The organism is Metabacillus sp. SLBN-84, from assembly GCF_053629595.1.
In genome coordinates this window covers 1-57,087 of record NZ_JBRJIP010000004.1, presented here as the reverse complement: position 1 = coordinate 57,087, position 57,087 = coordinate 1, and the positions used below count along the sequence as shown (strand labels likewise).

Annotated in this window: 53 protein-coding genes, 11 tRNA genes, 3 rRNA genes and 2 riboswitches (1 of these 69 only partly in view); of the genes, 13 read left to right on the top strand and 54 right to left on the bottom strand. The window is 45.7% G+C overall.

Features of this window, described 5'->3' with window-relative positions; all coding sequences use genetic code 11:
• A protein-coding gene (locus tag RKD52_RS21000; RefSeq protein WP_369735927.1) for a LolA family protein crosses the window boundary here: on the bottom strand, positions 1–8 show its beginning. The gene continues 1,003 nt to the left of window position 1, outside the view; only the first 8 of its 1,011 coding nucleotides appear in the window; it begins with the start codon at positions 6–8; its stop codon lies beyond the left edge, outside the window.
• Positions 9–149: 141 nt separating this feature from the next.
• On the bottom strand, positions 150–515 hold the full coding sequence (acpS, locus tag RKD52_RS20995; RefSeq protein ID WP_454101373.1) for a holo-ACP synthase: 366 nt from the start codon (positions 513–515) through the stop codon (positions 150–152).
• A 109-nt stretch (positions 516–624) separates the two neighbouring features.
• Here acpS and RKD52_RS20990 point away from each other — a divergent pair, with 109 nt between their 5' ends.
• On the top strand, positions 625–1,221 hold the full coding sequence (locus RKD52_RS20990; RefSeq protein ID WP_454101361.1) for a rhomboid family intramembrane serine protease: 597 nt from the start codon (positions 625–627) through the stop codon (positions 1,219–1,221).
• A gap of 40 nt (positions 1,222–1,261) precedes the next feature.
• On the opposite strand, the gene RKD52_RS20985 is transcribed toward RKD52_RS20990, so the two are convergent.
• From RKD52_RS20985 to RKD52_RS20955, 7 genes are all read right to left on the bottom strand, one after another.
• The gene (locus tag RKD52_RS20985) at positions 1,262–2,704 is read right to left on the bottom strand and encodes a PH domain-containing protein (RefSeq protein WP_454101360.1); all 1,443 of its coding nucleotides are present in this window, start codon (positions 2,702–2,704) and stop codon (positions 1,262–1,264) included.
• Entirely contained in the window at positions 2,694–3,173 is a 480-nt protein-coding gene (locus RKD52_RS20980; RefSeq protein ID WP_454101359.1) for a PH domain-containing protein, read from the bottom strand. Before RKD52_RS20980 ends, RKD52_RS20985 begins: the two co-directional genes overlap by 11 nt.
• Before the next feature lie 121 nt (positions 3,174–3,294).
• On the bottom strand, positions 3,295–4,263 hold the full coding sequence (gene uvsE / locus RKD52_RS20975; protein WP_454101358.1) for a UV DNA damage repair endonuclease UvsE: 969 nt from the start codon (positions 4,261–4,263) through the stop codon (positions 3,295–3,297).
• A 112-nt stretch (positions 4,264–4,375) separates the two neighbouring features.
• Complete coding sequence (gene cshA / locus RKD52_RS20970) at positions 4,376–5,872, bottom strand: degradosome RNA helicase CshA (RefSeq protein WP_454101357.1); 1,497 nt, start codon at positions 5,870–5,872, stop codon at positions 4,376–4,378.
• Between the two features lie 153 nt (positions 5,873–6,025).
• Entirely contained in the window at positions 6,026–6,733 is a 708-nt protein-coding gene (locus tag RKD52_RS20965; RefSeq protein WP_454101356.1) for an alpha/beta hydrolase, read from the bottom strand.
• A gap of 316 nt (positions 6,734–7,049) precedes the next feature.
• Positions 7,050–8,417, bottom strand: a complete 1,368-nt coding sequence (locus RKD52_RS20960; protein ID WP_454101355.1) for a UDP-N-acetylmuramoyl-tripeptide--D-alanyl-D-alanine ligase — start codon at positions 8,415–8,417, stop codon at positions 7,050–7,052.
• 91 nt (positions 8,418–8,508) lie between these two features.
• Positions 8,509–9,594, bottom strand: a complete 1,086-nt coding sequence (locus tag RKD52_RS20955) for a D-alanine--D-alanine ligase (protein WP_454101354.1) — start codon at positions 9,592–9,594, stop codon at positions 8,509–8,511.
• Between the two features lie 277 nt (positions 9,595–9,871).
• Here RKD52_RS20955 and RKD52_RS20950 point away from each other — a divergent pair, with 277 nt between their 5' ends.
• Together RKD52_RS20950 and RKD52_RS20945 are read left to right on the top strand one after the other, a co-directional pair.
• A complete protein-coding gene (locus RKD52_RS20950; RefSeq protein WP_029286402.1) occupies positions 9,872–10,192 on the top strand; it encodes a thioredoxin family protein in 321 nt (106 codons plus the stop codon).
• A gap of 56 nt (positions 10,193–10,248) precedes the next feature.
• Positions 10,249–10,355, top strand: a riboswitch (SAM riboswitch).
• 77 nt (positions 10,356–10,432) lie between these two features.
• Entirely contained in the window at positions 10,433–11,488 is a 1,056-nt protein-coding gene (locus RKD52_RS20945) for an LLM class flavin-dependent oxidoreductase (RefSeq protein WP_454101353.1), read from the top strand.
• Positions 11,489–11,939: 451 nt separating this feature from the next.
• Here the strand turns inward: RKD52_RS20945 and RKD52_RS20940 are convergent, their stop codons facing one another.
• The 9 genes from RKD52_RS20940 to RKD52_RS20900 form a co-directional block, all read right to left on the bottom strand.
• Positions 11,940–12,320 carry a hypothetical protein gene (locus RKD52_RS20940; protein ID WP_454101352.1) on the bottom strand — a complete coding sequence of 127 codons (381 nt, stop codon included), beginning with the start codon at positions 12,318–12,320 and terminating at the stop codon, positions 11,940–11,942.
• 117 nt (positions 12,321–12,437) lie between these two features.
• Positions 12,438–13,196, bottom strand: a complete 759-nt coding sequence (locus RKD52_RS20935) for a class I SAM-dependent methyltransferase (RefSeq protein ID WP_454101351.1) — start codon at positions 13,194–13,196, stop codon at positions 12,438–12,440.
• An 87-nt stretch (positions 13,197–13,283) separates the two neighbouring features.
• Entirely contained in the window at positions 13,284–13,883 is a 600-nt protein-coding gene (locus tag RKD52_RS20930; RefSeq protein WP_454101372.1) for a DedA family protein, read from the bottom strand.
• Between the two features lie 131 nt (positions 13,884–14,014).
• Positions 14,015–14,713, bottom strand: coding sequence for a hypothetical protein (locus RKD52_RS20925; RefSeq protein ID WP_454101350.1), 699 nt, complete (start codon positions 14,711–14,713; stop codon positions 14,015–14,017).
• Positions 14,710–15,579 carry an ABC transporter ATP-binding protein gene (locus RKD52_RS20920; RefSeq protein ID WP_454101349.1) on the bottom strand — a complete coding sequence of 290 codons (870 nt, stop codon included), beginning with the start codon at positions 15,577–15,579 and terminating at the stop codon, positions 14,710–14,712. The genes RKD52_RS20925 and RKD52_RS20920 overlap by 4 nt, the downstream gene beginning before the upstream one ends.
• Positions 15,576–15,947, bottom strand: a complete 372-nt coding sequence (locus RKD52_RS20915; protein WP_454101348.1) for a GntR family transcriptional regulator — start codon at positions 15,945–15,947, stop codon at positions 15,576–15,578. Before RKD52_RS20915 ends, RKD52_RS20920 begins: the two co-directional genes overlap by 4 nt.
• Before the next feature lie 146 nt (positions 15,948–16,093).
• Complete coding sequence (locus tag RKD52_RS20910) at positions 16,094–16,411, bottom strand: DUF3889 domain-containing protein (protein WP_454101347.1); 318 nt, start codon at positions 16,409–16,411, stop codon at positions 16,094–16,096.
• Positions 16,412–16,459: 48 nt separating this feature from the next.
• Positions 16,460–17,332: a GNAT family N-acetyltransferase gene (locus RKD52_RS20905; protein WP_454101346.1), complete on the bottom strand. Its 873-nt coding sequence runs from the start codon at positions 17,330–17,332 to the stop codon at positions 16,460–16,462.
• Complete coding sequence (locus RKD52_RS20900; protein ID WP_454101345.1) at positions 17,329–17,955, bottom strand: TetR/AcrR family transcriptional regulator; 627 nt, start codon at positions 17,953–17,955, stop codon at positions 17,329–17,331. Before RKD52_RS20900 ends, RKD52_RS20905 begins: the two co-directional genes overlap by 4 nt.
• A 252-nt stretch (positions 17,956–18,207) precedes the next feature.
• Here RKD52_RS20900 and RKD52_RS20895 point away from each other — a divergent pair, with 252 nt between their 5' ends.
• The 3 genes from RKD52_RS20895 to RKD52_RS20885 all read left to right on the top strand — a co-directional run bounded on the left by RKD52_RS20895 (position 18,208) and on the right by RKD52_RS20885 (position 21,215).
• Positions 18,208–18,699, top strand: a complete 492-nt coding sequence (locus RKD52_RS20895) for an SMI1/KNR4 family protein (protein WP_454101344.1) — start codon at positions 18,208–18,210, stop codon at positions 18,697–18,699.
• Positions 18,700–18,896: 197 nt separating this feature from the next.
• Positions 18,897–19,004, top strand: a riboswitch (SAM riboswitch).
• 122 nt (positions 19,005–19,126) lie between these two features.
• Positions 19,127–20,419: a Na+/H+ antiporter NhaC family protein gene (locus tag RKD52_RS20890; protein WP_454101371.1), complete on the top strand. Its 1,293-nt coding sequence runs from the start codon at positions 19,127–19,129 to the stop codon at positions 20,417–20,419.
• Between the two features lie 319 nt (positions 20,420–20,738).
• Positions 20,739–21,215: a CarD family transcriptional regulator gene (locus RKD52_RS20885; protein WP_454101343.1), complete on the top strand. Its 477-nt coding sequence runs from the start codon at positions 20,739–20,741 to the stop codon at positions 21,213–21,215.
• A gap of 628 nt (positions 21,216–21,843) precedes the next feature.
• Here the strand turns inward: RKD52_RS20885 and RKD52_RS20880 are convergent.
• From RKD52_RS20880 to RKD52_RS20870, 3 genes are all read right to left on the bottom strand, one after another.
• Entirely contained in the window at positions 21,844–23,214 is a 1,371-nt protein-coding gene (locus RKD52_RS20880; protein WP_454101342.1) for an aldehyde dehydrogenase, read from the bottom strand.
• A 582-nt stretch (positions 23,215–23,796) separates the two neighbouring features.
• Positions 23,797–24,294: a cupin domain-containing protein gene (locus tag RKD52_RS20875; RefSeq protein ID WP_454101341.1), complete on the bottom strand. Its 498-nt coding sequence runs from the start codon at positions 24,292–24,294 to the stop codon at positions 23,797–23,799.
• The gene (locus tag RKD52_RS20870) at positions 24,295–24,906 is read right to left on the bottom strand and encodes a class I SAM-dependent methyltransferase (protein WP_454101340.1); all 612 of its coding nucleotides are present in this window, start codon (positions 24,904–24,906) and stop codon (positions 24,295–24,297) included.
• Positions 24,907–25,111: 205 nt separating this feature from the next.
• Here RKD52_RS20870 and RKD52_RS20865 point away from each other — a divergent pair, with 205 nt between their 5' ends.
• Positions 25,112–26,353 carry an MFS transporter gene (locus tag RKD52_RS20865; RefSeq protein WP_454101339.1) on the top strand — a complete coding sequence of 414 codons (1,242 nt, stop codon included), beginning with the start codon at positions 25,112–25,114 and terminating at the stop codon, positions 26,351–26,353.
• 44 nt (positions 26,354–26,397) lie between these two features.
• Here the strand turns inward: RKD52_RS20865 and RKD52_RS20860 are convergent, their stop codons facing one another.
• Positions 26,398–27,126: a YqcI/YcgG family protein gene (locus tag RKD52_RS20860; RefSeq protein ID WP_454101338.1), complete on the bottom strand. Its 729-nt coding sequence runs from the start codon at positions 27,124–27,126 to the stop codon at positions 26,398–26,400.
• 195 nt (positions 27,127–27,321) lie between these two features.
• Between RKD52_RS20860 and RKD52_RS20855 the strand changes: the two genes are divergently transcribed.
• The gene (locus RKD52_RS20855) at positions 27,322–29,037 is read left to right on the top strand and encodes an ABC transporter ATP-binding protein (RefSeq protein WP_454101337.1); all 1,716 of its coding nucleotides are present in this window, start codon (positions 27,322–27,324) and stop codon (positions 29,035–29,037) included.
• Positions 29,038–29,107: 70 nt separating this feature from the next.
• Here RKD52_RS20855 and RKD52_RS20850 read toward each other — a convergent pair whose 3' ends face one another.
• The gene (locus tag RKD52_RS20850) at positions 29,108–30,082 is read right to left on the bottom strand and encodes a ring-cleaving dioxygenase (protein ID WP_454101370.1); all 975 of its coding nucleotides are present in this window, start codon (positions 30,080–30,082) and stop codon (positions 29,108–29,110) included.
• 415 nt (positions 30,083–30,497) lie between these two features.
• Between RKD52_RS20850 and RKD52_RS20845 the strand changes: the two genes are divergently transcribed.
• From RKD52_RS20845 to RKD52_RS20830, 4 genes are read left to right on the top strand one after another with little or no spacing between them, the layout of a single operon-like run.
• A complete protein-coding gene (locus tag RKD52_RS20845) occupies positions 30,498–31,445 on the top strand; it encodes an ATP-binding protein (RefSeq protein ID WP_454101336.1) in 948 nt (315 codons plus the stop codon).
• Complete coding sequence (locus RKD52_RS20840) at positions 31,445–32,404, top strand: tetratricopeptide repeat protein (protein ID WP_454101335.1); 960 nt, start codon at positions 31,445–31,447, stop codon at positions 32,402–32,404. The genes RKD52_RS20845 and RKD52_RS20840 overlap by 1 nt, the downstream gene beginning before the upstream one ends.
• Before the next feature lie 40 nt (positions 32,405–32,444).
• Entirely contained in the window at positions 32,445–32,891 is a 447-nt protein-coding gene (locus tag RKD52_RS20835; RefSeq protein WP_454101334.1) for a DUF4385 domain-containing protein, read from the top strand.
• Between the two features lie 53 nt (positions 32,892–32,944).
• On the top strand, positions 32,945–33,442 hold the full coding sequence (locus RKD52_RS20830) for an N-acetyltransferase family protein (RefSeq protein ID WP_454101333.1): 498 nt from the start codon (positions 32,945–32,947) through the stop codon (positions 33,440–33,442).
• A gap of 49 nt (positions 33,443–33,491) precedes the next feature.
• On the opposite strand, the gene RKD52_RS20825 is transcribed toward RKD52_RS20830, so the two are convergent.
• The 9 genes from RKD52_RS20825 to safA form a co-directional block, all read right to left on the bottom strand.
• On the bottom strand, positions 33,492–34,415 hold the full coding sequence (locus RKD52_RS20825) for a ring-cleaving dioxygenase (protein WP_454101332.1): 924 nt from the start codon (positions 34,413–34,415) through the stop codon (positions 33,492–33,494).
• A gap of 205 nt (positions 34,416–34,620) precedes the next feature.
• Positions 34,621–35,370, bottom strand: coding sequence for an ABC transporter permease (locus RKD52_RS20820; protein ID WP_454101331.1), 750 nt, complete (start codon positions 35,368–35,370; stop codon positions 34,621–34,623).
• Between the two features lie 12 nt (positions 35,371–35,382).
• Complete coding sequence (locus RKD52_RS20815; RefSeq protein ID WP_454101330.1) at positions 35,383–36,132, bottom strand: ABC transporter permease; 750 nt, start codon at positions 36,130–36,132, stop codon at positions 35,383–35,385.
• Positions 36,129–37,037 carry an ABC transporter ATP-binding protein gene (locus RKD52_RS20810; RefSeq protein WP_454101329.1) on the bottom strand — a complete coding sequence of 303 codons (909 nt, stop codon included), beginning with the start codon at positions 37,035–37,037 and terminating at the stop codon, positions 36,129–36,131. The genes RKD52_RS20815 and RKD52_RS20810 overlap by 4 nt, the downstream gene beginning before the upstream one ends.
• A 72-nt stretch (positions 37,038–37,109) precedes the next feature.
• Positions 37,110–37,412: a hypothetical protein gene (locus tag RKD52_RS20805; RefSeq protein ID WP_454101328.1), complete on the bottom strand. Its 303-nt coding sequence runs from the start codon at positions 37,410–37,412 to the stop codon at positions 37,110–37,112.
• Positions 37,412–37,648: a helix-turn-helix transcriptional regulator gene (locus RKD52_RS20800; RefSeq protein ID WP_454101327.1), complete on the bottom strand. Its 237-nt coding sequence runs from the start codon at positions 37,646–37,648 to the stop codon at positions 37,412–37,414. The genes RKD52_RS20805 and RKD52_RS20800 overlap by 1 nt, the downstream gene beginning before the upstream one ends.
• A gap of 163 nt (positions 37,649–37,811) precedes the next feature.
• Positions 37,812–38,237, bottom strand: coding sequence for an organic hydroperoxide resistance protein (locus RKD52_RS20795; RefSeq protein ID WP_029286248.1), 426 nt, complete (start codon positions 38,235–38,237; stop codon positions 37,812–37,814).
• Positions 38,238–38,353: 116 nt separating this feature from the next.
• Complete coding sequence (locus RKD52_RS20790; protein WP_454101326.1) at positions 38,354–39,499, bottom strand: AI-2E family transporter; 1,146 nt, start codon at positions 39,497–39,499, stop codon at positions 38,354–38,356.
• A 162-nt stretch (positions 39,500–39,661) separates the two neighbouring features.
• Positions 39,662–40,282, bottom strand: a complete 621-nt coding sequence (gene safA, locus RKD52_RS20785; RefSeq protein WP_454101325.1) for a SafA/ExsA family spore coat assembly protein — start codon at positions 40,280–40,282, stop codon at positions 39,662–39,664.
• Positions 40,283–41,056: 774 nt separating this feature from the next.
• Here safA and guaC point away from each other — a divergent pair.
• Positions 41,057–42,040, top strand: a complete 984-nt coding sequence (guaC, locus tag RKD52_RS20780) for a GMP reductase (protein WP_454101324.1) — start codon at positions 41,057–41,059, stop codon at positions 42,038–42,040.
• 75 nt (positions 42,041–42,115) lie between these two features.
• Here the strand turns inward: guaC and RKD52_RS20775 are convergent, their stop codons facing one another.
• The 22 genes from RKD52_RS20775 to RKD52_RS20670 form a co-directional block, all read right to left on the bottom strand.
• Positions 42,116–42,535 (bottom strand): hypothetical protein, encoded by a 420-nt coding sequence (locus tag RKD52_RS20775; RefSeq protein WP_454101323.1) that lies wholly within the window; start codon positions 42,533–42,535, stop codon positions 42,116–42,118.
• Positions 42,536–42,649: 114 nt separating this feature from the next.
• Complete coding sequence (gene glmS / locus RKD52_RS20770) at positions 42,650–44,452, bottom strand: glutamine--fructose-6-phosphate transaminase (isomerizing) (RefSeq protein ID WP_369735963.1); 1,803 nt, start codon at positions 44,450–44,452, stop codon at positions 42,650–42,652.
• Positions 44,453–44,994: 542 nt separating this feature from the next.
• Positions 44,995–46,341 (bottom strand): phosphoglucosamine mutase, encoded by a 1,347-nt coding sequence (gene glmM / locus RKD52_RS20765; protein ID WP_454101322.1) that lies wholly within the window; start codon positions 46,339–46,341, stop codon positions 44,995–44,997.
• A gap of 32 nt (positions 46,342–46,373) precedes the next feature.
• Entirely contained in the window at positions 46,374–47,642 is a 1,269-nt protein-coding gene (locus RKD52_RS20760; RefSeq protein ID WP_454101321.1) for a CdaR family protein, read from the bottom strand.
• Entirely contained in the window at positions 47,635–48,456 is an 822-nt protein-coding gene (cdaA, locus tag RKD52_RS20755; protein ID WP_369735966.1) for a diadenylate cyclase CdaA, read from the bottom strand. The genes RKD52_RS20760 and cdaA overlap by 8 nt, the downstream gene beginning before the upstream one ends.
• A gap of 172 nt (positions 48,457–48,628) precedes the next feature.
• Positions 48,629–49,222: an anti-sigma-W factor RsiW gene (gene rsiW / locus RKD52_RS20750; protein WP_454101369.1), complete on the bottom strand. Its 594-nt coding sequence runs from the start codon at positions 49,220–49,222 to the stop codon at positions 48,629–48,631.
• A gap of 34 nt (positions 49,223–49,256) precedes the next feature.
• A complete protein-coding gene (gene sigW / locus RKD52_RS20745; protein WP_029286228.1) occupies positions 49,257–49,820 on the bottom strand; it encodes an RNA polymerase sigma factor SigW in 564 nt (187 codons plus the stop codon).
• A 211-nt stretch (positions 49,821–50,031) separates the two neighbouring features.
• Positions 50,032–50,931: an arginase gene (gene rocF / locus RKD52_RS20740; protein ID WP_454101320.1), complete on the bottom strand. Its 900-nt coding sequence runs from the start codon at positions 50,929–50,931 to the stop codon at positions 50,032–50,034.
• 212 nt (positions 50,932–51,143) lie between these two features.
• Positions 51,144–51,216: transfer RNA gene (locus RKD52_RS20735), tRNA-Ala, on the bottom strand.
• Between the two features lie 5 nt (positions 51,217–51,221).
• Positions 51,222–51,296: transfer RNA gene (locus tag RKD52_RS20730), tRNA-Gly, on the bottom strand.
• A gap of 7 nt (positions 51,297–51,303) precedes the next feature.
• Positions 51,304–51,384 (bottom strand) — tRNA-Leu (locus RKD52_RS20725).
• Positions 51,385–51,398: 14 nt separating this feature from the next.
• Positions 51,399–51,474: transfer RNA gene (locus RKD52_RS20720), tRNA-Lys, on the bottom strand.
• A gap of 49 nt (positions 51,475–51,523) precedes the next feature.
• Positions 51,524–51,598 (bottom strand) — tRNA-Gln (locus RKD52_RS20715).
• A 114-nt stretch (positions 51,599–51,712) separates the two neighbouring features.
• Positions 51,713–51,797 (bottom strand) — tRNA-Tyr (locus RKD52_RS20710).
• A gap of 9 nt (positions 51,798–51,806) precedes the next feature.
• Positions 51,807–51,882 (bottom strand) — tRNA-Thr (locus tag RKD52_RS20705).
• A 26-nt stretch (positions 51,883–51,908) separates the two neighbouring features.
• Positions 51,909–51,984, bottom strand: a tRNA-Val gene (locus tag RKD52_RS20700).
• A gap of 39 nt (positions 51,985–52,023) precedes the next feature.
• Positions 52,024–52,098 (bottom strand) — tRNA-Glu (locus RKD52_RS20695).
• 18 nt (positions 52,099–52,116) lie between these two features.
• Positions 52,117–52,189: transfer RNA gene (locus tag RKD52_RS20690), tRNA-Thr, on the bottom strand.
• 1 nt (position 52,190) lies between these two features.
• Positions 52,191–52,265 (bottom strand) — tRNA-Asn (locus tag RKD52_RS20685).
• Positions 52,266–52,293: 28 nt separating this feature from the next.
• Positions 52,294–52,409, bottom strand: a 5S ribosomal RNA gene (rrf, locus tag RKD52_RS20680).
• A 127-nt stretch (positions 52,410–52,536) separates the two neighbouring features.
• Positions 52,537–55,467 (bottom strand): 23S ribosomal RNA (locus RKD52_RS20675).
• 203 nt (positions 55,468–55,670) lie between these two features.
• A 16S ribosomal RNA gene (locus RKD52_RS20670) occupies positions 55,671–57,087 on the bottom strand; the annotation flags it as partial.

The window sequence follows — 57,087 nt, the reverse complement described above, 5'->3', positions numbered from 1 at the left end:
TTTTTCACCTATTCAGCCCCTTTGTCTCATATGACGTAAAAAGGAAGAAACGCTCCTTGAAAGCACCGTGCTCCGGCACGGTTCGATCAAACGACTTGTCTCTCCTACCGCTGTACAAATATATGAGGGTCAGGGCGTGAATATGCAGACTAGCTTGACGAGCTTTCAATTATTACTTGAGCTGCCGCATACTCCCTTGTGTGGGTAATGGACAGGTGCACGGAAAATCCTTTCATATCAGGCTTTACAATCATTGGTCTGCCAAATTCATCTCTTATAATTTCAATATCCTGAAAGCTGAGTGCCCCGCCGATGCCGGTGCCCATCGCTTTTGAAAATGCTTCTTTGGCAGCAAATCTTCCCGCTGCGTACTCTGTTTTTCTTGTGCCGGAGTAAGAATGATAGGCATCCTTTTCCCGGTCTGTCAGGATCCTGTCAATAAACTTCGGCTGCCTGAGAATCATTTTTCCGATCCGGTCTATTTCCGCAATATCAAGGCCGATTCCTTTGATCATTAAACCGCCTTCTTTCTTTCTAATGTGTTTGCCGCCGTGTACTAATATGCCGTCTGAGCTCATAACCGTGGTAATATAGAAGAAGCCTATAGAATAGGAGACATGTTCTATGTTTACAAGATCTGAAGATTTCAGGACGTTCATTCGTCTCTATCCTGTTGTAACAGCCATTGTCTGTATCCAGGTGCTGCTCTGGCTGCTGTTTTTAATACCGCTCCCTGATATTACGTTCTTCTTTGCCTCTATTGTAGGATACAACGGAGGCGTTGCCAATGGCGAATGGTGGCGGCTGATTACGCCGATCTTCCTGCACGCAAATTTTGCCCACATTCTGTTTAACAGTGTGTCCATCATTCTCTTCGCGCCTGCTCTTGAGCGCATGCTTGGAAAAGGAAGGTTTCTTTCTGCCTACCTGGCAACAGGAATTATCGCAAACCTTGCAACCTATTTTGTCATTGAAGACTTAAGCTATACCCATGTTGGTGCATCGGGCGCCATTTTCGGCCTTTTCGGCATCTACCTGTACATCGTTGTCTTCCGGAAAGACCTGATCGATTCGTCAAACTCACAGCTGATCATCACAATTTTAGCTATTGGTATTGTGATGACCTTCATCAATACGAACATTAACATTATTGCCCATATTTTCGGTGCAGTAGGCGGCGCCCTGATTGCCCCTCTTTTTTTGAAGAGGCCGGGGCGTTAGCTGCATCCGTTTTATCCGTTTACAGCAAGACGCCGTCCCATTAAAGGACGGCGTCTTTTCTTGCGCTTTTTTCATAAGAATACCATTCAAACATTTCCCCGGCATCCTTCAGATCCACGCCTTTCACGTGAAAATGAGTGCCGCCGAATCCTGAGGTAGCGGACGCCTGCAGGGAAGCAAGCTCAAGCCGCTTTTGAAAATACGACTGTTTGCATTCCAGGACCTGGATTCTCTTTCTTTTAGCCAAATAAGTGGTTTTGACCACGGCCCGGGAAACAAGCGTGAGCTGATCTCCTCTTGTATTCCAGCCGCCGGCTCGAAACGCAGCAAGGCCTGCTGCCAATGCGGCAGGAATGGTTAAAAAGGCGAGATAGCCCCAGGGCTCGAAGAAATAGCCGATGATGCAGGAGAGAATGACGAAGGGGATGGTATAGATAAGAAGATAGCCCCTCTTCGCTCTTTTAGACAGAGGAGTCAGCTGTTCCTCCATTGTATAGTCAGGCGCAAACTCCTTTAACATCTCTGCAATTTTCGCTTTTTTGATCAGCGGAAATAAGACGGCTGACATGTTTTGATTGCTTAGGCTGCCCCCTGCACTCAAAAGATGGACAGTAGCGTAGCCAAGCGGCTCCCTGATTGGATTTTCGCTGATTTTCACAGCCTGTATCCGCTCAAGCGGGATTGTAAGCTGGTGCTTTTCAAATAAACCTCTGGATATGATGAGATCCTCATCTTTTTTAACGACTGTAAAGTTCGCAAACTTCAGGCACACTCCGATAATACTCAGGACCCAGGCGATAAAAAAAGCGAGAAATACGATAATGGCGTAAACCGTGATGCTGGCATCTGTTAAAAATGACACGCGGTTTATCAGCTTATCAAACGGAATCAGCTCGTCGAACTGGGAGATGAATGCAAAAGCGGCTGAGAGCACAACACCAATGCCGCTTGAGGTTGAAGCTGCCACAAGGAGCTCTTTCATCCCGATTTTATAGACAGAACCCGGCTCTTCAACCGGTTTTTCAGCCTCTTCTTCAGCTGGAACTTCTTTTTTTCGCTCTGCCAGAGCCTCATTTATGCGGCGTGCTTCTTTACGTGTCACGGCAGTCAGCACAGCCTCCGCCTCAATCCCTCCCCCTGCTGTCTCGAGCTGGAGTTTAACAAGGCCGAACAGCTGCTGGACAATGCCGGCACTTTCGTTGATGGACTGAATCCGTTCAACCGGTATGTATTTTTTCTTTTTCACAAAAAGACCGTATTCAATTCGAAGCTCATTCTCTTCAAATCTGTAGGTGTATTTCGTCCAGCTGATGATGCTGAATATGACCATGACTGACAGAACGACGGCAAGGCCGATAAAGAAATAAAGCTTATAGTCATTCACAAAGAACAGAACAACAAACGGAAACAAACCGTCTTTCAGCTGTTTAAAGAATGTCAGAATGGCTGCTGCGGGATGCAGTCTTTTCGGTTCAGACATCATCTTCTGTCACCCTCGCAAGCTTTGAGATGAAGTCGCGGAGCTGGTCCGCCTCCGCCACATCAAGTGCGGGTATTTCATGGACGGTTGCCGCCGTGCTCACCGTCACAGTTGCAAGGTCATGCTTTCTGAGCAGAGGTCCCTGCTTTGTGTTCACGTGCTGCACTCTTACCATCGGTACAATTACGCGTGAAATAATAAACAGCCCGGACTGAATATCAATTTCGTTCTCATGCACTTCATACCGCCATGTACGGTGCTGAATTTTCGGAGTGATAAAAATAAAAACAACCGAAAACACCAGCCAAAGTCCGAATGCAGCCATGGTGATCCAGATTGGAAAATCAAATGCGTAAACCGCATAGGCAAGTCCCCCGGCTGCTGCCAGAAATATGATTGACTGAATAAGGGCAGAAAGCTTCCATACTTTTAAAGCCCGTTCGCTGATCCTGTGCTTAGGTGCGTCTCTCATCTGTGTTCCCCCTAAATAAATCTCTCTTTTTATACGTTTTTGAAAAAGATATGTTTCACTTATTTCTAAATGATTCCATATTTATTATAGCGGGATGCGGGGAACTTGAACAGGAACAGCTCTATCGGAGATAAAAAGAAGCTCCGTCTATTTTTTCCACATTCGGATAGGCGCACATCTTTTCCATCAATGCAAAAAGGGCGTCATCCTTCTTCTTCGCTTCGATCATACAATCAATCTGCGGTACGCTCCCTTTGATTTCTGACAAGAACGCCATGAACAGTTCAGGGTCCACGTACTCTGCATGGGCATTGAACTCACTATCGCTGCGGGGGCTTGAAATATGCATTTTAACCGGGAGAGGCGAATGCTCCCAGCTCGCTGTCACCCTGTCCCAGTGACTCCTCCAGTCTGAATCCTTCTCATGATTTGCGAGGTGGTGGTGATAGTCAAACACCAGAGGAATGGCAAGCTTTTCGCATAAATACAATGCATCCTGCAGAGTAAAAACGGTATCATCGTTTTCAAGCATCAGCATTTCCTGAAGCTTTACAGGCACATACCCCCAGTTATGAATGAACTGCTCGAGCGCTTTATCCTTGTTGCTGTATGCACCTCCCACGTGAATGACGCACCTATGTTCATGCGGAACACCCATTCCTCTCAGGAGAACTTCATGCATACTCAGGGTTCTGAGTGAAGTATTCATAATTTCAGGTTTAGGCGAATTAAGAAGAACAAAATGATCAGGGTGAAAATCGACCCTCATCCCTGTTTTTCGAATCCAGTCACCAAGCTCCTTAAGCGGCTCTTTCAAGTCCCGCAGATAGTGAAAATCCTTCACTTCAGGGTGATTGGCCAGCGGAATCAGCTTTGAGCTGAATCTAAAAAAACGAATGTCATTACCCGTATTATGCTTGAGTATTCTTAGGCAATTAGCAAGATTTGAGGCAGAAATTCTGGCCAGCTTTTCTATGGCCGCTTCTCTGTCCTGCAGTCGCTGAAATTGAGCGAACGTCATTGTTTGCGACGGGGAGCAATTAGTTAAATTCACACTCATGGCTACATAGCCAAGCCGGACAATGGTCAAAAAGAACACCTTCTTTCCCTGTTTTGGTTTAGGGTTCCCATTTCCGGATGCGATTACTTTTTCGCATGCAAAAAACGCACTGTGCAAGGAGCACAGTGCGTTTTGACTTGTATTAGTTAGATGATGAAGAGTTTGAATAACGGCGTTTGCCGCTGTTAGTGCTTGGCTTTCCGCCTTGCTGTCCGTAAGAACGTTTGTTGTTCTTGTTGTAAGGACGCTGGCCGTCTCTTCTGCCGCCGCTGCGGTTGCTTGAAGAAGATGATGAACGTTTGCCGCCTCCGCGCTTGTAAAGCGGAGATTCTTCTGTCAGGTTAACCGGAGTCTGGTTCGGCTCTTTCGTCATAAGCTTGATCGCTGCTGCAAGAACAGAAACTTGATCAAATTCTTCAAGCAAAGCTTCAGCTGTGCGCTTGTAGAATGATAAGTTGTCGTCAGCGATTGCCTGACGGATTTTATCAACAGATACGGATTGCTGGCCTTCAAGAGCCTCATCAAGAGTAGGAGCCTTCATGCGGTCCATTTTGCGCTTCGTTGTGCGCTCGATGATCTTCAGCATATCCTGTTCTCTTGGCGTTACGAATGTCATCGCAGCACCTGTTTTACCTGCACGTCCAGTACGGCCGATACGGTGTACATAGCTTTCAGGATCTTGAGGAACATCGAAGTTGTAAACGTGAGTGACACCAGAGATGTCAAGTCCGCGAGCAGCAACGTCTGTTGCTACAAGAACTTCAATCGCACCTTCTTTGAATTTGCGCAATGCAGACATACGCTTAGCTTGAGTAAGGTCGCCGTGAATTCCTTCAGCAGCATAGCCTCTTAGCATTAATGCTTCAGAAAGCTCATCTACTCTGCGCTTTGTGCGTCCGAAAACAATCGCAAGTTCAGGTGACTGGATGTCAAGAAGACGTGTAAGCACATCAAACTTTTTCTTCTCCTGTACTTCGATGAAGAATTGCTGAATGTTTGTAACAGTCATTTCTTTCGCTTTTACTTTTACGATCTCAGGGTTCGTCATGAACTTTTCAGCAATGCGTCTGATCGGATCAGGCATTGTAGCTGAGAAAAGCAAAGTTTGGTGCTCTGATGGCACATTTGAAAGAATGTTCTCAATGTCTTCGATGAATCCCATGTTCAGCATTTCGTCCGCTTCGTCCATAACAACAGTCTGAACATCAGATAATTTCAATGTTTTACGGTTAATATGGTCAATAAGACGGCCTGGAGTTCCAACGATGATGTGAGGGAATTTCTTCAAAGAGCGGATCTGGCGGTTAATGTCCTGTCCACCGTAGATCGGAAGTACACGTACGCGTTTTGATGAACCGATTTTGTAAAGCTCTTCTGATACCTGGATAGCAAGTTCGCGGGTCGGTGCAATGATGATTCCCTGAATCTTATCTTGTTTAACGTCGATCTTTTCGATAAGAGGAATACCGAATGCAGCTGTTTTCCCTGTACCTGTTTGCGCCTGGCCGATTACATCTTTATTTTGAAGCCCAAGCGGAATCGTTTGTGCCTGAATTGGTGTAGCTTCTTCAAACCCCATGCGGTTAATGGCGTCCATTAATAATGGGCTGATACCTAGTTCTTGAAACGTAATTGTCAATTTGTTCTACTCCTTTTAATCCTTATAGCTTCACAGACTTTCATGTATGGTGAAACAAAAAACGCCCCATCGGGCAAAACGTTAGCTTATAAAAGCCCGTAAACACTTAAATTCAATCATATCACTTTTTATATACTTTTACAACAAGGCGTATTATTTCACACTTGTCTTAGTCTGCGCCGTTAAGAAATTTTCTATAAGTTCTGCGACCTCCGGAAACTCTTCCCCATGGCAGATCAGATGCTTCGAACACGGCATAAAGCAAAGCTCCTTCTGCCTTGAACGGATTTTTTCATAAATATAAACAGCGCTTTTGACAGGCACAATTCCGTCACATTCTCCCTGTACAATCAGTACAGGTATAGTTATTTTCTCCAATAATGGTCGGATATACCTCACAAGCTTCCTGAATTGCAGAGCTGCAGCAATCGGCGTTTCCATCACTTTTTTTCTGTATCTGATAAAAAGTTCATTGTTTGCGCCTTCCCCCCTGATGGCATCTGCAATCAGCCCTTTCACATCAAGAAGCATCTGGCGCGGATTTAAGTAATGCGCAGCTGCGCTGAGAAGCACAAGCTTTTCAACCGGATACCTCGAGGCCAAATACGCTGCGATCAAGCCGCCCATTGAAAAGCCTATGATATAGACCTCGGAACATTCTTCAAGCAAATCCCTGAGCTCATTTTCAGCATGCGCAATCCATTCGCTGAATTCAATCCCCTTCAGGCTCGGCGTTTCACCGTGGCCCGGAAGCGTCGGCGACTTCAGCACCCAGTCCGTCCGTTCCTGCAGGTAGCTGACGAGAGGCTCCACTTCATAAGGAGCTCCAGTAAATCCGTGTATACAAAGGCATCCTTTCATATCACTCTCTCCCGAATGAACATATTTTTATACCGGGTTTTAAAAATAAGAGGATTGAAAAAAAAGAACCCGGGTATATAAAAAGTACCCTGGGTTACTATATTTCAAAACAAAAAGGAGCGTTCATCATGACCGCATTAAAAAACAGTGCATATGAAGTTGTAAGTGAGCTTACACCGTATTCCATCGGGGTCGGACTTGTCGTACTCGTTATCTCTCCATTTATTTTCTGAACGTCATGGACCAAGGTCCTTCCCTCTTTCTTTTCGTGTTTCTCTGACAGATCAAAAGAAGGACCGGCTGCTTTATTTCATTTCTAGAGAAGAGCTTGAACAACCTCTTCAAGCTTCATTCCGCGCGAGGCTTTTACAAGAACAAGGTCTCCCGCTTTAGCCGTTTGCTTAAGGTCTTTAATAAGCTCCTGCTTATCCTGATAAACGTGAATCACTCCGCCATCGAGGTTCTTCCTTGCACCTTCGGCTATTTCTGCCCCGAGCTTTCCGTATGTGAAAAGATGCTGCGTTTCGGCTGCATCGATTGTTTCGCCAACCTCACGGTGAAATTGAACCTGCATGTTATCCCCCAGCTCAAGAATATCTCCAAGAACAAGAATTTTCCGGCTGTATCCGTCCATATCGCCTGCAAGCCTGATGGCAGCTTTCATGGATGTCGGGCTTGCATTATAGGCATCATTGATGACAGCAAGACCGCCTTCTGTTTTCGTCAATTCCAGGCGCATGCCCGTCATTTGAATATTCTTCAGCCCTTCGCTGATCTTTTCCTCTGTCACGCCAAGGAATTCAGCTGCTGCAATGGCAGCGAGCGCATTGCCGACATTATGCTTTCCAAGCACAGGCAGGAACAGTTCTTCCCCGCGGCCGCGAATGGTAAAAAACGTGCCTTTTTCTGTGTGTCTGATTCCCTCGGGAGAATACGTGTTTTCAGCAGATGCTCCGAATGAAATCTTCTTATATGAAGCGTCCCCAATACGCTCTTTAAGCAGAGGCTCTTCCCCGTCGTAAATCAGAACACCTTCAGGTTTAAGACCGCTGACAATTTCAAGCTTGGCTTTTGCAATTCCCTCTCTTGACCCGAGATTCATCATGTGGGATTCCCCGATGTTGGTAATGATCGCAGCATCCGGCTTGGCAAGATTCGAAAGAAGTTCGATTTCCCCGAAGTTGCTCATGCCCATTTCAAGCACGGCTACCTCTGTATCTTCCGTCATGCTGAGAATTGTAAGCGGCATGCCGATATGATTGTTGAAATTCCCCTGCGTTTTGTGGACACGGAACGTTGTTGAAAGTAAAGCTGCCACCATATCTTTCGTGGTTGTCTTTCCATTGCTTCCTGTCACGCCTACAACTTTCAGGTTCAGCTGGTCAAGGTAGCTGCTTGCGAGGGTTTGAAGAGCTTCCAATGTGTCTTCAACCAGAATGACAGCACCTGAAGGAGGGTTCGGTTTTGAACGGTTCCAAAGAGTGGCCGCCGCTCCGTCAGCAAGAGCCTTTTCGGCGAAATGATGGCCGTCGAAGTTTTCGCCTGCTATCGGTACAAACAGTGTACCTGCCTCAATCTTTCTGGAATCCGTTGTAATGCCATGAATTATGGTGTTTTCATGCTGTGGCGCAAGGCCTGATCCGCCCGCCATTGTCTGAATGTCGCGCAATGAACGTTTAATCATGATCTATAATCTCCCTTCTTATATGTAAGCTGCCTTCTGCATAATGAATAAGAAACACTATTCTTTTACGAATAGTGTTTCCAGGCTTTCCTTAAAACGTGTGCTTAATTTGCTGCTTGCCTTCGTGGCGCTCAAGAGCAAGCTCGACAAGACGTCCGATAAGCTCAGGGTACTCAACGCCTGTATGCTTCCAAAGAAGCGGGAACATGCTGTATGGCGTGAAGCCCGGCATTGTGTTCACTTCGTTGATCAGCGCTCTTCCGTCTTCTGTCAGGAAAAAGTCTGCGCGTACAAGTCCTGATCCGTCGATTGCCTTAAAGGACTTAATGGCAAGCTCTTTAATCAGGGCATATTCCTCTTCCGTAACCTGTGCAGGAATCATCATGTCCGTGTCGCCGTCTTCGTATTTCGCTTTATAATCATAGAATTCTTTTTTAGGAGCAACTTCACCGACAACTGAACAGATCGGCTCATCATTTCCGATGACGCCGATTTCAATCTCGCGTCCGATGATGCCTTCTTCAATAATGATTTTACGGTCATAATCAAATGCTTCTGCGAATGCTTTTTCAAGTGACGCACGGTCTTTGCATTTGCTGATGCCGACACTTGAGCCCAGATTGGCAGGCTTAACAAAGCAAGGGTACCCAAGCTCCTGCTCCACTTTATCATAAGCTTCTTCAGGCGCCTTTTTCCACTCGCTTTTAATGTAGGAAACATAGTTTGCCTGCTCAAGTCCTGCCTGGGCAAACAAGTTTTTCATAATCACTTTATCCATGCCTGCTGCAGACGCAAGCACACCGTTTCCGACATACGGAAGGTTCAGAAGCTCAAGCATGCCCTGAACAGTGCCGTCTTCACCGTTCGGTCCGTGAAGAAGCGGGAATACCACATCAATTTGTTCGTTCGTTTCATCCGCTTTTGCAGGGAAAAGATCCTGATTCAGCGCAACCGGAGAAACCGCTGTGCCGTTTTGGCTGAACTGAAGGTCAGCAGGTGAAGCAGCCGGCTCCGTAAGCTGCGGTCCGCGGAACCATTCGCCTCTTTCGGAAATGTAGATCGGATGTATATCAAATTTATTCGTATCAAGTGCTTTTATAACAGCAAGTGCAGTCTGCAGGGAAACCTGATGCTCTGCGGACTTGCCTCCATATAATAATCCAACTTTAATTTTCATGCGGATATCCCCCTAAGAAAAGTTCATCTCTACTATATTATCACTTTCGGCCCAAATTGTTATAGCCCATCATGGATTTCTTTATAACATTCGGGCAAAGGCACGATTTGCGTCCTTTAAAGACGTTTCCAATTTCAGTAAGGCAGGCGGATGTAAGAACGTTTGCCTTTATCCTGTTTTTTACCGGCAATTACTCCGCACTTTTTTCACCCATCAGGCATTTCCTGCATGCAAACCACCTGTTTTGTATTAAAATAAGGGCAAGGAGGTCTGATTCATGAAACCAATTACATCAGAAGAGCAGTTCCAAACATTAATTACCCAAGATCAAGAGGTGCTAATCAAATTTTTCGCAGACTGGTGCCCTGACTGCACAAGAATGAACATGTTTATCGGCGAAATTATGGAATCTTATTCCTCATATGAGTGGTATGAAATCAATAAAGATGAATTCCCTGAAATCGCAGAAAAATACCAGGTTATGGGGATTCCAAGTATCCTGATTTTTAAAAACGGCGAGAAGCTCGGGCATCTTCACAGCGCGAACGCAAAGACTCCTGACCAGGTGACGGAGTTCCTTCAGGAGAAGCTGGGCTGATTTTTAGAATTGACATACTAATCAAATTATTTTATGATACAACTAATTTCATACGTTTCTTATCAAGAGAGGTGGAGGGATATGGCCCTTTGAAGCCTCGGCAACGGATCTGACAGCAGAAACCGTGCCAATTCCAGCAAACAGTTTGTTTGAGAGATGAGAGCTAGAACTTGCACAGCAGAACCAGCCTCTCTTGTCTAACAAGAGGGGCTTTTTTATGCAGAGAGAGGGGATTCCGCAATGAAATACGGTTTTTGGCTGCCGATCTTCGGAGGATGGCTCAGAAATGTTGAAGATGAAAATATGCCTCCTACTTACGCCTACGCACAGAAGGTTATCCAAAAAGCAGAGGAGTGGGGCTATGACACCACCCTTATCGCCGAGCTTTACTTAAATGACATTAAGGGACCTGAGCATGATTCGCTTGAAGCCTGGACAACGGCTGCCGCTCTTGCCGCCGTCACGGAGAAAATTGAAATTATGACAGCTGTCAGACCCGGCTTCCACAATCCTGCTGTCACGGCAAAGATGGCAGCAAACATTGACCACATCAGCAATGGACGGTTTACCCTGAACGTTGTTTCTGCCTGGTGGGAAGAAGAGGCACGGCAGTACGGCGGCATTTTTACAGAACACGACGCACGCTATGACCGGACGGAAGAATTTATTGAAGTCCTGAAGGGGCTTTGGGAAAAAGAAACGTTTACGTATCAGGGAAGATTTTATGACCTGATGAATGCCCGCCTTTCACCTAAGCCGGTGCAAAGGCCTAATCCGATTCTCTATGCGGGAGGAGAAAGCCCGCGCGGAAAAGAAACGATTGCCGAGCATTGCGATGCCTATGTGATGCACGGGGGAACGGCTGGTGAAATCAAAACGAAGATTGACGGCATGAAGCAGCTCCGGGCAGCACGCGGAAAAGAGCCATTCCAATCGTTCGGAATGGCTGCCTATATCATCTGCCGGGATACCGAAGAAGAAGTCCAGCAGGAGCTGAAGCGGATAACCGATGTAAAAGAATCATCCGCCTATGCAGGATACAAAGACTTCACAACAAAGTCCCGGCTTGAACAAAAGCTTGAGCTTTATGACTACTCGGTTTCAAACCGCGGGCTGCGTCCAAATTTGATCGGCACTCCTGAGCAGATCGCTGACAAGATCCTTGAATATGAAGAGGCAGGACTTGATTTATTGCTTCTCCAGTTCTCGCCGCAGCTCGAAGAAATGGAGCGTTTTTCATCACAGGTCATGCCGCTTGTGGAAAAGAAACGGAAACAAGGTACATTCTCGCTTTGAAAAGTCAGTAGATAAATAGACGCACAAAAACGCTTGGATCTTATTTGCCAAGCGCTTTTTGTGCGTTGTTTTAATTTCGTACTTAAGGTACCCGTTCCTTTGCGCTCCATCACCACGGGTAGGGCAGGAGCCTCCTGACGAAACTGTCAAGTGCTTTCCTTGATGGCTAACCAAAGAGATGTGATACTTCTCAAGCTAAAGAAGACGTGAATCCATTCTCCTCTCTTTTTAATCGCAGGCTGTTTTTATGCTGAATCTAAATCTCACATCGTACCCGTTCCCTTGCGCTTCAGTCCACTGGTGCATTAAATTTAAATTTAGAAAACAAGGACAACGGCATAAAGGCAAAAGTCTCAACTTCGTTCAGCACTCTGTTAAACGTGGATTTTCACATTTTATCTGTATTGGCTAAAAAGCTTTAATCAATCACCTGTCAGTTAAAACCACAAAGTCACCAATTTTCCGGAACTTTAACCAGTACATACTTTTTCGTCCACATTTGAGTGGAAGCAATTAATCTTTCACCGTCTTTTTCAAAGAACAGACCGCTGCCGTCTTTTCGTTTTAATTTCCATCCATTGGCGGCAAGCATGCGTTTAGTTTCTTGATCCGCGATTGAAGCACCCCTGTTTTCACTGCGTGTGATGTACCAGACATGGCCGTTTTCAGAAGCAATTTCAACTATTTTACGATCCGTGTTTTTCAGTCTTTCAATAGCTTCTTTTGCCGTTATTCCGCTTATGGGAACAGGGGGGTAATACCATTTATTCACATAAGCAGCAAGCGCAAGCAAAGCTAAAAAGACACCAGCAGTGAGAACGGCTTTTTTCAATGGACCACATCCTTTTAACAAATCGTTCAACGCCTGCATCACATCTTCAATAAGGAAAGTGATTATTCCTTTTTCAGCACAAAAAAGGGCCGAACCTTCAGCCCTCTTCCCTTTTCATTATTCCGGCTTTACAGCTTCAAAAGTAATCGTCTGCCGGTCATGCTCCGGTGCTTTTCCATATGTATAATCCGCCGAAATGACAATGTCCGTAAAACCAAGGCGTTCGAGAATCAGCTTAAATTCCTTCACTCCGTACCATCTCATGGCAAACCTCTGCAGCTCGGTTTCTGAAAGCTTTCCGTCTTTCCACTTTTCATACTTCAGATAGGTGACGGAATACTGATCAAGCACGCTGTACTCAACCTGCTTTGCCTCCATTGTGATGATGTACTGATCGGGCGTTTCCCACGTACTTGTAAACACTTGATTCAGCTGTTTTTCCGGCTGCAGGTCAAGATCCAGAATAAGTCGGCCGCCCTCTGTTAAATGGTCATAAAAATTCTTCAGCGCATGGATCGATTCTCTTCTGTCCTCAATTAAAAGAAATGTGCCCGCAGGCAAAATAATGGCCTCGAATTTGCCGGGAAGCTTAAATTCACTCATGCTTGCTTCTGTGAGCACTGGACGAAGTCCTCTTTCCTCACAGCGTTTTCTGCATGAATCAAGCATATGTAACGAGGTATCCAAGCCCTCGATTGCGAATCCGTCCTCAAGCAAAGGAATATACACCCTTCCAGAACCTGCACCCGGCTCAAGGATTCTCCCCTTCACTTCACGAAGACGTTCCCGGTAAAACTCCAGATCACCAAAGGAATGGCCCACCGGCTTGTCTAAATCGTATACTTCCGTTGCTAGCTTGCTGTACTGGCTGAACATTCACATCCCCCTTGCCGCGCATTCTATTATTATTAATAGCCCTAAACGCATTGAACATACATTTAATCAAACGTTTGTTTAATTCGCTTACATTCTTTTTTCTCCTGCTTCATTTTTTTTCATTAAGTAATAGCCAATGCCTGCAAGCGTCATAATGAGAATCATCGGTAGCACAAACGGCTCTGCGGCTTCTTTAATTTGCGTCCAATTCGTGCCAAGCTGAATGCCCATATATAAAAAGAAAATGGTCCAGGGAATCATGGCTGCCACCGTGTACACGGTGAATCTCCAGAGCGGCATTCTCCCAATCCCGGCAGGAATGGAGATGGCGTGCCTCACAACAGGGATAAATCTTGCCGTGAAAATAACGCCCGCTCCGTATTTTTCAAACCATTTTTCAGAAAGATCCAGATGATGGCTGCTGATGAAAAGATATTTTCCAAACCTCTCAAGAAAAGGTCTTCCTCCGTAATACCCCATCCAATAAAGAAACAGCTGGGCTAGTGTTCCGCCAACAACGCCGGCGATGACAGCACCAGTAAAGTCCACTCGTCCGAGCGAGATCAAATATCCTCCGTAGCCAAGTACAATTTCACTCGGAATGATTTCAATCATCAAACCGAGTGCAATCCCGTAATATCCAAGATCTGCAAGCATCTCAAGCAATGTGTAAAGTAGCTCCTTCATAATGGCTCCTTTTCTTTTCATATTTCAGCAGCCTGTGCGGCCAAGCCTTTCTCACATATATATGCTTGTTTTACTTGCTCTAATCTCATAAAAACAAAAAAGCAAACCCGTTAAGGTCTGCTTTTTTCTGATTATCTCGTTATGACTGATTTGGCTCCTGCTTTTATGAGAATAAACCATCCTGCGGCTAAAAAGAGTGCTCCGGCTCCAAACAGACCCCCGTAGTACCCGATTGCTTCAGGACCCCCAAACTTGAATACGGTTTCGATTAGAACATCCCGGACATCAGGTATAATAAACAGGACCGCCGCAAGACCGATGGCTACGTATCCGCCAATCAGCCCGAAGCGGTAAAAGATGCTTCCAAGGACAAAGAATATGGTTTGAAGGAAAAAGCAGATGGCTGCATCTGTATAGAAATTCAAGAAATACGGAACGTCACTTTCAAGAAGCATGGAAAAATAGAAAAGTTTGAGGCCGCCTGAACCAGTTCCGCCTATGCTTTCCAGCAGCATGATTAATAGTGTATGGCCGCCCGCCATGAACAAAGAAAGAAGCAGAAGAAACAAGCTTGTCGTTACATAATAATTTCGTCTCGTTGCACCCATCTTCACACTGAAGGGATAGGTTTCTTTTACTGTCAGAAAGCCCGCTATCGAGCTGAAAATGTAGACTGCCATTCCGCTTGAGAAGATCATGCTGCTGCCCGTTGAAAGACTGATGCCAAAAGAGACACCCATACAGGCTACAAGTATACTCCAGAAAATCACAAGTGAGTGACGCATATCCAAAACCTCAAATAAAAGGATGCCGCGGCATTGTCTGATCATGCTGAAACCCCGCCTTTCGTTTTTTCAGTCAAATAAACCATCAGTTCCTGGACAGGAACATGCTCGACGTTCAAGCCCGCTTTTCGGGCCTCGGACTTACTTTCTCCATACAGCACTGCCTGTTCCATGCTGCCGAATGCTTTCCGGTGAATGACATTCTTTCCTGCTGTAAATGCGGATACATCTGATCTTGGGCCGTTTACGATAAACGATTCCTCGCGAAGTTCATCGGCATTTTTCTGCATCAGCAGTTTTCCCTCCGAAACAATCAGAACTTCTTCAAGCAGCCTGCTGACTTCATCAATAAGGTGTGTAGACAGAATGAATGTCCTTTCCTGCATCTCATATTCTTCGAGGAGAAGATCGTAAAATCTGCTGCGTGCTGCAGCATCAAGGCCGATATACGGTTCATCGAAGATGGTAATAGGCGAGCGGCTTGCAAGTCCTACTGTGATGCCGAGCGCGGACTCCATTCCTTTTGACAGCGATTTAACCTTCATTTTTTTATCCAGCGAAAATTCTTCAAGGAGTCTTTCTGCCGTCTCAGGACTCCAGTTCGGGTAGAAATACCCTGCAAATTTGAATATGTCGCCAATTTTCATTCCCTTTTTAAAATTTTCGCTTTCATTGATGAGGCAGATCGACTCTGTGATCCTCTGATTTTCAAATGGCTTCTGCCCGCCGACCAGGACCTCGCCGCCATCAGGCATGACCTGCCCTGCAAGGATTTGCATCAGCGTAGTTTTTCCAGCTCCGTTCCGTCCAAGCAGGCCGTAGATTTTATTCCCTTCAAGTTCCATTGTCATGGCGTCCAGTGCTTTCTTTTTTCCATACTCTTTTGTTAATCCCTTAATGCTAACGTTCATTTTTCCCGCCCCCCTTTTTCAAGCATTTCTTTCAAATCGCTCACACTGATATTCAGCTTTTGCGCCTCGGATTTCAGCGGGAGGATATAGGCTTCAAAAAACTGCTCCTTGCGCTGATGAATCAGCTTGTTTTTTGCCCCGTCTGCTACAAACATCCCAATTCCCCTTTTCTTAAAAAGAATGCCTTTTTCAACCAGCTGGTTGATTCCCTTTGCTGCAGTTGCAGGGTTGATCTGATAGTGCGCTGCAAATTCATTTGTTGATGGCACCCTCTCTCCCTCCTGCACTAAGCCATTGATGATATCGTCTTCAATCTGTTCTGCAATCTGCTGAAATATCGGCCTGTCAGTGTCTAAAAATGGATTCATATGACCCCTCTTTCAGTTTGTTCATTGGTTAGTTACTTATGTAATTAACTATATACCCGGGTGGTAATCATTGTCAATCCCATTTGTAAGGTTTTTCAAAAAACAGGCAAAAAAAAGAAACGGAGCTATTTACCGCTCCGTTTCTTTTATGCATCTTTGAAAGTAACATTCGTTACCTTTTTCGTCTTTTCGCTGTATTCAACAAACACAAAGATCTCAAACGTTTTGCCCCGCTCCTTTAACACAAGCTTGAACGTTTCTGTTGAGATGGCGCCTTTTGTCTTTTTCCCGACATGAAGATAATCGGTGATCTGTGCACCAGGGTATTTTTCCATCGTTTTCTTCATGGCCACTCTTCCGTACTCTTCATACGACAGTACACCGGTTTCAGCCGCAGCTTGAGTTTGTCCCTGGACAAAAACGGCCGGAAGGCACAGCAAAAGAAGAATCAAGATACGGTTCATGTGCAGCACCCTCTTTCTTTTTTCATAGGGTCTGCAGAGGACTGAACTTTATGCAGTCATCTCTCTTACCATAAAAACCTGCTCTGCTTTTACGATGAATCCCTCGTCTTCAAGAATGCCGCAGACCGGGTGGGTTTTGGAGAAATTCACGGCCGTCCTGCTTACGTTAGCTTCGTTTGAAAACGCAAAAGCTTCGTGCAGCAATGATTTAAGGACACTTTCTTTGTTTTCATGCTCTGGATGAGCTTCGCACTGAAACAGGAGGATTCCGGAAAGCTTTCCATCCTCGTCGTATTTGCGTTTTGAAAGGGAATAGCCAATCGTTTCCCCGTTTTCAACCGCAAGCAGCGCTTCACCGTCACGAATGTTCTGCCACTGCACCTGCCAAGGAATCAGCCTGCTGCCAAAAGAGTGCTCCGCTAAATCATGCGGCTTTTTCCAGTGAATATCATGCGGTCCACGGTTCGGATCACATGTCAATGGAGCCGAATAACCAAGGTGAATAAGCTGATCTGTTGTCTGATATCCCATTTTCTCATACAGTCTGATCGCCCGTTCATTATGCGAGAGTGCTTCAAGTGTGGCTGTGTGGACTCCTGCTTTTTCATAGATGGAAAGGACTTCTTCCATCATCTTTTTCCCGACGCCTTTGCTTCGGTATGCAGGGGCAACTCCGGTGCCGCCGTTCCAGGAGACGTTTTTCCCATCAATGGACCTGATGCCGTTTAAGATCAGCCCCACGGGTTCCGTTCCGTCAAAAGCCACAATGGACAGAGCAGGAGAAAGATTTTCAAATACGAGTCTGTTCAGAAAAGCTTCAAGAGTAAGAGTCATATCAAAATCATAGCCTTCAAACCCCTTGTTCCACGCAATCAGTGCATCCTGGAGTGTACATTCGGACAGCCGCTTACATGTGATCATTCTCTCTCCCCTTTTCTTACGTACATAAAAACCATTTCTTCAAGTGTCTTTATCTGTTCCCGGAACGGATAGTCATTTCCGATGACAGAATAATGTAGGCAGGTGCCGTCAATCGTTCCCCAAACCATGGACGAGATAATCGCAGGATTTACATCCGGCCGGAATTCCTTCCGCTCGGTTCCTTCCTGCAAAATCTCCATCAGCAGCGTCCGGTAAACTTCCTCATACCTTGCCGTCATCACCCGTTTCAGCTCTTCATCCCGTCCTGAATGAATCCAGAACTCAAGATGAACGCCGATCATCCGCTGCCAGTCCGGTGAAAGCTTGATCTCCAGATAGTTTTCGAAAAACTGCCTGAGCTTTTCTTCAGCCGTTTCCTTTATACGGAAACGTTCTTTTAATCCTGCGATATTTTCTTCTGTCTTTCTTTGCATCAGCTGCAGATAAATCTCTTCCTTGCTTTTGAAATAGTTATAGATGGCTCCTTTGCTCAATCCGGATTCTGCTACAATGTCATCGATGGTGGCCAGCTGGAACCCTTTTTCACCGAACGCCTTCAGAGAACTGTCCAGAATATGCCGCTTCTTCTTCTCCTTATATTCCTCTGATACAATTGGAGCCATTTGCAGCCCGCCCTTCTTTTTTTAAAACCGACTATATAGTCCATATTATTCCATACACAACGAAAAATTCAAACAATTTTGATTATGAATCGAGTAAAAACTGCCATTGGTCTCCATTGGTTGTGCCTCATATAAATCCACTGGAAAGAGGAGGAAATAATGATATGATAAATTTATACGCCCTGCCAGAAGGAATGCATCAACAAACTGTTACTCCTTTGGGGAATAAATAGTAACTTTTTGAGGTGGAAAATGATCATAGAGACATTGAAGTCTTTGAAAGCGAAGCTAGATGGAGATGGTAGAATTCGAATTCATTTGAGTGATGGTACGGTAGCAGAAAAGAAATGTTTGTTTTTTGACCCCGCATCATTACAAGAATTGAATGAATTTAACTTTGTTTTACCGGATGACTATAAGACGTTTTTAACCTTACATAATGGGGTAAGAATTTCCACTGATGATTGGGGGAGCGGCGTTTTTGTCCACAGTTTAAAGGAAACAATACAAGAAACCCTCTCTATTTCTCATCTAATTCCTCAAAAATATTATTGTGTAATGAGATACGCAGATGTTGGATATTTTTTAATAGACGAAGAAAAAGTTAAAAGAGGAGAAAAAGATTATTTATTTTATGAGGACATTGATAATAGCGATCCTCCACAAAACCTTAAAATGACCTTTGAAGAGTTTATAGAAAAACTAATTGAATTTGAAGGTGAATTATTCTGGTTAATGAAATAAATAGAAAAAGGGCCGATACGAAATTGTATTGGCCCTTTTTCTATTTCTGCTTCTGCTATTGAACCCTATATTTCATTTAGAGAATTAACAAAAAACTAAAATAATTTAGAATATAATTCGAGTAAAAACTGCCATTTGACTTTTGCACCGCAACCCCTTAATGTAGTAAAGGTATTTTTTAAAACACACATATCATCTTCTTATTAAGAGAGGCAGAGGGACTGGCCCTGTGATGCCTCGGCAGCGGACTCGCATTCTTGAGTGCTGTGCCAATTCCAGCAAGCCATGCGCTTGAAAAATGAGAAGAGCTTATTTCCATTCCGGATATAGGATCTCTTCTTGTTATCAAGAGGAGATCTTTTTTTATGCGGCTGCTTTTATCAGCAGAGAGCGGAACACTATGAATATGAAGAATTGAAAGGTGGTTATTATGGACACAAAAGCTAACGGCTGGGCACTTTTGCCCCTCGTTATTTTCATCGGACTGTTTGTGGGATCGGGCATCATCACAGGAGACTTCTATAAAATGCCGATCCTTGTGGCAATCCTTGTTGCCGCAGCAGCAGCTCTTATCATGAACCGGAAAGAAAGCTTCACATCAAAAGTGGAGAGCTTTTCAAAAGGAGCCGGACACCCCGACTTAATGATCATGGTCTTTATCTTTATTCTTGCGGGTGCTTTTTCGGAGGTGGCAAAAGGGATGGGAGCCGTTGAATCAACGGTTAACCTGGCACTTACCTTTCTCCCTCAAAGCCTGCTGATTGCAGGACTGTTTATCATTGGTGCGTTTATTTCGCTTGCGATGGGTACCTCTACAGGAACGATTGCAGCTCTTGCGCCGATTGGAGTCGGAATAAGTACAGAGGCAGACATCTCTGCGGCTCTTGCAATGGGTGCCATTATTGGCGGTGCCATGTTTGGAGATAACTTATCGTTCATCTCGGATACAACCATTGCGGCTGTTCGAACACAGCAAACGGAAATGAGAGACAAGTTTAAAGTAAACTTCTTCATCGTCCTGCCTGCAGCCATCGTAACGTGCGTCATTCTGTTTGTGATGACACTTGGAGGTCAGGCGCCTGTTTCGCCCGACGCATACAGCTGGGTAAAAATGCTTCCATACATCGGGGTTCTTGCAGCAGCCCTGCTCGGAATGAATGTGATTGTTGTTCTTGCAGGCGGAATTATCCTTTCCGGTATGATTGGAATAGCAGACGGCAGCTACACATTAACAGCGTTTCTGCAGAAAATAACAGACGGCATTATGGGAATGGCCGAGCTTGTCATTCTTTCGCTCCTGATTGGCGGTATGGTAGAGCTTATCAAGCGTAATGGCGGCATTCACTTTATTCTCGAAACCATGACAAAGCGCATTTCCTCCAAAAAAGGAGCGGAATTTGCGATTGCAGGCCTTGTCAGCTCAACGAACCTTGCAACGGCAAACAACACAATCTCAATCATTGCGACTGGCCCACTTGCCAAAGATATGGCGGACAAGTATGAAATCGATAAACGAAAATCAGCCAGTCTTCTCGATATCTTTTCATGCAGCATCCAGGGACTGATCCCCTACGGTGCGCAGATGCTTTCAGCGGCTGAATTTGCTTCCATCTCGCCGACAAGCATTCTGCCGTACTCGTTTTATCCGGTACTGATTGCCCTGTGCGGTATTGTGGCGATCTTGATTCAATTTCCGCGATTTAAAAGAAAAGCAGCGTAAGAAAATGAACAGCGTCCTTTTTGGTAACGGGTTCGGCTGAAAGGTGCAAACTGCTAAATAACACGGTAAATAAAATATCAATCAGCATACTAATTTGCATATAAATTGGTATGCTTTTTTATTGATATAAATAGGTTTACTTGTAATTCTTACTCAAATTTAACATATCAAATCGCATAGGAATTAGCAGGATTTCCTTCTAATTTTTCATTTTTTGATCTTCAAAGAAAAAGTAGTTGACACATAAAATTAATTTATGATATTATTAAAAATTTGATTAAAAACAATATACATGTTAAGCTTAAGAAGGTTACCATATATGGAGGTGGATTATTTGTTTCAAATTGGCGATAACATTGTTTATCCAATGCACGGAGTCGGTGTAATTAAAGCTATAGAAGATAAGGAAATATCAGGAAAAAACCAACAGTATTATGTCATAAATATGTTAATAGGTAATATGCAGGTCATGATTCCTACAGATAAAATATTGAGTTCAAGTATACGCCCAGTTACTGACATAATTGCATTAAAGCACATCATACACATTTTTCAGCATGGAGAATCAGATAAATTACTGACGTGGAAACAAAGGTATAAAGTGAACACGGACAAAATTAAAACTGGCAACATACAAGAAGGTGCTGAAGTTATACGCGATTTAATGCGTATGAAGAAAGAAAAGGCACTTAATACAAGTGAAAAAAAAATGTTGGATAACGCACATGAATTTTTGATTAGTGAACTGGGAGTCATTAAAGGGATCACTGATAATCAAATAAGTAGTTTCTGTTAAGGTTAATTATAGATAATGTATTACAACTCCCGAGAATACCCTGAATTTGACGGGAATATGATGCTTATTAAGAGTAAATCTTTTCAAAATCAGCCAACTTCTTCAGCTCACTATTAGAGCATTAACCTCTTTTGTTATTTCTGCAATCTAATCCATTTCTATTTTTGAATTTCTTTTACGAACGTTTGAAGTTTCATCAAATAACTCGATAAAATAATCGCTTGATTTTTGCAATCCTGATTCACACTGGCACGGACAAGGAGCCGTAAGGATGAAAGAGAGGTAGGGCTTTCATTGTTTTAGGTATACAATTTATTATCTAGTCCGTTATTTCTAGAAAAAAACAATCAATATCACCTCTATCCTTGAGAATTTTGTACATCAACTGAGACAGTGAATAGTAATTGTTTCTTCTTTACGTAAAAAAGATAATCGAATGGGTAACACCATATGGTCAAATGCAAAAATGGTTTCCAGACTAGGAAACCATTTTTTGTTTCATTCACATATAGGTAAGATTAGTGGTGATGGTCTTAATCCTTTAATGAAGGATAACGTGGACTTTCTTCATCTTGGCTTTTTATTTCTTTCATCTTTTTTCTGTTAGGATTCTTCAGATCAAGATCTATTACTTTAAAAGCCGCTTCACAATCTTCAACCCGTTTTTCGCATTCGGATAACGGAAGCTCAAGTCAAATCTGGTTGTTTGATTCAAAACACTTTTATAGTGAGAAAAAGCATCGAAGCTGAATTTGCCGTGATAATTGCCCATTCCGCTTTCTCCTACTCCTCCAAACGGCAGGTGCGGAGTTGCGATGTGCATAAGCGTATCATTGATGCAGCCTCCTCCAAAAGAAACCCTGGTGACCACCTGCTCTTCTGTCTGCTTGCTTGATGTGAATAAATAAAGCGCAAGCGGTTTAGGGCGTGCCTGGATAAAAGAGATGGCTTCTTCCAGCTCACTGTACTGGAGTACAGGGAAAATCGGTCCGAAGATCTCCTCCTGCATAACAGGAGAATCTGCTGCCACATCCCCAAGGATGGTCGGAGCAATTGTGAGCGTGGATTTATCTGACTCGCCTCCATGAAGAATGGTCCCATCTTTAAAAAACTCTGTCAGACGGTCAAAATGTTTTTCGCTGATCATACGGCTGTACTTTTCATTCTGGAGAGGATCCTTGCCGAACATTTGCTCAATTTCCGACTTGAGCAGTGTCATAAATTCCTCTTTTATGTCTTCGTGAACCATTAAATAGTCAGGTGCAATACAGGTTTGGCCTGCATTTGTAAACTTTCCGAAAGCAATTCTGCGAGCAGAGAGCTTAAGGTCAGCGTCCTTGTGAACAATACATGGACTTTTCCCGCCAAGCTCAAGAGTAACTGGTGTCAGATGCTTCGATGCGGCCTCCATCACAATTTTGCCGACCGGCACGCTGCCGGTGAAGAAAATCGTATCGAACTTCTCTGCCAGAAGCTGCTGATTCGTTTCTATTCCGCCTTCAATGACGGCGATATACTCCTTTGGAAACGTTTCTTCAATTATCTTCTTCAGCAGAGCGGATACAGCCGGAGCGAATTCAGAAGGCTTTAAGACCGCTGTATTCCCTGCCGATATGGCACCGACAAGCGGCGATAAAGCAAGCTGGAAGGGATAGTTCCACGGGGCGATAATCAGTGCCGTTCCGTAAGGTTCAGGGATAATCCGCCCGGTTGTGCCGATATGGGTAACCGCCGTTTTCACTTTTTCGGGGGCTGCCCACTTTTTTAAATGTTTGCCCGCAAAAGAGATCTCTTCAAGCAGGATCCCGATTTCTGTTGTATAGGCCTCAAACTCGGATTTGTTTAAGTCCTTATTCAGTGCATCTATAATGGCCTGCTCGTTTCTTTTTATCGAATTGCGGAGACGATCCAGGTTTTTTTTGCGGTCCTCGAGTTTTCTTGTATGTCCCTTTAAAAAATACTCTCTTTGGGCCGCAAGAATGGATTGAATTTGTTCCATTTTATTATTACCGCCTTTTAAGTGTTTATATGTTTAATCTTATAAACGTATAGTACATGATTTGAGGTGATTGTGTCAAACCATAAACACCTGCGGCATTTAGACACGCGAGTTAAAGAGGTACTCCGGGTCAGAGACGCCACTTTCTTTAAGATGTTGCTAGGCTCTGGAGAGTTGTGCCACTTTCCCTTATGATGCAATCAGGGTTGTGGCGTCACTCCGGTGAGTGGCGCCATTTTCTTTTATGATGCTGTGGGATTTGTGGCGTCATTCTGGAGAGTTGCGCTACTTCTCTTATATGCAGACAGATATGTGGCATCACTCCGGCGAGTGGCACCACTTTCTCTTATGGTGCAGACTGACTTGTGGCATCACTCAGGTGAGTGGCACCACTTTCTCTTATGGTGCAGACTGACTTGTGGCATCACTCAGGTGAGTGGCACCACTTTCTCTTATGGTGCAGACTGACTTGTGGCGGCACTACGGCGAATTGCGCCACCTCTCTTATGCTGCAGACGGATTTGCGGCATCACTCCGGTGAGTGACGCCACTTTCCCTTGTGATGCGGCAAGCGTTGTGGCGTCATTCTCCAACTTTCCAAAACTCAAACAGCGGCCCATTTTTCCCGTAAAATGGATCATGTGAAGGCAGCGGCACTTGCTTAATCCGGCTGATGGCTTCCTCGTATTCCTCCGTTTTTCCGGTGCACATATCCATTTCCTGATTGTCCGGATAGGCCCCCATGACTTGGAAGTCCGCATCTTTCTGGAGGCATTTGTGGCCGACTCCAGCCGGAATGACCGCTACATCTCCCTTTTCCAATAAAAGCTTGCGGCCTTCTTCTCCTCCAAAAAGAACCTCAGCCCTTCCGCTGAGTACGCCGAGTACTTCATGCGCGGAACTGTGAAAATGATGATAGTTGTAGACTCCGTTGACCCAGGCTCCGTTCCAGCTGTTCTTTTTCAATGCATGTTCAAATTCCTCTTTTTCAGAAAAAGCGGCTTTGTATACGAGCAGCGGAAACTCCGTATTATTCGGAATGGTTCCATCTCCTTCAAACAGCTCATGCTGGACGTTCATTCATCTTCCTCCTTTTTTAATGCCTGTCACGCAGACAGTCAATTCAGGACGCACTTTTTTAAAGGATACTCTTACATCTTCATAGCCGCAGGCGAGCATGTCATAGCGGATCTGTCTGCCGAACATTTTTGTTTTTTCCGCTGAAGCATCCTCTTCCCTTGGCTGCATTGTGATGGCCGCCATTCCTCCGGGCTTCAAGGATTTCGTGAGATTCTCAAGCCCTGCGCGAGGGTCGTTCCATATCGTGTAATTGTTGACCGAAAGCAGCTTGTCGTACGTGTTTGCAGGCAGCTCGACTGTTTCGGCATCGGCCTTCATTAATTTCACGCGTCCGTTTTTCACATAGCTGCTGAACTGCTTTTCTGCCTGTTCCTTCATCGTTTCAGAGACATCCACCCCGTCTATAATGACTCTGCGGTGATGTTTCAGCATATAGCCGATGCTGTACCCCGGTCCAAATCCTATTTCCAGAATACGGTCCCCCGGCCTTATCTTCAGTTTGCCGATCGTCCATTTATTAATTGTTGTGTTCTCAAGTGCCATGATTTTTCCTGCTACAATCCCTAAAAATCCTTTTGGCCGGCTGAAATTTTTTGTGAACGCTGTAAACATGCCCCGCACCTCTTTTTCCGTCTTTTTCTTATCTTTATCACCGATGCGGTCAACTTAAACAATTTGCCTGTGAAAAAAAGACTGATTGACAGATTGAATGAAACTGCATACACTTAACTTAAACGTTTAAGTTAAGTGTATTATCTCGAAACGGCCTACACCAAACCACTCTCACTTAAACGATTAAGCAAAGGGGCTGAATACGATGGCTGAACCTCAGTCTGCTCACGTCTTGCTGAAACAGCAAAGCTTATGGACAAACAAGACCTTTTTGTCACTCTTCACCGCCTACACACTCTCCATTTTTGGCGGCACGTTTCACACAATTGCCCTGAATATCTGGGTGCTCAAAACTTATGACAGCGCAGCCCTCATGTCTGCCGTCCTTATCACTCATATGCTTGTGACCACGTGTTTTGCCTCCATAGCAGGCACGGCAGCAGACAGGATGAACCGGAAAAAAATGATGTGGATATCAGACTTGATCAGGTGTTTGCTTGTAGTTTGTCTCGCGGCAGCAATCGCGGTGGAAACCCCGTTCTGGGTCATTATCCTGCTTACTGCAGGTACAGCACTTTCCGGGTTGTTTAAGGGTCCTGCTTTTAACGCTTCGCTCACTGATGTGGTAGGCAAAGAGAAGATCCAGTCAGCAACAGGTGCTATGAGTCTTGCAGACAACATTGCAAGAACACTTGGGTTTGCTGCCGGTGGAATCGTCGTGGCTGCTTTTGGCGGTGTTGCGGCTATTTTAATTGATGCGCTTATGTTCTTTTTATCTGTGATTCTCGTTCTTGCGGTGAAAAATTTTCCCGAGCACAGGGAGACCTATGCAGAAAAAACAACGTTTAAGCAGGATTTGCTCACTGGATTCTCATATATATGGCAAGAACCGTTCGCACGGGCGATCACGATTCTATCACCTGTTCTCATTCTGTTTTTCACCACATCCCTAATGATCATTCAGGTAATTGCCATTAAAGAGTGGAAAGCATCCCCTGCTGAATTCGGCCTGATTGAAGCAAGCATTCCGCTTGGGTATATGGCCGGTGCGGGGCTGATCATGGTGTTTGAAAAGAAACTGGTTCACAGAGGCATGATTATTCTTGGCAGTACAATCGCTCTCGGGCCCCTCTATGTCATTCTTGGAAAGATTGATTCGGCTGTGATTGGAATTCCTGTGATTTTGCTGGTGGGATTTTTATTTTCGTTCAGTACCCTGCTCATAAATGTCATACTCAGACTCGAGGTAACGAGCAGCATGCAGGGAAGAGTGTTCGGAACGATTGGTGCTCTTACGAGTGTTCTCCCTCCTGCCGGCCTCGCTGCAGCTTCGTTTTTCACCGATCTCTTTGGCGGAGGGCATGTGCTTCTCATTTGCGGTTTGCTTCTCACTGTTATCGGGATGATCGGGTGGTTCTGGCTAAAGGATTTGAGGGAGTACAGATAGTGCACACAGACAAAAAGCTGCCAGGTAAATCAGGCAGCTTCTTCTTACTTATGATGAAAAGGGCATTTCCCCTGGATGGGCTCAATGTCATCTCCGATAAAATACTGCTTCCACTCTCTGTGATCCGGGTCCCCGTAGTGGCTGATGTTCGGGTGCTTTGGAAGCTGATCCCACTTTTCAACCCGCTCCCTCACTTTTTCGCGGGACATGCTGCCGCCCTCTGACGTGCCTTCGAGTCCTTCAAATATGCGGCGCGGCTGGAAACCAAGCACTAAGCTTGCCCCAAGATCTCTTGTTTTCCGCTGTTTGTAGGCGGGGGCATTTCCAAAGACGAAGTACGGTTCATCGGCAAACGAAAAGGCCCAGAGGTGATGATCCGGATCCTGCGGGTAATCTTTCGGCCAAGGCTCTTTGTCGATATCATGAAGGTACTGAAGCACATTCCAGAAATACTCCCGGTAGTACGGAATCGATTTCTCGTCCTCCTCCGGTTCAACGAACACAAACAGACCGTGGCGAATGAGCTTCTCAGCTTCGTCAAACAGCTTCTTAAACGAAATCAGGGCTTCCGGAAGATTAGACCAGTCTTCTTTTGATATGTAAGCATATCTCAGCTCTCCCTTTTTTTCTGCGGCCATTCCGAAGTAGCATGGGAACGTTTTATTTGTGACGACACTTCTGAAATTCTGATATTCCCTTATGACCCATTCGGGAACGATTTCAGGATTGGTCATATCTTCTTTTTCAAGCAAATATTTAGGCACCGTGATCATCGTTTCACTCCTTAAATGATTGTGAAAAGCATCTTCTCCCTCTCTTTCCATACCCTGCAATCAACTGCTTTAATCCATTAAATAAATATTAAACAAACGTTTAATTAAGACCTTGTCTTTCAAGTTTTTATTGTTCAGAGCGCGAATCTGCCCTTATACTTGTTGTAGAAAATGGAAAAAAGAGAGGTCCCCCTTATGCTTAAGCGTTTTTTCACTTATTACCGTCCATATAAAGGACTGTTTATCATTGATTTTACCTGTGCCGTCATTGCAGGACTGCTTGAACTCGGATTTCCGCTTGTCGTAAATGCTTTTATCGACCGTCTGCTTCCGGGCGGAGACTGGAATCTGATTATCTGGGCCTGCGCAGGACTGCTATTCCTTTACTTGCTGAACACTGTTCTTCAGTATGTTGTGACCTACTGGGGACATATGCTTGGCATTAACATTGAGACTGATATGCGGAAAAAACTGTTTGAACACATTCAAAAGCTTTCCTTCCGCTTTTTTGACAATACGAAAACCGGGCATTTAATATCCCGGCTGACAAATGATCTGATGGAGATCGGCGAGCTTGCCCATCACGGACCTGAGGATTTGTTTATCGCGGTGATGACGTTAATCGGCGCATTCTCCGTCATGCTTGCCATCAATGTAAAACTTGCGCTTCTGACGTTCCTTGTTATTCCGTTCCTGCTTTTCCTCGCCATTTATTTCAACAACAAAATGACGGCAGCCATTCATCAGCTGTACACAGATGTGGCGGATTTCAGCGCGAGAGTTGAAAACAACGTAAGCGGCATTCGCGTTGTTCAGGCTTTCGGAAATGAAAGGTTTGAAAAAAAGCAGTTTCAGGAAAACAACCTGCGCTTCAGGCTGTCAAAGCTTACGGCGTATAAGATTATGGCGATGAACCTTTCCATCAGCTACCTTCTGATGCGCCTCGTCACTCTGTTCGTCCTTGTATGCGGCACGTGGTTTGTTATTCAAAACGAACTTACCTACGGAGAATTTATTGGTTTTGTCCTGCTTACAAATGTGCTGTTCCGTCCGATTGAAAAAATCAATGCGATTATTGAGAGCTATCCGAAAGGAATTGCAGGCTTTAAACGCTATGTTGAATTAATAGATACAGAACCTGATATAGAAGACCGGCCCGGAGCTGTTGAGGCAGGCCCTCTTAAAGGCAACATCCGTTATGAAAACGTCTCATTCGGTTATGGGAATCATGACAATGTATTAGACGGCATCGATTTAACCATCAATGCAGGCGAAACTGTTGCATTCGTCGGTCCTTCCGGGGCGGGAAAAACGACACTCTGCAGCCTTCTTCCGCGCTTTTACGAAGTGACCGGCGGGAGCATCACAATCGACGGAACAGACATCCGCGACCTCACGCTTCAGTCGCTCCGGACACAAATTGGCATTGTCCAGCAGGATGTTTTTCTTTTTTCAGGAACGATGAGAGAAAACATCGCATACGGCAAGCTGGGTGCGTCAGACCTTGAAATATGGGAAGCTGCCCGGCATGCCCAGCTCGAAGAACTGATTTACTCCCTGCCGGACGGACTTGACACGGTCATCGGCGAACGCGGCGTTAAGCTTTCAGGCGGCCAAAAACAGCGCTTATCCATTGCAAGGATGTTTCTTAAAAATCCGCCGATTCTTATTCTGGATGAAGCGACATCCGCTCTCGATACTGAAACAGAAAAAGCCATCCAGGAATCCCTGGCCAAGCTGTCAGAAGGCAGAACGACTCTCGTCATTGCCCACAGGCTGGCCACGATTAAAAACGCAGACAGGATCATCGTCGTCAACAAAGACGGAATTGCGGAACAGGGGTCCCATGATGAACTAATGGCGCAAGGCAAAGGATATAAGCGTCTTTATGAAGCTCAGTTTCAAGTGTAGAACCTGCAGCAGATTCTTTTAATCAAGCAGAAAACCCCGGTCCTTAAAATCAGGCCGGGGTTTTTCTATGTCAGCTGAGTGATGTATCCAGGGGCTTCAGCTTTGCTTCAATTTCAGCACGGCGCGGCTCAAGGAACGGAGGAAGAGCGAGTGCTTCGCCGAGATGCTCAAGCTCCTCATCAGTATCAAATCCCGGACCGTCTGTTGCAAGTTCGAAAAGGATGCCGTTAGGCTCCCGGAAGTAAAGGGAACGGAAGTAAAAACGGTCGACAAATCCTGAACTCGGGATGCGCTCAGCTTTCAGCTTCTCAATCCACTTGTGCATCTCTTCTTCATTTTCAACACGGAATGCCACGTGGTGAACTCCTCCGCGTCCAAGACGCTCCTGCGGCAGATCGAGGCGCTCTTCGATATGCACCTCTGCTCCTGTGCCGCCTTCTCCCGTTTCAAACACCTGAATATCCGGCTGGCCGGGTACATCAGACGGATAGCTGCCTTTCGCCCGGAAACCGAGAATATCTGTCAGAATTTCTATCGTCCTTTCAGGAACAGCCACTGTCAGCTTGACTGGACCAAGTCCGGTAATCGCATATTCAGCCGGAACCGGGCTCTTCTCCCAAGGTGTTCCTGCGGCAACTCCCGAATTGTTCTCATCAGATACCAGAATCAGCCGCTGCCCTTCAAAATCTCTGAAAGAAAGAGTCAGGCGGCCAAATGCCTCAGTAATCTCCCCGTGCTCCACATTGTGCTTCTCAAAGCGCTCTTTCCAGTAGGAGAGTGCCGCATCGCTTTTCACGCGGAGCGATGTAGCGGAAATGCTGTTGACTCCTTCGTGGACCCTGCCTGCATTGGCAATTTCAAAAAACGTCAGCTCTGTGCCCGGATTTCCTTTTTCATCCCCGTAAAACAGATGATACACAGACACATCGTCCTGATTGACTGTTTTCTTAATTAGCCGAAGACCAAGTGTTTTCGTATAAAACTCATAGTTTTGAGGTGCTTTTGCTGTAATGGCTGATACATGGTGAATCCCTTTTAACGGCAGCATGTAAATCCCTCCATAAAATTATCTTGAATTCGAGATATTATAGGTATACTATACACCCGCTGAAAGCAGATGTCAATGATTTGGGATTTGATAGGAAGCTGGCTGTAAATCCTCGATCGTTGGTAGTAAATCATGTATTCCCGGTTGTATTTTCTTACAAGTTGGCAGTAAATGAAACATTCTCGGTTGTATTGGCTCCGCCGCTGTCAACACCATGCATTCTCAGTTTTTGTGATTTGCCAGAAGGCAGTCAAACTTGCATGATTGGTCATTATAACTCATTAGCCGGAAGCAAATCTGCATTCCCGGTCGTTTTAACTCCCTCCTGAACCAGGTATTCTCCATCTTGGAAATACTTTCATATTTTGCTAGTATCAAAGAAGAATGATTGTTCAGTACAGGAGGTATGGTTGTGAGCTCAGGCGATGATAAGAAGCGCAGGAATTTGAAAGTGATTCAATTTGATAAGGATAAAAACAGCCTGGTCGAGACGGTCCAGCCGCAGGAGACATTTGATGATGTCGGCGGACTTGAGGATGTAAAAAAACGGATCCGCATGGATTTTATTATGCCCATCCAGTCGCCTGAGTTTTTTCAGGCCTTTGGTAAAAAGAGCGGAGGCAGCCTTCTGCTGTACGGACCTCCGGGATGCGGGAAAACATTTTTGGCAAAAGCGATTGCAGGTGAGATCAATGCAAGCTTTATCCACCTTGAGCTGCAGGCGATTCTTTCCATGTATGTCGGCCAGAGCGAGCACAATCTGCATGATGTTTTTGAGAAAGCACGGGAGCAGAAGCCTTGTGTGCTGTTCATTGATGAGCTTGACGCCCTTGGGGGAAACCGGCACCGCATGAGCCAGCACCACGACCGGATGATCGTCAATCAGCTACTTTTGGAGCTTGATGGACTGCAGTCGTTCAACGATCAGGTGTACATCATCGGGGCGACGAATACACCCTGGTATCTTGATCCGGCGCTGCGAAGGCCGGGAAGGTTTAACTCTCTCATTTTCATCCCGCCTCCCTCACAGGAGGAGCGCGAGCTGATTTTGACGCTCAAAACAAAAGATAAGCCTCAGGAGAAACTTGATTTATCGAAAGTGGCTAAGGCAACCTCGCACTTTTCAGGAGCTGATCTGACTCAGGTTGTGGATGATGCCGTATCAAAAGCCATTGAACGCTCACTCGAACAGGGTTCCCTGCAGCCAATGTCACATGCAGATGTCCTAAAAGCTGCAAAGAACCGGAATCCTACAACGCTTGAATGGTTTTCAACAGCTAAGAACTATGCGACGTTCAGCGATACGAATAAGGATTATCAGCACGTTCTGGACTATATGAAAGTGCATGGCATCCGGTGATGTTCAGCTTCTATGAGGAGAGGATCCGCAAACTGACAGACTGGAAAAATTACAGCCAGGCTATTGAAGAAGCACATGCACTGATTGCGTCTGATCCTGAGGAGGCCCGTTCGTATTCGCTTCTTGCCAGGATCTATGCAGATAAGGAGGATTTTCCTGCAGCTGTCCATTTTTCAAAAGAAGCCCTCCGTAAAGATCCGGAAGACTTCACCGGTCACCTCATACTTGTCATGGCCCTCTTCAATATTGGTGAATGGAAAGCATTTGATGCGGCTGCAGAAAGTGCTCTCCATCTCTATCCGGACACAGCGCACCTCTATTATCTTAAAGCCCTTAGAGCCCTGCAGAAGAATAAATTGAAGAATGCTTTGGGACTCATGGAGATTGCGCTTGTTCATGAAACCGAAGATGCCACATACCTTGCAGCCTACAGCAATCTCCTCCTGCTTGCAGGGAAAAAGAAAAAATCGAAAGAATACGAGCAAATGGCTTTGAAAAGCAATGAGGATAATCCCTATGTGTATTATACTCTGGCCAATACCGCCTTCAACCGCGGCGATTTCAAACAGGCAAGAGAACTCAGCCGCAGCGCTGCGGAAATTGACCCTGAAGATCAGGATTACAGGGAACAATACCTCGATATGCTGAAAACGGAATATGCTGTTCACAGATATTTGCTTTGTATCCTGCAGACTCATTCCTTCATCAGAAGAAAAGCCGGAATTCTTTTCTGGCCGGCGTTCCTTTTTTTCTTCATTGTGTTCAATCCGCTTTTCTGGCTGTATTTGATCGTGATTCTTGTTCCCTATTACATCAGCCATTTCACAGCTGGAAAGCTTGTCAGCCGGAAGCTTGGCTATAGGAAATCAAAACCTGAAATCAGCAGAGGGAAGGCTGTCGCGGCTGCCATGTTTGCCGCACTTGTTTTGACCGGTTTGTTTGCTGCCATTTTCAGATAACATTCTTTGTTTTGGGGTAAAGAGTACAGAGGTGATGGACATGGCATTCAATTATGACGAGGACTTCGAACATACGGATTTCCGAAAGAATCCCGAAAAGTACCGGGTCGGCAGAGGCGAGCAGGGCGTTTTGCTTGTTGAGCCATATAAAGGTGAAATCCTTCCCCACTGGCGGTTTAAAACACCTGAGATTGCGAAGAAATCTTCAGAAACGATTTACGCGATGTATGAAGAATACAAAGAAAATGGCGATTTTGTCGGAATGGACATGGCGCGGAAGTTCATCCAGATGGGCTACACCCGCGCCAGACGCTACGCCAATTATAAGGGCGGGCAAAAGTATAAGGAGGACGGCGACCTTCACGAGCGTGACATTGACGAAGAAAAAGCTGAATCTGCTTCTATCTTCAAGGAGAAATGGATCAAAATCAGGGAAGATGAAGACTATTTGATATTGAAAAAAGAGCATCAGAAAAAGTATGGCTGAATGAAATCGTTCAGGCACTGCAATCTTACTTAAAACCATTTTTGGAGGCGCCTATGAATATCCGGATTCTAAACGGACACGATGCCGCCGCATACCGCGGCATCCGCCTTGAAGGCCTGAAAACCAGCCCTGAAGCGTTTGGCTCAAGCTACGAAGAAGAGCTGCTTTATACAATAGACTTCTTCAAAGCAAGGCTCGACGCCGAGCACACGTATACGTTTGGCGCTTTTGACGGGGATGCACTTGCAGGGGTTGTTACGCTTGTACCTGAAACGAAAGCGAAACTCAAACATAAAGCCTCCATCTTCGCGATGTATGTCTCTCCAACTTACCGGGGAAAGGGCGTTGGCAGAAAGCTTATGACAGCGGCTATTGATCATGCCGGGCAGCTGGAAGACACAGAACAGCTGCAGCTTTCTGTTGTCAGCAGCAATCAGTCTGCTTGGCACCTTTACGCCTCGTTAGGCTTTTCAGTATATGGCTGTGAAAAAAGAGCCCTGAAAGCGAACGGCACCTATTTTGATGAAGAGCATATGGTGCTGTTCCTTTAAAAATATGTAAAACCCGGACTCATGCGGAGCCCGGGTTTTTTCTGGGTTCTTACACTTCCCTTATTTCAAACGGTGCAAGCACCTTCTCAATCTTATCCCTCTGCGTCTCATACCGCTCCGGCAGCATAAGTCTTTCGCCGAGCACCTCTTCATCATGCGCAAATCCAGGAGGATCTGTTGCGATTTCAAACAGGATCTCACCGTGCTCCCTGAAGTAGATCGCATTAAAATACTGGCGGTCCTGCACAGGCGTCACCTGGTAGCCGCTTCTTGCGACATGCTGCTGCCATTGAAGCTGATTGCTGTCGTCTTCTGCCCGGAAAGCAATGTGATGAACGGTGCCTACCCCCATTCTTCCCCGGCCAATCGGAGTCATCTTTAAATCAATGATGTTTCCGATATCAGCCGTTGAACGAAAACGGATAAAGTCCCGCTCTTCGGCGATCTTTTCATATCCCATCACCTTTTCAAGGAGTTCTGCCGTTTTTTCAGGACGTGCGGACAGGAGAGTTGCACCTGCGAAACCTTTTATCGCAACATTGGTCGTAACACCGCCAAACTCCCATGAGTTCAGTTTTCCTTCTTCCCTCTCAACAAGCTCAAGATGCAGTCCGTGAGGGTCGTCAAATACAAGGAATGACTCGCCAAACCGTTCCATCTTTTCAAACGGCACGCCGTATCTCCCAAGTCTTTCTTCCCAAAACGTCAGAGCTCCTTTTGGAACAGCATACGACGTTACACCGACCTGGCCGTCTCCAATCGTACCCTGATACGCATCCGGCCAGGGGAAAAAGGTAATAATGGTTCCCGGATGGCCCCCTTCATCTCCGAAGTAAAGATGGTACGTCCCCGGATCATCAAAGTTAACCGTTTGTTTCACTAATCTAAGCCCAAGAATTCCTGCATAAAAATCAGCGTTTTCCTGCGGATGGCCGACAATTGCCGTAATGTGGTGAATACCCGCTGTTTTCATTGATACATCTCTCCTTTAAAAGTAGTTTCTCTTTCTTCAATCTATATAAACATGAGTTAATATCTCGAATTCAAGATAATTTTAAGGTATTCTCTGCTGAATGTCAACATTGACCTAAATAGGTTGACCAGCCGAGAATATGCGAAGCTCTTTATAAGGAGAGATGAACACTTCAGCACGCCAGAAAGATAACGTTCTAATTCATTCAATGAGTTCTGTTAACAAAAATCTTCTGCCCTGCAGCCAAAACGACCAGCAAAAAACAGGATGTGTAAAGGAAGAACAGCTTTGTAAATGAAATGAGAATGCCGGAGCTGTTTTCGACAGTACCCGCATATGGCATCGTCCAGGGATAAAACATGCCGAACGTCTGACCGGCAGCTGAAGTTGCGGTTAAAAATGCGATGCAGCATAGGAATACGTTCAGGATCATGCTTTTAATATAGCTTTTGAGATAATAGGCGATCAAAAACTGGATGACTGAAAGTCCGCAGACACCCATCCATCCAAGCAGGCTGCTTTTGAATAAGGTGCCCCATGGAACAGCACCCTTAATTCCAAGAAAAGAGCCAAGCAGGATAAACAGAGCAAGCGCAATTACCTGCGCCAGCGCAAGCAGCATGAACAGCCATAACGTTTTCGAAAAGAAATGAGCCTCATGCTTCACCGGATAAGTGAACAGCTTGAGCCAGTTGTTTCCCCTCTCTTCATATCTGCACAAAGAAGAAGCAATCATTCCAGAAAGCATCGGCAAAAACACGCTTGCGTAAAACAGACTTGTAATCATCCAGGCCATCAGCCACTGATTTTCAAACGGTGAATTGTATTCGCCAACCATCACCTTAGTGTAGATGACAACACCATAGACGACGGGGATTCCCGTCATAAGCAGGATGATCAGCCAAATATTTGTCTTCCTGGATTTTTCCCATTCCATTTGTAAAAGAGTTCGCATTCAAAGTCACTCCTAGTGAAATTCTTTTTGATGAAAATGAATAGTGCCAATCAGCAGAAGCATACAGGTCAATGGGATCATGATAACCAGGAAGCTCCAGTCAATTGTATAATCGGCTGTTGCTCCGATAACGGCTCCCTCCGGAATGGAAACCGGAACCGAATAAGCTGAAAGGAAACCCCACGGAGTCCAGACGGCCCAATCTTTCATGAGCGGCCCGATAAAGACAGCCGCAATTCCCGCTGAAATCGGCAGCGCCTGATGCTGTACAGTCAATGACAGCCACGTTTGAAAACAAAGATAGGGAATGCTGATGAGAAAAGGAAAGAAAATATGGACAAAAAACTGGGTAAAGCGCATTCCGTCCGTGAGGCCGAATACACTCCCAAGGAAATAGGTTCCGGCTGTCATGATGGCTCCGACCCCGAGAGTTGCCGACAGCACCAACCCAATCCGGGTCATGTAAAAGGACGTTTTGGAGATCGGCATGCACAGAAGCTGCTTCCACATTGATGATTGATGTTCAACGGAACTCAGGATGGAGGCAATGACGGCAATCGTTACAAAAATCATTGGATTTAATATCAGGAAAAGAAACTCAAACACGACGCCCCAGATTTTAAAGGGCTCCATGCCGGTATTCCGGTAATACCAGAAAAAGACAGAAACAAGGAGACACATGAGAATCGGAACCGCCGCTGTGACTTCAAGGAACCAGCTTCGCCTCAGCTTAATCAAATCCGATGACAGAATCTGCCTCATGAAGCATTCTCTCTTTTCGTCATTTGCATAAACATTTTTTCCAGTGATGATTTTTCTTCTTCCATCCGAAGTATGGTCACATCATTGGAAATGAGCTGCTGCTGAATCTGCTGAATAATTTCGGGTCTTGCATCACTGATTTTAAGTTGGTCTCCCTGGAGCTTGGCGATAAATCCTTTTTCTTTGAGTATGGACCAGGCTCTCTCCGGATCATTCGTACGAATCAGGAGGTGTCCGCTGTTTTGCTTTTTTAATTCCTCCATGGTTCCCTGGAACTTCATTGATCCCTGATGGATGATTCCGACATGGGTAGCCATTTGTTCCACCTCACTGAGAAGATGACTTGAAACCAGCACAGTTGTATTCATAATAGAAGGCATGTTCTTGATCAGCTCGCGCATCTCCTGAATTCCTTCAGGGTCCAGACCATTCGTCGGCTCATCCAAAATCAGCAGCTCAGGTCTGTGAATCAGCGCCATTGCAAGACCGAGACGCTGCTTCATCCCCAATGAATAGGTACCTGCTTTCCGGTGTATGGCATGCTCCAGCCGCACCAGCGAGAACACTTCATCCACTCTTTTTCTGTCATCCACACCATATAGTTTCGCAGCAATCCTTACATTTTCCAAACCGGTAAGATGGCTGTAAAAGCTCGGCGTCTCAATTAAAGAGCCAATTCTTTTCAAGATTTGAATCCGGTCCGTTTTCAGGCTTTTGCCAAACAGCAGGATCTCCCCGCGAGCCTGCTTGGTCAATCCGAGGATCATCCTCATCGTCGTTGTTTTTCCTGCACCATTCGGACCTAAGAACCCGTAAATCTGACCCTTTTCAAGCTGCAGATTTACCCCGCTGACAATCTCCTGTTTCCCGTACACCTTTGTCAAACCTTTCGTTTCAAGTATCAATTTAAACGCTCCTTTATTTAGAATGGCTGCCGACTTTTTGGTTTGATCAACAGATAAAACAACAGCATTTGTTTAAAACTTAAAGCGCAAATACAAAAGGTAAATTCCTCCGAACGTATAGGTTGCGGATAATGCAAGATTAATCAGCAGCCTGAACCATTCATCCGAAACGCTGAACCAGAATTGCACGTTTGTAATTCCGATAATACTGACCGAAAGTACAATGAACATGCTCCGAAAAAACACATTAAAAATCATTCCGCCCCGCTCATCTTTTCCTTCTTTGATGTAGAAAAAGATAAATATGATCATGGAAATGAAAGCGGTTTGCGTCAAAATGTTATTTGCCAGTTCAATCATCTCTTGCTTAAGCATCAGTCGTCCCTCTCTTTATTTGTGTCATATTGAAACACTTCGTTCACGTTCTTTTCGAAAAGCTCCGCTAGCTCAAACGCCAAGATCAGGGACGGCGTATATTTGTTCTTTTCCATACTGATGACCGTCTGTCTGCTGACCCCAAGCCGGTCGGCCACTTCCTTCTGGGTCCAGCCCTTTTCAGCCCTTAGAACAGCTATGCGGTTGTGGAGTACTCCGTTATATTTTTGAGACATCGATGTTCACCTCTACATTCAGAGTAAAAAACTTTTTACTTAATGTAAAGTATTTTTGACATAAAAGGTAAATTCAGGATATTTATCCTATATGTACACACCCTCAGCAGACAAATAAAAAATGGTGCCTACTCAAATGAGTAAGCACCATTTTTATAAGAATTTAAGCCTGCGCTTCAAGCGTCACATCAATATTTCCTCTTGTCGCCTTTGAATACGGGCAGAATTCATGAGCTTTATGCACAAGATCTTCAAGCTTGTCCTTTTCAATGCCGGTTCCCTTTACGTCGAGTTTTACCGCGAGCTTGAAGCCTCCGTCCGACTCGTCTTTCAGAAAGCTGACATTGGCCGTTACCTCAGAATCAAACTTCACTTTTTCTTTTCTTGCCATATGCTGAAGGGCGCCGTCGAAGCAGGCCGCATATCCCGCTGCAAACAGCTGCTCAGGATTTGTTGCATTTGGCACTCTGTCTGCTCTCGGTGAGCCCGGCATGGCAATATCCATGTTGATGACATCATTGGATGAATGGACTTTTCCTTCCCGTCCGCCTACTGCTGTAACTGATGTAGTAAATAACGCTTCTGACATGTTCCATACTCCCTTTCGTATTAAAACTTTCTTGCTCTTTTTTATATACCCTCTCATACGAAAACTATTCGTTCGAGTGTGCATAAAAAAAGCATTCCTTCAAAAGAAGAAATGCATTAATCAATCCTTTTCTGCTCATACATGTTGCTGCGGATCTTCATCCATTCAAAAAGATGAGTCACTATGACTTTGAGCACGGCATATCCAGGTACAGCAAGAATAATTCCGATAACGCCGAAAAGATTTCCAGCCGTCAAAATCACGAAAATAATGGTAATCGGGTGGATATGAAGGTTCCGCCCCATAATCTGCGGAGAAATAAATTTCCCTTCGATCAGCTGAACGACGGTCCATACGATGATCAGCTTCAGAACCATAAACGGTGAAGTGACAAGCGCAATAATAAAAGCGGGTGTAATCGCAATCGCCGGTCCAAGATACGGGACAACGCTTGTAAATGCCGCAATCAGGGCAAGCAGGGAAGCGTATTCCAGACCGATAATCAGAAAACCGACATACATAAGAGCTCCAATGCAGAAGCTGACGATGATCTGGCCGCGGATGTAGGAACTGATCTGCTGGTTCATTTCATGCATGACCTTAAATGAAGAGCTTCTCAAGTTGACGGGCAAAAATTTCAGAACGTACGGTCCAAGTTTTTTGCCGTCCTTTAAAAGATAGAACAAAATGAACGGCAGCGTGACAATCGCCAGAATAAAATCCTTTACAATGCCGACAATATTCCCGATTCCTGCAAACATGTTGTTGATGATAGTAGATGCCTGTTCAGACACCTGCCTGGATAAATCCGCTACATTAATGTTCAGCGTTTTTTGCGCCTGAAACACAAATTCGCTTCCGACCACCTGCATGACAAGCAGTTCCACATCCCTTGTGTACTGAGGGAAACTGTCAATCAGGCTCAGAACCTGCGTCTTTAAAAACGGGATGACCGACACAATCAGAATCGTGAGGAGGCCTGCAATCACAACAAACAAAAGTAAGATCGAATAAACTCTCCGTACTCCCTTCCGCTCAAAAAAATTCACCACCGGATTCAGAAGATAATACACAATCGATGCCAGAACAATCGGCAGAAGGATGGTTTTAATAAGCACTTCAATTGGCGTAAAAATAAACGATACCTGCATAAAGACAAGAATGTTTAATCCAATCAAAAGCAGAATCAGAAGAAACAGAACAAATCTATTATTAAGGATAAACCTCTTAAACGTACCTACTCTCGGGCTTGCCTGCTTCATGAGTGTCCTCCATTTCTCTCTATGCACTCGAATTTTCATCTAAGCTTATTATAGTGGGTTTTTTTGAAAAATGAAAATAGAACTCCTGATAATAAAAAGAATCTTTTCCTGCATCAAAAAGGACAACCCGTAAAACGGATTGCCCTGTCTCCTCCTTGTCCATTATTTGCTGATAAACATCTGCGTCCAATAGTGGCCGTAAGATCCGCCTTTGGCGTACCCAACACCGATTTCCTTGAAATTAGAAGACAGAATGTTTTTGCGGTGTCCTTCGCTGTTCATCCAGGCATTTACAACACTTTGAGCTGTAGTCTGTCCGGCAGCAATGTTCTCACCTGCATAGCTGTACTGAATGCCGAAGCTCTTCATCATATCAAATGGAGAGCCGTATGTAGGCGATGTGTGACTGAAGTAGTTTTTGTCACGCATATCTTCTGATTTGTACCGTGCAACACGGGCAACCTCCCAGTTTGCGGCAAGCGGCTTTAAACCGTATTTGGCACGCTCTTTATTCACAAGCGTAACCACTTCGCTTTCCATGCTTTGATAAGCGCTTCCAGAAGGGATGTTAAGAGACTGTCCTGGATAGATCATATTAGCATTCTTAACATTTGGATTGGCTTTAATCAATTCAGAAACGCCAACCTGATACTTCGATGCGATTTTCCACATCGTATCCCCGCTTTTAACTGTGTATGTACTTGCAGCACTTGCTTGACTGCTGAATCCAAAGGCCAGAGCGACAACCAACAACATAAGAGAAAAAGATTTAAGTGTTTTCATAGCTTTATTTTATACGAATACTAGTTTGCAAGAATAGCGGTAGTTTTTACCGAAAAAAAGGGGTTGACTGGCGGTACTTGATTAGTCAAGAGGCAGCATGTTTTTTTACATCTGAACGCGGTGCGGTAACCTAACCTGCAGAGGTCCTGACTGCAAAAATGTTAGCGCACTTTCGGCCATTTCGGTCCCTTGGTTTGTGCTGTTAACTCGGGTTTAGAGCACTTTCAGCTGCGCAGGGTATCCGGTTTGTGCTCCTAACCTTGCTTTAGAACACTTTCGGCTGCGCAGGGTATCCGGTTTGTGCTGCTAACTCGGCTTTACCGCACTTTGGGCTGTTCCGGATACCCGCTTTGTGCTGTTAACTCGGCTTTACCGCATTTTCTCCTGTTCCGAGTACCTGGTTTGTGCTGTTAACTCTGCTTTACCGCATTTTCTCCTGTTCCGAGTACCTGGTTTGTGCTGTTAACCGGGCTTTACCGCATTTTCTCCTGTTCCGGATACCTGGTTTGTGCTGCTGACTCGGCTTAACCGCATTTTCATCAGCTACGGATACCTAGCTTGTGCTGCATCCCCCATTTAACAGCACTTTTCGTACCCAGACACCTCCTTTTTCCCATTGAAAAGGTTTACTTAACTTTGACATACCCCTTATTAATCTTCGTTTTTTTCTCTAAAAATCTTTGACATAACCATACAAATGATGTAAAGTACCAAATGGACGAACAATTAAAAGTTAACATTACAATAACATTCGTATTTAGGGGTGTATTTTAGATGGAAAATGTATTTGATTATGAAGATATTCAATTAATACCTGCAAAATGTGTTGTGAACAGCCGTTCTGAGTGTGACACAACCATCGCTCTTGGAAACCATACATTCAAACTTCCTGTCGTACCTGCCAATATGCAGACGATTATTGATGAAACGATTGCTGTAAATCTTGCAGAAAACGGCTACTTCTACATCATGCACCGTTTTCAGCCTGAGAAAAGAAGCGCGTTCATCCAGGATATGAAGTCACGCGGCCTGATTGCTTCAATCAGCGTCGGTGTTAAAGAGGAAGAGTACGGCTTTATTGAAGAACTTGCGGCTGCCAATCTGGTGCCTGATTATATTACGATTGATATTGCCCACGGCCACTCAAATGCTGTGATTGAAATGATCAAGCATATTAAAAAGCACCTTCCTGAAAGCTTTGTCATAGCAGGCAACGTTGGAACTCCGGAAGCAGTAAGAGAGCTTGAGCACGCAGGCGCTGACGCGACAAAGGTCGGAATCGGCCCGGGCAAAGTGTGCATCACGAAAATCAAAACAGGCTTTGGAACAGGCGGCTGGCAGCTGGCAGCACTTCGCTGGTGTGCAAAGGCGGCAACGAAGCCAATCATCGCAGACGGCGGCATCCGCACACATGGAGACATTGCAAAGTCCGTTCGATTTGGAGCATCCATGGTCATGATTGGTTCCCTGTTCGCAGGACATGAGGAGTCTCCTGGCGAAACCATCGAAATGGACGGAAAGCTTTTCAAAGAATACTTCGGATCAGCTTCTGAATTCCAAAAAGGCGAAAAGAAAAATGTAGAAGGTAAAAAAATGTACGTCGAGCACAAAGGCTCACTGAAGGACACTCTCACCGAAATGGAGCAGGACCTTCAGTCATCGATCTCCTATGCAGGCGGAACAAAACTTGATGCCATCCGCACGGTGGATTACGTCGTTGTGAAAAATTCGATCTTTAATGGGGATAAGGTTTATTAATAGAAAAAAGGAGCAGGGGCTTCATTCAAGCCCCGCTCCTTTTTTCTATATTTAAAGAAAGATTTCTCCTACTGATTATTCATCTCCCGTCACGATTTCAATCAGCACAGCGGAATCTTTCTTATTTAATTGAGCATACTTGCTCTCAGCGTCTATGACGAGTTCCACTCTGCCTTTATCCGGACTTATCCAAAGCTCGTAAAGAACAGCTTTTGCGTCGATCCTGCGATCCGTAAATTGAAAGGTAAACCTGTAATCAGCAGGACGCGCCATGCTTGCTTTCGCTGTTATCCATTCCGCATCGTCCAATACTTTCGTGACCTCATCAACGTCTTTAACATTAGTAATCTCTTTGTGCACCTTATAAGTATTTTCATCGGCTACCCGTTTTTCAACTTCAATATATTGTGATTCATAGTCAGGATCATTTACACATCCCGTTAGAAAAAATAAAACCCCTATTGTCAATATAAAGATAAACGTATGTAATCTCATAACAACTCCCCCTTACTCACTTAGACGAAAATATGTGACAGAAGTTCCAGAAACGAAAAAAAACGGAGAAGATCTTAATGACCTTCTCCGTTTTCATTTATTTATCTGTATGATTTACTCAACCGTCACACTCTTAGCAAGGTTACGCGGTTTATCCACGTCACAGCCTCTGTGAAGAGCTGCGTAGTAAGAGATCAGTTGCAGTGGAATAACAGAAGCAAGCGGCGTCAGTTCTTCGTGTACAGCAGGAAGAACGAAACGGTCGTCTTCTTCTTCTAAGCCTTTAAGGGCGATAATGCATGGGTTGGCTCCGCGTGCTGCTACTTCTTTCACGTTTCCGCGGATGCTTAAGTTAACATGCTCCTGTGTTGCAAGAGCGATAACCGGCGTGCCGTTTTCAATAAGTGCGATTGTTCCGTGCTTAAGCTCTCCTCCGGCAAAGCCTTCTGCCTGGATGTAAGAGATTTCTTTAAGCTTCAGGGCGCCTTCAAGTCCTACATAGTAGTCGACTGAACGGCCGATGAAGAAGCAGTTGCGTGTTGTAGAAAGGTATTCGCGTGCAATGTATTCCATTTCTTCTTTTTGATCGCAGAGGACTTCCATTGCGTTTGCGACAATACCCATTTCTTTTACGATATCAAAGCTTAGGTTAATGCCTCTTGCTTCAGCTGTAACTGCTGCAAGGATGGCAAGTACGCCTAATTGCGCAGTATATGCTTTTGTAGAAGCAACAGCAATTTCAGGCCCTGCATGAAGCAGAAGCGTGTGGTTTGCTTCACGTGAAAGCGTAGAACCAGGTACGTTAGTGATTGTTAATGCCTGGTAGCCAAGCTCTTTAATTTGAACAAGTACGGCACGGCTGTCTGCTGTTTCACCGCTTTGTGAAATAAAGATAAACAGCGGCTTTTCAGAAAGTATCGGCATGTTGTAAGAGAATTCACTCGCAACATGAACCTCAACAGGTTTCTTCGCCCATTTTTCAATGAACTGTTTACCGACAAGACCGGCATGGTAGCTTGTTCCGCATGCTACGATGTAAAGGCGGTCAGCAGCATCCACTGCGTCAACAATCGCCGGATCCATCGAAAGCTTGCCTTGGTCGTCCTGATATTTTTGAATGATCTTCCGCATAACAAGCGGCTGCTCATCGATTTCTTTAAGCATGTAGTGAGGGTATGTTCCTTTTTCGATATCGCTTGCGTCAAGCTCAGCTGTATATGGAGCACGCTCAATGACTTCACCCTGAAGGTTCTTGATCGTAACAGCTTCGCGTTTCACAAGGACGATTTCTTTATCCATTAGCTCTACAAATTGGTCTGTAACCTGCAGCATTGCCATTGCATCTGATGCAACAACATTGAAGCCGTCACCAAGACCGACTAGAAGCGGGCTTTTGTTTTTTGCAACAAAAATGGTTTCTGGATTTTGCTCATCTAAAAGGGCAATGGCGTAAGAGCCTTTTAAGATCGACAGTGTTTTGCTGAACGCTTCTTCAACATCTGCACCCTGGTTTACAAACTTCTCAATAACCTGTACCACAACTTCTGTGTCTGTGTCACTTGCAAGAGCTACGTCCTGAAGATATTCACGTTTAAGGCTTGAATAGTTTTCAATTACACCATTGTGTACAAGCGTAAAACGGCTTGAGGCACTTTGATGGGGATGTGAGTTGCGTTTGCTAGGGGCGCCATGAGTCGCCCAGCGAGTGTGACCGATTCCAGCTGTAGAAAGAACATTCGCATCCACTTCCTCGCGAAGAATGGCGATGCGGCCTTTTTCTTTAAACACATGAACTCCGTCTTCATTTATTACAGCAATACCAGCTGAATCATAACCGCGGTACTCAAGCTTTTCAAGACCGCGAAGCAAAATTTCCTTTGTATCCTTTTGTCCAATATAACCAACGATTCCGCACATACTAAAGTATCCTCCCATTAGGCGGGGGACAGGCCAAGTCTCGGGGACCTGTTAATCTGTCCCCTCACACATGTCTATATTTTTAGGTGATTACGTTCTTCCCTTTGTGCAAAAAGTTGCCTCTTTGTTTTCAGGAGAGAGCTTGCGGCTGTAATCGTCAACCGGGAGGCATCCGCCGAACTTTCGATAATCCTCCATCCTCGTCAACTAAGCTTTTTCCGTTCTGCTTAGTTCAGGCGCTTTTCGTAAAACGTACTAACTATGCTCCTTTCTCTGTCTAAAATCAAAACACAAAAGTAATCTTACTATACGACAATCAAATCGTCAATTCGTTTTGTGATTCAGAAAGATGCACCCTTTAGTATATGAATTACGAAAAAGATTGTTCCCCCGCTTTCATACCCTGTTCATCCGGTTTTTCAAACCTGTCGGGAGGAGACAATGAGGTATGTTTAGTATGGGGCAGCAAATGAATGATTTATGTCTGTGAATTATAGTTAAAAAAGACCTGCCAGTACCGGCAGGTCTTTCGATTTATAAGCTTATTCAGTTCCCATTTCAGCTTTTACTACAGCTACGATGCGTGACACATATTGCTCGCATAGCTCTGCAGTCGGCGCTTCAGCCATAACACGCACAAGCGGCTCAGTTCCGGATGGACGCACCAGGATGCGGCCGTCTCCGTTCATTTCCTGTTCCACTTCAGCAATGACCTGCTTTACTTTCATGTTGTCTGTAACTTTATGCTTATCAGTCACTTTCACATTAATCAGAAGTTGCGGGAATTTCGCCATTTCTGAAGCAAGCTCAGATAGAGATTTCCCTGTTACTTTCATGATATTTACAAGCTGAATGGCTGTAAGAAGGCCGTCGCCGGTTGTATTGTGGTCAAGGAAAATGATATGCCCTGACTGCTCTCCGCCCAAGTTATAATCGCCTTTTTTCATTTCTTCTACAACGTAGCGGTCACCGACAGCTGTTTGAACGCTCTTCATGTTATTCGCTTCAACTGCTTTGTAGAAACCAAGGTTACTCATAATCGTTGATACAACCGTTTCTTTTTTCAATCTGCCATGCTCGTTAAGGAACTTTGCACAGATGAACATGATTTGATCACCATCGACGATATCCCCTTTTTCATCAACGGCAATCAGGCGGTCGCCGTCTCCGTCGAATGCAAGTCCTACATCCGCTCCTTTTTCTTTCAGGAAGGCTGCAAGTGCTTCAGGGTGAGTAGATCCTACACCGTCATTGATATTAAGGCCGTTCGGCGTTGTTCCCATTGTGGAAACATCTGCATCAAGGTCTGCAAAAAGGTGCGTTGCAAGGGATGAAGTCGCTCCGTGTGCACAGTCAAGCGCAACGTGAAGACCTGTAAAGTCCTCATCAACTGTCTGCTTCAGGAACTGCAGATATTTCTGGCCGCCTTCAAAATAGTCGTTTACCTGTCCCAAATCAGATCCTACAGGTCTTGGAAGTGTATCTTCTGCCTGATCCATCAGTCCTTCGATTTCAAACTCCTGATCATCTGACAATTTAAATCCGTCTGGCCCAAAGAATTTAATGCCGTTATCCTGAACAGGATTGTGGGATGCTGAAATCATCACGCCAGCCTGGGCTCCAAGTGCTTTCGTCAAATATGAAACGCCTGGAGTTGAAATGACTCCTAAACGCATAACTTCTGCTCCGATTGAAAGTAGTCCCGCTACAAGGGCACCTTCAAGCATGTGTCCCGAAATGCGTGTATCTCTACCAATCAGCACTTTTGGACGTGTTGAATCTTTCGTAAGAACATATCCTCCAAAGCGTCCGATTTTAAATGCCAGTTCAGGTGTCAGCTCACTGTTTGCAACGCCTCTTACACCATCAGTTCCAAAATACTTTCCCATTCTAGTATCGCTCCTTTTGACTGTTTCAATCATCATGATTGCTTTGAAGAAATCTTTACGTTCACTTGCTCTTCAGGCAGACTCCACTTAATGTCCTGAGGTCCGTTCACTTCAACTTTCACGTCGTGTTCACCGTCCGACAGGTCATTCACATTGATGAAAAGCTCAAGGTCGGAAGGATTCATCTTCTCAAGGACGTTCGGCGCTGCTGTTACACTCAGATCAAGCTCCCTTGAGTCAGGGTCTGTAAACTGAAGGATTTTCCCTTCACCAAGCCCTCTGATGCGGACAGGCAGATTCTCAAATACGCGCTCTTCTTCCTTATCAACGTCAACTTTAATTTGTATTTTTTCCGGGCTTACTTTTGTCGCACCGTCAGGAACGGGAATATCAACATCCAGTACGGTGTCATCTTTGATCTTGCTCAGGTCCACTGTCACCCCGTCAATAAACTCAAGAGGATTCAGAACATCCTGCGGACCATAGACGGTCACTTCATTAGGTACAGCCTCAATGCTCGCTATGCTGAGTCCTTCTCCAAGCTCGCCCTCATTTTTTATGTTTAAAGGCAGCTTTTTGCTCGGGCTTGTAATCGGCACCGTTACGTCTACAACGGACGGATAGGCTTCAACAGCCAGAATATTGCCGTCTTCGTCGTACACCGTCACTTTTGATTCCTGGTCCAGTGTTTCATTCGCATTTTGCAGGTTCACTCTTGTTTTGATCAGCGCAATGCTGTCAATAAGGGTTTTGGATCCTGTTACCCTGACAACACTTGGCTTCACAATCGGCTCCTGCGCCGTATATCCGGCTTCTATCTGGTTTTTATTAATAAAATCCACTTCAACCGGGAAATCACGCGTTACTTTTTCTTCTACATTCACCGTAATGACCGAAGGATTTAAATTCACTTCCAGGTTATCCGCTATATTTTTATGCTTCAGCTCAATTCTGTGTGAGCCGATTGAAAGGTCGGACAGCTCGGCATATATTTCAAAGTCCTTCAGCTGCTTTGCTTTTAAAAGTGAATTGGTTGGTCCGCTTAATGTGACATCGACTGTCTCCGGCACACCTGTTATCACTACATTGTCCTGATCCTGATACGTCTTTACTTCCACATCCTGAATGGTCTCTGTCCCTTTAGATGATTGTGAAGGTGCAGAAGGGAAGACAGATGTAACAGGTCCTGTCGTCTGCTTCTTTGGTGCAGGAGATTCGATGTTGACAGATATATAGAGCATAAGCGCCATAAGCAGCGCGATAATTCTCATGACCCAATGATTGTTTATCATCTTATCCATTCTTCTTCCCCCTCCACTGCCACAGGTTTGAAGAAGCGGCTTTCGCCTGTTTGCCAAATTCCGAAACGAGTATCTCACTCAAAGATTCAACCGTCAAATTTCTGTGAAGCTCGCCGTTTCTCGTTACCGAAATACTTCCGGTCTCCTCCGATACGACAATTGTAATACTGTCTGTTACTTCACTGATGCCGACTGCTGCGCGGTGCCTCGTCCCAAGCTCTTTTGAAATAAACGGACTTTCCGAAAGAGGCAGGTAGCAGGCTGCTGCTGCAATCTGGTTTTTCTGAAGAATGACAGCTCCGTCATGAAGCGGAGTGTTCGGGATAAAGATATTGATTAAAAGCTCAGAAGATAAAGCTGAGTGAAGCGGTATGCCCGTTTCTATGTAATCGCTCATCCCTGTTTCTTTTTCAATTGTTACGAGTGCGCCGATGCGGCGTTTTGCCATGTAATCCGTTGCTTTCAGGATGGCATCAATAATTTTCTGCTGTTCTTCCTCCTCTGGGGCCCCGCTTCTTGAGAAAAGTTTTCCCCGTCCCAGCTGCTCCAGTGCTCTCCGCAGCTCAGGCTGGAAAATAATAATAATCGCAAGAAAACCCCACGTTAACGCTTGGTCCATGAGCCATTGCAATGTTTGCAGCCCTAAATACTGGCTGAGTGTCCGAACGAGGATGATCACGATAATGCCTTTTAAAAGCTGAACGGCCTTCGTGCCCCGTATCACCATAATCAACTTATATATAACGAACCAAACCAGGAGAATATCAACGGCGATGCCGAGGTAGTGCAAGAATGGAAAATCCTCAAGTGCCATATTCTCTTCCTCCATCAGTTTTAGTCATTTGCACAGGACTATAACTACGATATTATATCATATAATCTGCAATTAAACCGTATTGTAGTCATTTAAGGACGGACAGCCTGCGCTTTTGAGTCCATTTGTCACGGCACCCTTTCAGACAATAAAAAAAGGCCGCCAGGGCCCATTACTGAAAAATATCGACGACCTCTTTTGCAAGAGATTTCATCTGGTACCAGATCCATTCAAATGCTTCATTGATTTCTTCGACTTTGCCTGTGACCTTCCCGGCTGAAGCCATATATTTCTCACCGTTTATGACGGTGACATCTCCCTCTACTTTCCCCTCAATCTTCAGCGTTCCGCCTTTAACGGTTACATCACCCTGAACCGTTTCGCCTTCTGGGACGGTAACCGTATTATTTTCAACAACCAGATTCGGCTGTTTGGATACACTGAAGTCTGAATCTCCCGACCAGGAAGAAAACAGGCTTCCTGTCATCAGCAGCACAAACAGAGAGGCGGCCGCAAGCATCGGATGACCTTTAAGCCACCTGCCGACACCTACGCGCTTCTTTTCTTCAGGAAGGCTGTTCATAACGGCCTGCGTGAAATTTAGCGGAGCTTCAATATGCGAGGTGCTTTGCACCAGGGCGATGGATTTCTCCAGTTCATGCAGGTGCTGCGCACACTCTGAGCATGACTGAAGATGTTCTCTGAGGATCCTTTCGTCCGCTTGCTTTATATCATGATCGAGATACTGATGAATCCGCTCAATCATTTCCTCTGAACATTTCACTTAACATCACCTCAACTTATAAATGCCTTAATTGCTTCCTGAGAGCTTCCCGTCCTCTGTGAATTCTCGTTTTCACCGTCCCGATCGGCATATTGAGAATTTCACTGATTTCAATTAAAGAAAGCTCATCTATATACTTTAATACGATGACCGACCGATATTTATCAGGGAGCTTTAAAATTTCTTTCTGAATCATTTGCTGAAGTTCCATTGTCGCAACCTGATCCTCAGGCAGCGCAACATCTGCTGCAACCTGGGAATACATGGTGAGACCTTCTGTTCCGGCCACCTCTGCATCCAGATAGTAATCGGGTTTTTTCTTTCTGATCCGGTCAATTGTCAGGTTGGTTGCTATGCGGTATAGCCATGTTGAAAACTTTTTATCCATATCGTAGCTGTGAATATTGACGTATGCCCGTATAAACGCTTCCTGAGCAATATCCTCAGCCTCATGAGAATTCCCAAGCATGCGGTAGCAAAGCTGATAAATCTTGTCCTTATACAGATCTACTATTTCGGCAAATGCATTCTGGTCGCCTTTTTTCACTTGTTTAATCCTGTTTTTTACGATCGTCTCCATGATACCCCTTACCTCCGCACAAATCGCGGATTCCCCTTATTACGTATAAGCCGAATAAAAGGTTTCATTTTTTTTCACATAAAAATAGTTTAACAAATTTTAGGTGTCCTGTAGATGGCTTTTGAGGAGGTTTATCTTAAATCTATCTTAAAAGATTCCCACGAAAATGGAAAGGCATAGCCTCAATCGGCTATGCCTTTTGTCCCCATTATTATTTGAGCTTTTCTCCGAATAAAGAGCCCATTAAAGCAACAGCTACTGTTGCGGTTTTATTTTTTTCATCCAGAATCGGATTTACTTCAACAAACTCTGCTGAGGTGATAATCTCTGATTCTGCAAGCATTTCCATAGCAAGATGACTTTCCCTGTAGCTGATGCCGCCAATAACAGGTGTTCCGACACCCGGTGCATCATGAGGGTCAAGCCCGTCAAGGTCCAATGAAAGATGAACTCCATCTGTACGCTCCTTCAAATACTCGATGGTTTCCTCCATCACCTTTGTCATGCCCAGACGGTCAATTTCATGCATGGTATATACTTTAATCCCTTTTTCCTTAATCAGCTCTTTTTCACCCTGATCAAGAGATCTCGCACCAATGATTACAATGTTCTCGGGCTTCACTTTAGGAGTATAGCCTCCAATTCTCGTAAGTGTCTCATCTCCGATTCCGATGCTGACAGCAAGAGGCATCCCATGAATATTGCCTGATGGTGACGTTTCTCCGGTATTTAAATCGCCATGGGCATCGTACCAGATGACTCCGAGATTCTCATAGTGCTTCGAAACCCCTGCAAGCGTTCCGATCGCAATGCTGTGGTCTCCGCCGAAAACAAGAGGAAAGGCACCCGATTTGATTGCTTCATCCACCTGTTCTGAAAGCTTCACACTGGCTTCTGACACCGCTTTCAAATTTCTTAGATTATTGGCTGCTTCTTCTTCTCTGTTCGCACGTCCAATCTCAATATCGCCTTTATCTTCAATCTCATAGCTGAGCCCTTCCAATCTCTCAACAACACCGGCATATCGAATCGCACTTGGACCCATATCGACACCGCGGCGCATTTGTCCAAGATCCATTGGTACTCCAATAATTGATATTCTTTCTTTCATTACAATCATCCCCCTTAGTAGAAGCCTGTGCCTCTATTGTACGTTCAAAAGGGGAGATGACTCAACTCGACAAAATCGTGTATATATATACAGAGTTTTCTGTTAAAAAGAATGCCCATAAACGCATCTGTCCAGTTTGCAGCACTCTATCCTTCAATCAGCATTTCTGGAAAACAAAAAAACCTAAGACTATATAGTCTTAGGTTTAAAGATGGAGCCTAGCGGGATCGAACCGCTGACCTCCTGCGTGCAAGGCAGGCGCTCTCCCAGCTGAGCTAAGGCCCCGAATATGGAGCGGAAGACGGGATTCGAACCCGCGACCCCCACCTTGGCAAGGTGGTGTTCTACCACTGAACTACTTCCGCAACATCATGCGGGTGAAGGGACTCGAACCCCCACGTCAAAGACACTAGATCCTAAGTCTAGCGCGTCTGCCAATTCCGCCACACCCGCATATTAAGGAAAAATGGTGTGCCATGAAGGACTCGAACCTTCGACCCTCTGATTAAAAGTCAGATGCTCTACCGACTGAGCTAATGGCACAATATGAAAACACTCTTTTAATCCTGCGCAGACACACAGTTCAAAAAAATGGCTGGGCTAGCTGGATTCGAACCAGCGCATGACGGAGTCAAAGTCCGTTGCCTTACCGCTTGGCTATAGCCCAATGAAAGTATGTATTTTTTAAAATTGGAATTGACCGTAAAAAGGTTTATGTAAACTAACCTTATTATTTACAGTCCAGACACATTCTATTCACTTTCCGCTTGTTTAAATAAAATGGTGGAGGGGGACGGATTCGAACCGCCGAACCCGGAGGGAGCGGATTTACAGTCCGCCGCGTTTAGCCACTTCGCTACCCCTCCACATTTCAGTGGTGCCGGCGAGAGGACTTGAACCCCCAACCTACTGATTACAAGTCAGTTGCTCTACCAATTGAGCTACACCGGCATTAAAGTAAAGGTATTAAATTCTTATGGTGGAGGATGACGGGCTCGAACCGCCGACCCTCTGCTTGTAAGGCAGATGCTCTCCCAGCTGAGCTAATCCTCCAGAAGAAAAGAATGTTTAGTATTTCACATAAAAAAACAATGGTGACCCGTACGGGATTCGAACCCGTGTTACCGCCGTGAAAGGGCGGTGTCTTAACCGCTTGACCAACGGGCCAGTTGAAATTGTAGTGTAAGCTCCCAACCGGGCTTGAACCGATGACCTCTTCCTTACCATGGAAGTGCTCTACCGACTGAGCTATGGAAGCATGGCTCCGCAGGTAGGACTCGAACCTACGACCGATCGGTTAACAGCCGATAGCTCTACCACTGAGCTACTGCGGAATAATATAATAGTATGATTTGTTCACAAGCCTGGCAACGTCCTACTCTCACAGGGGGAAACCCCCAACTACCATCGGCGCTAAAGAGCTTAACTTCCGTGTTCGGCATGGGAACGGGTGTGACCTCTTTGCCATCATCACCAGACATAGTGACAAAAATTATTATACTATGAAATCCGAAGATTTCAAGCTTTTTTTGAAAGAAGTTATTCTTTCAAAACTGAATAACGTTTGATAACAAGATTCACGTGCAACTTACGCTTAGTTAGACTATGGTTAAGTCCTCGAACGATTAGTATCTGTCAGCTCCACACGTCACCGCGCTTCCACCTCAGACCTATCAACCTGATCATCTTTCAGGGTTCTTACTCACAAATGTGATGGGAAATCTCATCTTGAGGGGGGCTTCATGCTTAGATGCTTTCAGCACTTATCCCTTCCGCACATAGCTACCCAGCGATGCCTTTGGCAAGACAACTGGTACACCAGCGGTGCGTCCATCCCGGTCCTCTCGTACTAAGGACAGCTCCTCTCAAATTTCCTGCGCCCACGACGGATAGGGACCGAACTGTCTCACGACGTTCTGAACCCAGCTCGCGTACCGCTTTAATGGGCGAACAGCCCAACCCTTGGGACCGACTACAGCCCCAGGATGCGATGAGCCGACATCGAGGTGCCAAACCTCCCCGTCGATGTGGACTCTTGGGGGAGATAAGCCTGTTATCCCCGGGGTAGCTTTTATCCGTTGAGCGATGGCCCTTCCATGCGGAACCACCGGATCACTAAGCCCGACTTTCGTCCCTGCTCGACTTGTAGGTCTCGCAGTCAAGCTCCCTTGTGCCTTTACACTCTGCGAATGATTTCCAACCATTCTGAGGGAACCTTTGGGCGCCTCCGTTACATTTTAGGAGGCGACCGCCCCAGTCAAACTGCCCGCCTGACACTGTCTCCCAGCCCGGTAAGGGCTGCGGGTTAGAATTTCAATACAGCAAGGGTAGTATCCCACCAATGCCTCCACCGAAGCTGGCGCTCCGGTTTCCAAGGCTCCTACCTATCCTGTACAAGCTGTACCAAAATTCAATATCAGGCTGCAGTAAAGCTCCACGGGGTCTTTCCGTCCTGTCGCGGGTAACCTGCATCTTCACAGGTACTATAATTTCACCGAGTCTCTCGTTGAGACAGTGCCCAGATCGTTACGCCTTTCGTGCGGGTCGGAACTTACCCGACAAGGAATTTCGCTACCTTAGGACCGTTATAGTTACGGCCGCCGTTTACTGGGGCTTCGGTTCAAAGCTTCGCTTGCGCTAACCTCTCCCCTTAACCTTCCAGCACCGGGCAGGCGTCAGCCCCTATACTTCGCCTTGCGGCTTCGCAGAGACCTGTGTTTTTGCTAAACAGTCGCCTGGGCCTATTCACTGCGGCTTTTCAGGGCTATTCACCCTAAAAAGCACCCCTTCTCCCGAAGTTACGGGGTCATTTTGCCGAGTTCCTTAACGAGAGTTCTCTCGCTCACCTTAGGATTCTCTCCTCGCCTACCTGTGTCGGTTTGCGGTACGGGCACCTCTCACCTCGCTAGAGGCTTTTCTTGGCAGTGTGGAATCAGGAACTTCGGTACTAAATTTCCCTCGCCATCACAGCTCAGCCTTATATGGGAAGCGGATTTGCCTACTTCCCGGCCTAACTGCTTGGACGCGCATATCCAACAGCGCGCTTGCCCTATCCTCCTGCGTCCCCCCATTGCTCAAATGGTGAGGAGGTGGTACAGGAATATCAACCTGTTGTCCATCGCCTACGCCTTTCGGCCTCGGCTTAGGTCCCGACTAACCCTGAGCGGACGAGCCTTCCTCAGGAAACCTTAGGCATTCGGTGGAGGGGATTCTCACCCCTCTTTCGCTACTCATACCGGCATTCTCACTTCTAAGCGCTCCACCAGTCCTTCCGGTCTGGCTTCGACGCCCTTAGAACGCTCTCCTACCACTGTTCGTAAGAACAGTCCGCAGCTTCGGTGATACGTTTAGCCCCGGTACATTTTCGGCGCAGAGTCACTCGACCAGTGAGCTATTACGCACTCTTTAAATGGTGGCTGCTTCTAAGCCAACATCCTGGTTGTCTAAGCAACTCCACATCCTTTTCCACTTAACGTATACTTTGGGACCTTAGCTGGCGGTCTGGGCTGTTTCCCTCTTGACTACGGATCTTATCACTCGCAGTCTGACTCCCGAGGAGCAAGTCTTTGGCATTCGGAGTTTGACTGAATTCGGTAACCCGATGAGGGCCCCTAGTCCAATCAGTGCTCTACCTCCAAGACTCTCATACTCGAGGCTAGCCCTAAAGCTATTTCGGAGAGAACCAGCTATCTCCAAGTTCGATTGGAATTTCTCCGCTACCCACACCTCATCCCCGCACTTTTCAACGTGCGTGGGTTCGGGCCTCCATTCAGTGTTACCTGAACTTCACCCTGGACATGGGTAGATCACCTGGTTTCGGGTCTACGACCACGTACTAATTCGCCCTATTCAGACTCGCTTTCGCTGCGGCTCCGTCTCATCAACTTAACCTTGCACGGGATCGTAACTCGCCGGTTCATTCTACAAAAGGCACGCCATCACCCGTTAATGGGCTCTGACTACTTGTAAGCACACGGTTTCAGGATCTTTTCACTCCCCTTCCGGGGTGCTTTTCACCTTTCCCTCACGGTACTGGTTCACTATCGGTCACTAGGTAGTATTTAGCCTTGGGAGATGGTCCTCCCGGATTCCGACGGGATTTCACGTGTCCCGCCGTACTCAGGATCCACTCTGGAGGGAACGAAGTTTCGACTACAGGGTTTTTACCTTCTATGACAGGCCTTTCCAGGCCGCTTCATCTACCCCGTTCCTTTGTAACTCCGTATAGAGTGTCCTACAACCCCAAGAGGCAAGCCTCTTGGTTTGGGCTGATTCCGTTTCGCTCGCCGCTACTTGGGAAATCGCATTTGCTTTCTCTTCCTCCGGGTACTTAGATGTTTCAGTTCCCCGGGTCTGCCTTCAGTACCCTATGTATTCAGGTAAAGATACTGTTCCATTACGAACAGTGGGTTTCCCCATTCGGAAATCTCTGGATCAAAGCTTACTTACAGCTCCCCAAAGCATATCGGTGTTAGTCCCGTCCTTCATCGGCTCCTAGTGCCAAGGCATCCACCGTGCGCCCTTCATAACTTAACCAAAATTGGTCAATCGTTTGTTTAGACTGTAAAGTCTAAGAAAATCACTATGGTAAGCGTAAATCTCAGTGAATTACTTGTTATCAATTACGTTATCCAGTTTTCAAAGAACAACCGGCAGATCATAATGATTTGCCTTCTTTCATATAGAGAGAATGATCTCTCAAAACTAAACAAAAACCAAAAGCGACCTCATATCCTTAGAAAGGAGGTGATCCAGCCGCACCTTCCGATACGGCTACCTTGTTACGACTTCACCCCAATCATCTACCCCACCTTAGGCGGCTGGCTCCTTGCGGTTACCCCACCGACTTCGGGTGTTGCAAACTCTCGTGGTGTGACGGGCGGTGTGTACAAGGCCCGGGAACGTATTCACCGCGGCATGCTGATCCGCGATTACTAGCGATTCCAGCTTCATGCAGGCGAGTTGCAGCCTGCAATCCGAACTGAGAATGGTTTTATGGGATTGGCTAAACCTCGCGGTCTCGCAGCCCTTTGTACCATCCATTGTAGCACGTGTGTAGCCCAGGTCATAAGGGGCATGATGATTTGACGTCATCCCCACCTTCCTCCGGTTTGTCACCGGCAGTCACCTTAGAGTGCCCAACTGAATGCTGGCAACTAAGATCAAGGGTTGCGCTCGTTGCGGGACTTAACCCAACATCTCACGACACGAGCTGACGACAACCATGCACCACCTGTCACTTTGTCCCCCGAAGGGGAACCTTCTATCTCTAGAAGTGGCAAAGGATGTCAAGACCTGGTAAGGTTCTTCGCGTTGCTTCGAATTAAACCACATGCTCCACCGCTTGTGCGGGCCCCCGTCAATTCCTTTGAGTTTCAGTCTTGCGACCGTACTCCCCAGGCGGAGTGCTTAATGCGTTAGCTGCAGCACTAAAGGGCGGAAACCCTCTAACACTTAGCACTCATCGTTTACGGCGTGGACTACCAGGGTATCTAATCCTGTTCGCTCCCCACGCTTTCGCGCCTCAGCGTCAGTTACAGACCAGAGAGTCGCCTTCGCCACTGGTGTTCCTCCACATCTCTACGCATTTCACCGCTACACGTGGAATTCCACTCTCCTCTTCTGCACTCAAGTTTCCCAGTTTCCAATGACCCTCCCCGGTTGAGCCGGGGGCTTTCACATCAGACTTAAGAAACCGCCTGCGCGCGCTTTACGCCCAATAATTCCGGACAACGCTTGCCACCTACGTATTACCGCGGCTGCTGGCACGTAGTTAGCCGTGGCTTTCTGGTCAGGTACCGTCAAGGCACCGGCAGTTACTCCGGCACTTGTTCTTCCCTGACAACAGAGTTTTACGATCCGAAAACCTTCATCACTCACGCGGCGTTGCTCCGTCAGACTTTCGTCCATTGCGGAAGATTCCCTACTGCTGCCTCCCGTAGGAGTCTGGGCCGTGTCTCAGTCCCAGTGTGGCCGATCACCCTCTCAGGTCGGCTACGCATCGTTGCCTTGGTGAGCCGTTACCTCACCAACTAGCTAATGCGCCGCGGGCCCATCTGTAAGTGACAGCCGAAACCGTCTTTGAATGTCAAACCATGCGGTTTGACATAGTATCCGGTATTAGCTCCGGTTTCCCGGAGTTATCCCAGTCTTACA

What these genes read in the sequence shown, in the direction of transcription:
- acpS (WP_454101373.1), bottom strand. Translation starts at nt 515, where the DNA reads ATGATCAAAGGAATCGGCCTTGATATTGCGGAAATAGACCGGATCGGA.
- RKD52_RS20990 (WP_454101361.1), top strand. Translation starts at nt 625, where the DNA reads ATGTTTACAAGATCTGAAGATTTCAGGACGTTCATTCGTCTCTATCCT.
- RKD52_RS20985 (WP_454101360.1), bottom strand. Translation starts at nt 2,704, where the DNA reads ATGATGTCTGAACCGAAAAGACTGCATCCCGCAGCAGCCATTCTGACA.
- RKD52_RS20980 (WP_454101359.1), bottom strand. Translation starts at nt 3,173, where the DNA reads ATGAGAGACGCACCTAAGCACAGGATCAGCGAACGGGCTTTAAAAGTA.
- RKD52_RS20965 (WP_454101356.1), bottom strand. Translation starts at nt 6,733, where the DNA reads ATGAAAGGATGCCTTTGTATACACGGATTTACTGGAGCTCCTTATGAA.
- RKD52_RS20960 (WP_454101355.1), bottom strand. Translation starts at nt 8,417, where the DNA reads ATGATTAAACGTTCATTGCGCGACATTCAGACAATGGCGGGCGGATCA.
- RKD52_RS20955 (WP_454101354.1), bottom strand. Translation starts at nt 9,594, where the DNA reads ATGAAAATTAAAGTTGGATTATTATATGGAGGCAAGTCCGCAGAGCAT.
- RKD52_RS20950 (WP_029286402.1), top strand. Translation starts at nt 9,872, where the DNA reads ATGAAACCAATTACATCAGAAGAGCAGTTCCAAACATTAATTACCCAA.
- RKD52_RS20945 (WP_454101353.1), top strand. Translation starts at nt 10,433, where the DNA reads ATGAAATACGGTTTTTGGCTGCCGATCTTCGGAGGATGGCTCAGAAAT.
- RKD52_RS20935 (WP_454101351.1), bottom strand. Translation starts at nt 13,196, where the DNA reads ATGTTCAGCCAGTACAGCAAGCTAGCAACGGAAGTATACGATTTAGAC.
- RKD52_RS20930 (WP_454101372.1), bottom strand. Translation starts at nt 13,883, where the DNA reads ATGAAGGAGCTACTTTACACATTGCTTGAGATGCTTGCAGATCTTGGA.
- RKD52_RS20925 (WP_454101350.1), bottom strand. Translation starts at nt 14,713, where the DNA reads ATGATCAGACAATGCCGCGGCATCCTTTTATTTGAGGTTTTGGATATG.
- RKD52_RS20920 (WP_454101349.1), bottom strand. Translation starts at nt 15,579, where the DNA reads ATGAACGTTAGCATTAAGGGATTAACAAAAGAGTATGGAAAAAAGAAA.
- RKD52_RS20915 (WP_454101348.1), bottom strand. Translation starts at nt 15,947, where the DNA reads ATGAATCCATTTTTAGACACTGACAGGCCGATATTTCAGCAGATTGCA.
- RKD52_RS20910 (WP_454101347.1), bottom strand. Translation starts at nt 16,411, where the DNA reads ATGAACCGTATCTTGATTCTTCTTTTGCTGTGCCTTCCGGCCGTTTTT.
- RKD52_RS20905 (WP_454101346.1), bottom strand. Translation starts at nt 17,332, where the DNA reads ATGATCACATGTAAGCGGCTGTCCGAATGTACACTCCAGGATGCACTG.
- RKD52_RS20900 (WP_454101345.1), bottom strand. Translation starts at nt 17,955, where the DNA reads ATGGCTCCAATTGTATCAGAGGAATATAAGGAGAAGAAGAAGCGGCAT.
- RKD52_RS20895 (WP_454101344.1), top strand. Translation starts at nt 18,208, where the DNA reads ATGATCATAGAGACATTGAAGTCTTTGAAAGCGAAGCTAGATGGAGAT.
- RKD52_RS20885 (WP_454101343.1), top strand. Translation starts at nt 20,739, where the DNA reads ATGGAGGTGGATTATTTGTTTCAAATTGGCGATAACATTGTTTATCCA.
- RKD52_RS20880 (WP_454101342.1), bottom strand. Translation starts at nt 23,214, where the DNA reads ATGGAACAAATTCAATCCATTCTTGCGGCCCAAAGAGAGTATTTTTTA.
- RKD52_RS20875 (WP_454101341.1), bottom strand. Translation starts at nt 24,294, where the DNA reads ATGAACGTCCAGCATGAGCTGTTTGAAGGAGATGGAACCATTCCGAAT.
- RKD52_RS20870 (WP_454101340.1), bottom strand. Translation starts at nt 24,906, where the DNA reads ATGTTTACAGCGTTCACAAAAAATTTCAGCCGGCCAAAAGGATTTTTA.
- RKD52_RS20865 (WP_454101339.1), top strand. Translation starts at nt 25,112, where the DNA reads ATGGCTGAACCTCAGTCTGCTCACGTCTTGCTGAAACAGCAAAGCTTA.
- RKD52_RS20860 (WP_454101338.1), bottom strand. Translation starts at nt 27,126, where the DNA reads ATGATCACGGTGCCTAAATATTTGCTTGAAAAAGAAGATATGACCAAT.
- RKD52_RS20855 (WP_454101337.1), top strand. Translation starts at nt 27,322, where the DNA reads ATGCTTAAGCGTTTTTTCACTTATTACCGTCCATATAAAGGACTGTTT.
- RKD52_RS20840 (WP_454101335.1), top strand. Translation starts at nt 31,445, where the DNA reads ATGTTCAGCTTCTATGAGGAGAGGATCCGCAAACTGACAGACTGGAAA.
- RKD52_RS20835 (WP_454101334.1), top strand. Translation starts at nt 32,445, where the DNA reads ATGGCATTCAATTATGACGAGGACTTCGAACATACGGATTTCCGAAAG.
- RKD52_RS20830 (WP_454101333.1), top strand. Translation starts at nt 32,945, where the DNA reads ATGAATATCCGGATTCTAAACGGACACGATGCCGCCGCATACCGCGGC.
- RKD52_RS20825 (WP_454101332.1), bottom strand. Translation starts at nt 34,415, where the DNA reads ATGAAAACAGCGGGTATTCACCACATTACGGCAATTGTCGGCCATCCG.
- RKD52_RS20820 (WP_454101331.1), bottom strand. Translation starts at nt 35,370, where the DNA reads ATGCGAACTCTTTTACAAATGGAATGGGAAAAATCCAGGAAGACAAAT.
- RKD52_RS20815 (WP_454101330.1), bottom strand. Translation starts at nt 36,132, where the DNA reads ATGAGGCAGATTCTGTCATCGGATTTGATTAAGCTGAGGCGAAGCTGG.
- RKD52_RS20805 (WP_454101328.1), bottom strand. Translation starts at nt 37,412, where the DNA reads ATGCTTAAGCAAGAGATGATTGAACTGGCAAATAACATTTTGACGCAA.
- RKD52_RS20800 (WP_454101327.1), bottom strand. Translation starts at nt 37,648, where the DNA reads ATGTCTCAAAAATATAACGGAGTACTCCACAACCGCATAGCTGTTCTA.
- RKD52_RS20795 (WP_029286248.1), bottom strand. Translation starts at nt 38,237, where the DNA reads ATGTCAGAAGCGTTATTTACTACATCAGTTACAGCAGTAGGCGGACGG.
- RKD52_RS20790 (WP_454101326.1), bottom strand. Translation starts at nt 39,499, where the DNA reads ATGAAGCAGGCAAGCCCGAGAGTAGGTACGTTTAAGAGGTTTATCCTT.
- safA (WP_454101325.1), bottom strand. Translation starts at nt 40,282, where the DNA reads ATGAAAACACTTAAATCTTTTTCTCTTATGTTGTTGGTTGTCGCTCTG.
- guaC (WP_454101324.1), top strand. Translation starts at nt 41,057, where the DNA reads ATGGAAAATGTATTTGATTATGAAGATATTCAATTAATACCTGCAAAA.
- RKD52_RS20775 (WP_454101323.1), bottom strand. Translation starts at nt 42,535, where the DNA reads ATGAGATTACATACGTTTATCTTTATATTGACAATAGGGGTTTTATTT.
- glmS (WP_369735963.1), bottom strand. Translation starts at nt 44,452, where the DNA reads ATGTGCGGAATCGTTGGTTATATTGGACAAAAGGATACAAAGGAAATT.
- glmM (WP_454101322.1), bottom strand. Translation starts at nt 46,341, where the DNA reads ATGGGAAAGTATTTTGGAACTGATGGTGTAAGAGGCGTTGCAAACAGT.
- RKD52_RS20760 (WP_454101321.1), bottom strand. Translation starts at nt 47,642, where the DNA reads ATGGATAAGATGATAAACAATCATTGGGTCATGAGAATTATCGCGCTG.
- cdaA (WP_369735966.1), bottom strand. Translation starts at nt 48,456, where the DNA reads ATGGCACTTGAGGATTTTCCATTCTTGCACTACCTCGGCATCGCCGTT.
- rsiW (WP_454101369.1), bottom strand. Translation starts at nt 49,222, where the DNA reads ATGATTGAGCGGATTCATCAGTATCTCGATCATGATATAAAGCAAGCG.
- sigW (WP_029286228.1), bottom strand. Translation starts at nt 49,820, where the DNA reads ATGGAGACGATCGTAAAAAACAGGATTAAACAAGTGAAAAAAGGCGAC.
- rocF (WP_454101320.1), bottom strand. Translation starts at nt 50,931, where the DNA reads ATGAAAGAAAGAATATCAATTATTGGAGTACCAATGGATCTTGGACAA.